Genomic DNA, 56,728 nt, shown 5'->3' on the forward strand with positions numbered 1-56,728 from the left:
GCGGGAGCGAGCGCCGCCTGCTGGTCGAAGATCGCCGCCCGGGCGGCGACCCTGGCCTCCGTATAGGAGATGGGTGGCTCGATCCGCCCGTACCGGCGCAGGTAGATGTCGGCGATGACCTCGATCGTGAGGTCGTCGACGTCCTCGACCACCGTGACGTGGGGTTCACGCTCGCCCGCGATACCGAGCTCGTCGAGCATCCGCTGGCAGAACCCGTGCGTCGTGGCGATGGTCGCGGCGTCGAAATCAGACAGGGCCTGCCGTAGGCGGGTACGACGGTTCTCGACGTCGTGAGCCGCCAGATACCGGATCAGTCGGTCGCTTCCGGCAGCGGCGGCCTGCGGATCGGCGAGGGCATCGACCACCTCGGCGAACCGAGCGCGAGTCCGTTCCCGAAGTTCCTGCGTGGCTGCACGGCTGAACGTGACGAGCAGTAGTTCGGACAGATCGGCGATGCCTTCGGCGACGTACCGGGTCGCGAGGCCCACGATCGCGTAGGTCTTCCCGGTCCCGGCGGACGCTTCGAGGACAGTCGTCCCCGCCGGAAGCTCCCCCAGGAGGTCGAAACCGGTCACGGCCGAGCCTCTTGTCTGTTCGGACACGATTCCACTCCCCATCACGGACGCCCCTGCTTCTCCGACGCCAGCAGCGGTTCCCACAACCGGCGGGACAGCACACCGAACCTGGTCGGGTCGTCGAACCAGGCGCGTTCGTCGGCGAGCGGTTCTGCTGCGGTGAGATCACCGAACCCGACGCCGCTGCCGTACAGGTACAGCACGTGGCGGTCCTTCCCGTCGCCGAACTTTCCACCGAACTCGTTTCCGGCGGAGTCGAGTGCCATGTCGACGGAGCCACCGCGGGCGCGCTGCTCTGCATACGCTGCGGCCGCCCCCGTCGTCATCGGCAGCACTGCACCCACACCTCGGTCGCGGAGATCGACGAGTTGCAGGAGCAGTTCGTGGGCGTTGTCGGGCGCGACCATCGTCGAACGCCACGCCGGCATCCGACCGCGGCCACGACCGGTGGTCACTGCCTGCCACCTCCCCTCATGGCCGGAAGCAGCAACGGCCAAGAGCTGGACCCACGCGGTGATCCGGTGCTTGGCAGCCAATTTCGAGAAGACGCTACGCGCGATCACGTTGCCGTGGACCCCACCGACCGTGCCGGTGAGGCGTCGTCCGTTGCCGAGATCGACCATCGTATCGACAGTGGTGGGCCGGTCACTGTGCACGGGCGCGCACGCGGAGACGAGGGTTTCGACGGCATGGGTGACGTCGTCGAGCGCGCTCTCACCGAGCGAATACGGCGGGAGCGTCCCGCGGCGCCACTCCGCAGCCCGGAAGTCTGCTGCGGAGACACCGCCGAGCCGGGATTCGAGCATCCGGTCGCCGAGGTTCCAGCGAGCCAAGGGGTCGAGATCGATGTCGAGCGCGTCGGCCGTGCCTTCGTCGAGTTCGGGAATCCGGATACCGAGCCGTTGCCGCAGAAATCCCTGAGCAGGATGCACGAGATACGACACGAGGTCGGCGAGGTCGAGATCGGCTCGCTGCTCGGACCGGGGCGAGTGGTTCGGTGACGGCGCGAGATGCACCTGTGCGAGGGCGGGGGTCGCTTCCACCGTGACCGGGTTCTGCGCCGCGCGGGCACCGGCGAGCGCCGTCTCGTCGAAACTGAAGGGCGCATCGGGCAGGAAGTTCCGAGCATCGAAAGGCTGCAGCGGGTGGTGGCGGACCACCGGATTCGCGTCGGCGTCTGCGACGCCGATCATCGCGGCGACCACGTCACGCACCTCGCTGAGTGGAATCGCGGGCGGCCGCGATGCCCCCGTGACCGGATCGGCGCCGGTGTAGAACAGCAGCACCTTCTCGCCCGCCGACATGATCGCGTCGAGCAACAACTGCCGGTCTTCGCTTCGAGGGTCGCGTTCGCCGACGAGGGGATTCTGGGTGAGCACGTCGTCACCGTCGATGTGGGCGCTGCGGGGAAAGACATCGTCGTCGAGTCCGAGCAGCACGACCACCCGATGCGGCACCGAGCGCATCGGCACCATGGTGCACACCGTGAGTTCGCCGGTGCGGAAGTTCGCCCGGGTGGGACGGCCGGCCAATCGACCGGCGAGCATCGCCCGCACATCGGCCAGTCGCAGCTCGGCATCTCCGCTGTGTTCGACGGCAGCACCGATCTCGCGATGTGCTTGCGCGCGTTGCCATGCGTCGGCGGCCGGAACATCCACCAGCAGGTCGAGGGCGTGTGTGAGCGCCTCCGCCCACTGCCCCGCGTCCTGGGGCCGACGCAGAACCCACAACGCCTTGTCGAGCCGATCGACGTATTCGGCGAATCGCCCTGCGAGGTCGATGTCGTTGCTCTCGACATCGTCGAGCGGCATCGCGAGCGCGAGCCATTCACTACCGGAACCGTCGGCGGTGACGCCGAGCAGGACCCGGTCCAGGGCCGTGCCGAAAGTGTTCTGCGGAAAGTCCGCGAGTCCGAACGCACTGCGCTGACGCTTACCCAGACCCCAGCGAGCACCCGATTCGGCGGTCCATTCCTGCAGGCGCTCGAGATCGTCGTCGTCGAACGAGAACATGCGCCTCACGGGTGCCGACGCGGCGAGGTCGAGTGCATCGCTCGCAGTGACCCGCGCATCCGCGAGTTCGAGGAGTGCCGCGACGACGGACAGCACGGGGTTGGTGCGGCGCAGTCCGCGATCGGCGAGCCGAACCCTCAGACCGTGACCCGGATGTCCACCGATGTCCTGGCCGAACGACGCGGCGACGAGTGGAGCGTAGGTGTCGACGTCCGGGCACATGACGATGACCTCGCGAGGCTCGAGCGTCGGATCGTCCTCGAAGAGGTGCAGGAGGCATTCACGCAGCACTTCGACCTGACGGGTCGGCCCGTGGCACGCGTGGATCTGCACTGTGCCGTCGGCCTGGGGAACCCCGCGTCGCTCCGCTCGCCCCGAAACCCCCCGTCGCTCCGCTCGCCCCGAAACCCCCCGTCGCTCCGCTCGCCCCTCGGCGGACGCCGTCTCCGGAGTGCGGTCGGCCCGGATGTCGGCCTGGATCCTGCCGAGCAGCGTGTCGGGGGGCGCGGGCACCTCGTGTTGTTCCTCGACCGCACCGAGCTCGGACAACCTGCCCTGCAGTTCGCGGACGTCGCGGGCAAGCGCGGCGAGAAGGGGATGGCCGACGAGATCGACGCTGCGATCGTCCGCGCGCCGTAAGACCGGCTCGCAGCCCGAGAGGTTGGCCCACATCCGAGGGCTGGCGTGCGGCAGCCACACGTGGACGTCCCGGCGGGCGCCCAGCGCAGCCAGCACCTCGAGTTGCACCCGACCCAGACGGGTCGGCCCGAACAGCGACAGCCGATCCGGCAGGTCGACGATGTCGGGCTCTGCGCGCAGCCGCTCGCACATCTTGTCGAGCCGCTGAGCGGGGCTGTCGACACCGATGCGGTCGCGCAGGCGGCGCCACAGTTCGGCCTGCCACCGCAGGTGCTCGTCGAGCGGGTCCCCGGTGCCGTCGGTGTCGTGCCCGGCAGCCCAGTCGGTGAGCATGTGTGGCCGTTGCTGCCCGTAGCTGTGCAGGAGGTCGCGGAGGTGTTCGGCGGTGGCGTAGCGACGTCCGGCCCGATGGTCGTCGGCGCCGTGGCCCAGGTGCCGCGTCAGCGCCGCGCACCACGGCATGCCGAGACTCTCGTCGATGACGTCGAGCAGCGCCCACAGCACTCGCGACGGATGCCAGGGATCGTCGTCGGCCGTGGTACCCGCGGCAGCGGACAACGCCTCGTCGACGAGACGGGAAGGCGAAGGGAAGGCGATGTTCGCGGCGATCCCGTCGCCGGCGACAGCACCGAGCACCGTGGACAGCCGCTGCGTGAGCCACCGCTCGACACCGCGAGCCGGTACCGCAACGACTTCGCGAGCGAACGGGTCGGCGGGTGGGTCGGACAGAAGCTCGGCGAGTGCATCGGCCAGAGTATCGGTGCGCTCGGCACGATGCAGTCTGAGCACGCGTGGGCCCCCTCATGGGTCGTTCGATCCGTCGGCTACGGCTTACCACACCGAGCCGACAATCGCCGACCTGCGCATGTCCGAACGCTCGTCAGAGCTGCGTTGACTTCTTCAGAGCTGCGTGGACTTCTTCAGGGCTAGGGGCTTCGCGCCGAACACCGCGACGACACGGCTGCCCGACACTGCCACCACATCTCCGGCCTGCAGCCGCTTCCGTGGATTCCGCACAGCAAGATGATTGACGCACACGGCGCCTTCCATGAGGAGCGCCGCGGCCTCACCTCCGGAGGTGGCCAAGCCACTTTCCTGGAGGAAACCGAACAGCGAGTCGGGCACGAGTGCCTGCATGTACTCGATGGTCGCGGGGTAATGCATCAACACGGTCACCGCCCGGTGATGATCAGATGAACTCGCAACGAACTGGGCTCAGCCGGGCAGGAGCGGATCGAGACGGGTGTTCTGGAACGAGCGGATCAGCCATTGCCCATCCGTCTTCAGCGCGACGTTCGTATTACGCGACAAGGCCTCGTCGCTGCACTCCGTCTCGCCGTTCCAGAGAACGCACCCGGTGCGGATGATGATCGCCATGTCCGGGCGGGGGAAGGCGATGTTCTCGGAGACTTCCTTCAGTTCGGTGCCGCCGACATAGGTGTCGAAGTAGTACTGCATGCCCGACGCGATCTCGTCGTGACCGTGCAGCACGTCGCCGCTGAAGGTCACCACATCTGCGTCGTGCGTGTGGATCGCGGCGTACGCGTCGCCGTCGCCGTTCCTCCACGCTTCGTGCTGACGCACGCGCAACTGTTCGATCGCTTCGAGATCCGACGCGAGTTGTTCCGCTGCCGATGGCGGTACGGCGCTTGCCGTTGCAGCGCCACCGAGAAGCATCGCCACACCGATCACGCATGCAGACACTGCGTTTCGCCTTCTCGACATCGCGAACTCCTTCGACTTCTAGGTATTCTCGATGTCGATTGTGCGCTGCGCGACCCCCTGGGGGCATCCGGGACAATACCCATTTCTGCCCCCAGATCATGCCATCCGGGAACCACCTCCCCCGGGAATCTCGAACAGCGGGAGCTGATCACGCAGTGCCAACGCCGTGAATTCCGCGTGGTACCGCTCGCCGAGTTCGCGCGCCACGTGTGCGGGGCATCCGAGCTCGGCGCCGATCTGATCCCAGGTGCGACCGGCTTCGCGTTGCTCCCATGCGAAGCCGCCATCGTCATCCCACGGTGCCGACATGACCCGATACTGCTCCCGCTGCGCGCCACCTGCAACGACCGACAACGGCGTGTCGCATACCACAACCGATTGACGTCCTCCCGGCCGTGAACGACCAGGATTCCTCCCGCGACGCTGCGCGCCGCTCCGGTGGGTTCCTGTTTCACAGGGACTTACCTCCCGCTACGCGGCAGGATTTACGGTCCCTCCGCAGGCGTTTAACCACTCGGCCCGTCCGGCCGCGTGGATGTTCTTCGCGGCGTTGAGGTCGCGGTCGTGGACCGCCCCGCACGCCGCGCACTGCCACTCCCGGATCGAGAGCGGTTTCGGACCGTCCTTCTTCCCACACGCCGAGCACAGCTGGCTCGACGGGTAGAAGCGGTCCACCTTGACGAAGGTGCGCCCGTACCGGGTGGCTTTCTCCTCGAGCAGCCGGGTGAACATCGCCCACCCGGCATCGTGGACGGACTTCGCCAACCTGGTTCGCGCGAGCCCGGTGACACACAAGTCCTCGACGAACACCGCTTGGTTCTCGCGGATGATCGCCGTGGACTGCTTGTGTGCCCAGTCCTTGCGGGCATCGGCCACCTTGGCGTGGGCCTGGGCGACACGGATGCGCGCCTTGACCCTGTTCTTCGATCCCTTCTGTTTGCGGGACAGACTCTGCTGCGCCTTGCGGAGCGTGCGTTCGGCGCGGCGGAAAAACTTCGGGGACTCGATGACCTTCCCGTCCGAGAGCACCGCGAACGTCGTCAAACCCAGGTCGATCCCCACCTCCGCATCGCACTGCGGCAACGGATCGTCGGTCGTCTCGACGACAAAACTCGCGAAGTACCGGCCCGCCGCGTCCTTGATGATAGACACGCTCGACGGCTCCGACGGCAACTCCCGCGACCACGCCACCTTCAGTTCGCCCACCTTGGCGATATACAACTTCCCGTTCGAACGCAGCGAGAACCCGTTGCGGGTGAGCCGGATCGCCTGCCGGTTGTCTTTGCGGGATCGGAACCGCGGCGCCCCGACCTTGCGGCCCTTCCGCTTCCCGGACAGTGAGTCGAACCAGTTCCGGTACGCGCGCCGCGCGTCCTGACATGCCTGCACCAACACCACCGACGCGACCTCGGCCAGCCACGCCCGCTGCGGGGTCTTCTTCGCCTCGGTGACGACCTGTTTCTGCACCTCGGTGTCCGAGATTTTCACCCCGGCCGCGTACGCGTCCTGCCGTGCGCGCAGCGCATCGTTGAACACCACCCGTGCGCACCCGAACGACCGGGCCAGCATGTCCCGCTGCCCGGGCGTCGGATAGACGCGGTACTGGTATCGAAGCTGCACAGCGAGATCATAGCCACGACCACCGACATGATTGATGTGCTGTCCCGGCCCTGAAGGACCAGGCTTGCGCGCTACGTTCTCCGGTCAGCTTCCCCCGGGGCGAATCAGAGCCGCGACCGACCCCGCGCGTCTGCCCATACCCACCGCAGCGGCGATCGACCGGCCGAGAGTGTTCGACATCCCCCTCTTCGGCAACCTCGACAGCATGGGCGCCAACGCGTGCAGGTTCTCGAACCCCCTGGCTGTCACAGCTTCCGAGCAGGAATCCGAGACCCTGACAGCCACAAGCTGATGCGTATCCAGTGCGCTGTGCCCCATCCCCGCGACGGGGACTAGGACCGCCCCGGGAACGAGATCCACGATGCGTTCGGCGACGGGACGCGGCGTGCGCAGGTCGCGTTCCCCTGACAGCACCGCCGTGGGCCAGGTGAACTCGACGATCCGGGAGGGAAGGTCGAACGGTTCGGCGACGAACGGCGGATGTGGTCCTGCCGCAGCGAAGATCGACTGCGGATCGAGCGGTTCACCATCGACCGGCAGGCCGAACCCCAGTTCGCGGTACATGATGCCTCGCACGAGATCTGTTTCCGCGTAATAGGGCACACCCGCCCCGCCGACCTCTGATCGACCGAGCCGGCTCACTGTGTGCCATGTTCGACGCAATCGTCCGCGAGCGCGTTCGCTCGAGAGAGCACACAGCACATCGGGTCCGGCGAATTCGTAGGTGATCTGGACGATTTCGCTGATCTCGTCTTGCGGAAGGCCGGCATCGATCGCCTCCCGGACCGCAGCGGCGACCCGTGCGAGCCCCGGGTCGGAGCCTTCCAGAAACAGTCGTCGACGGTGCGCACGCACCATCTCGAGATCCTGCTCGACGGACAACATCGGAGAATCCAGGATCATCCCCGCGACACGCGCCGGGTGTCGCACCCCGAATCCCTGAGCCAGGTAGGTCCCGTAGGACGACCCGTAGACGACTGCGCGCGGCACGCCTGCGTGATCAAGGATTGCAGCGATATCGTCGACGACGCGCTCGATCGTGACCGCCTCGCCCGGCAGGTCGTGTCCATGTTCGTCCCGGCGGGACAAGCCGACGCCGCGATGTTCCATCATGATCACGTCGAGTCCGTCGCGAGCCGCGAGCGCGCGAATCCGCCGGTAGGGCACCGCCGACGCCAGTCCGGGCCCACCGGGAAGGATCAGGACCGGGACCCGGCCCCGAGGACCTGTGCGGACGTAGGTGAGGCGAAAACGGGTATCGGTACCGACACCGACGGGTCGGTCCACCCGATGCCCGTCCCGTTGTGCGATGCGGTGCGCGGCCCGCTCCGGTCCTGCTCGTCGAGCGTAAGAAGACGGCTCGGTGGTTCGTGATCGAAATCCCATGCCACCCCAACATACGGACAAGTGGGGCCGCCGGAACGGCCCCACCTCGTCACCCTGCGGCGAGCCAGTCGTTAAGTTCCTTCCGGTCTGCGTTGACGATGCTCTCGACCATCTGGACGACAAGACCCTCGACCTGACCGCCGATGACCGGAATCTTCACGGCGACTTCACCGGTGACCTCGACGACCGAACCACCCGATGCAGACGGACGCAGCTCGGAGCGCCCTTCGATCGAGACCGGCAGGCTCGACGAACCGCCGGTCATCGCGCCCTGTGCACGGTCGCCGTCGAGTGCACTCCACTCGTCTGCCCGATTCATCTCCAACGGGCCGCGAAGAATGCCACGAACCACGGCGGGTAGACCTGCCGGATCCATCCGCCCACTGATTTCGACACGAATCGTTCCCGGGCCGTCAGGAGCGGACACGGCGATCGAACTGCCTTCGGCGTCGGCTCCGCCGCGGCTCTTCCAGTAGTCCTCGCTGGTCAGGGCAGCGTGCACCGCGTCAACGCCGTGCTCGAACTCGGTGGTGAAGGTAAATGCTTTCGACATGGCCGGAAGAATAGCCCGCCCACATCACAGCTCCGCCACGGGATCACCGCTTCGATCCCGGCCCACGTGACGCTCGCTCACCTTATCCCGAGAACCTCACAACAAGGCGGCGAGGACGGGTGCGCCGACACCGATCGCCGCGGCCGCCGCGACCCCCAGGAGCGGAGATCCTGCAACGAAGGCCACTGCAAGGCCACCGAGTACGACCATGATCACCAGAAGCACGACGCCTGCCGTTTTGCTCTCGGTCAGAGCCTGGTCCCGACTCGCGGTATCGATCCGTACGGGTGTTGCAGTCGCCATCGCTTCATCCCTGCTTTCGACTCATTCGACCGAGGGTTCGAGGCATCGTGTTCCCCTTCGTGGCGCCGTCCAAACACGCGCGACCGGGTTCTACCCGGCCGACCGGACCGCTTCCTCGCCGGGAGCAGTGAGCGTAAGTTCGGCGAGTTCATCGAGGGATAATGCGAGGACCTGCGCCAACGCGGCAACCGTCGCAAATGCGGGTGTTGCCATGCGGCCGGCTTCGATCTTGCGGAGAGTTTCGGGGGAGATCCCCGCCTCACCAGCGACCTCGGCGAGCGTGCGCGCGCCGCGCGCCGCGCGAAGACGGCCGCCGAGGCGCCGACCGGCGGCGAGCTGTTCCGGGGTGAGCGGGAGACGAACCATACGCATGATCCTACACTGACGTGGTATTAAAATACCGGTATCGTTGTTTACTACACCCGAAGGACTGCTGATGCTCGAGCTCAAAACACCCGGAGAAGTTGCTTCCATGCGCGTCACCGGCGCATTCATCGCCGACCTGCTCATCGACCTCTCGAACAGGGCAGAGCCCGGCGTGAACCTCCTCGATCTCGAGGAGCGTGCCCGCGATCTCATCACGGAGCGCGGCGCGGTGTCCTGCTACTGGGATTACTCTCCCTCTTTCGGGCGCGGCCCGTTCCGCAATGTCATCTGCTTGTCCGTCAACGACGCCGTGCTGCACGGGCTCCCCCACGACTACACGTTGCGCGACGGCGATCTTCTGAGCATGGACATCGCAGTCTCGATAGGCGGCTGGGTCGCCGATTCGGCACGAAGCATCGTCGTCGGGACGCCGAGGGCCGAAGACCTACGGTTGATCGACGCGACGCGGCACGCGCTCGACGCAGGTATTGCGGCCGCGCTGCCGGGCAACAGGCTGGGTGACATCTCCGCGGCCATCGGCGCGGTCGCGGCCGAATACGGTTACCCGGTCAACACCGAGTTCGGTGGACACGGCCTGGGGCGCACCATGCACGAGGATCCCCACGTCTCGAACACAGGCCGAGCAGGACGAGGCCTGGTACTGCGGCCCGGACTCACCCTTGCCCTCGAACCGTGGTTCGCGGCGGGAACCGACAAGATCGTGTACGACCCCGACGGTTGGACCATCCGTTCAGCGGACGGATCACGCACCGCGCACAGCGAACACACCATCGCGGTCACCGACGACGTCGCGCAGGTCCTGACTCTTCCCGCCGCCTGACTGCTATGCAGTCACCTTCCGAACGAAGGTGATCGTGCGGTCGAGTGCATCGCGGGCGTCCTGAAGTGAGAGGTCGAACTGGTACTCGTGCCCCAGTTCGGGCTCGTGATCGTCCGGGTAGAACACCTCGTCCACCGTGACACCCAGCTCGGACAGCTTCGCCGCCAGCGGTTTCGACTGCTTGTCGGTGAGCGGATCGGCGTTCCCGCCGTTGATGAACGCCGCCGGGAAGTTCTCCGTGACGACGAACAGGCTCGACATCTGCCGTGCGGCTTCCGACGCCGCGAAGTCACGGTCGCCGGTGTAGGCCCACAACGCCTGCTGGACTCCCCAACCGACCAGTCCGCCCGCGCCGTCCATGGCCGGCACGTTGTAGATACCGCAGTTGAGCACGACACCACGAAGTGCTTCCGCAGACAGCGCCGGTTCCAGCCCGAGGTCGCGGGCAACATCCGGACCGGTGATCGCCGCGGCGAGCTGCGCCGACAACTGAGCGCCCGCGGAGTCACCGGCGAGCACGATCCGGTCCGGGTCGATATGGAGCTCCTCGGCGTGCGCGAGCAGGTATGCGTGCGCATCGTCGAGTTGGTGGACCGGTGTCGGATAGCGGTGTTCCGGAGCGAGCGAGTAACCGAGGGACACCACGGTGAATCCGGCATCGGCCAGCCGGCGGTAGTACCCGGCGTAGTTCGTGCGGTTACCCGAGATCCATGCGCCGCCGTGCGTCCACACGATGGTAGGTAGTGCATCCGTCGTCCCGGGCGGCGTGTACACGTCGAGGTAAGCGTCGGGATCGCCGTCGCGGTATGCGATGTCGGCGACGAGATCCGTCGTCGGCGCTCCCTCCTCGAGGTTCGCCGTCGTCTCCTCGGCACCGCGCTCGAACACCGCCCGCACTACGAGCGCACCGGGAGTCGGGCTCAGCACGAACGCCGCGACCGTGATCACCAGCACCAACGCGAGGACGACCACTGTCCACCTCAGAACGTGCCGTCGCGGACGTCGAGCCGCAGTTCGCTCGGCTGCCATCGCAGTCTCCTGCCCCGAATGTGACCCCACGAGCAGGAGTCGCGCATCAACCGATCATTGCAGGAGAACTGCTCGGGCGCCGGACATACACGTCGGGATGATATCGACAGGTCGCAGTTTCTCCACAGTCAGATCAGGGACGTCCACCTACCACGGATCGCTCGAATGCCAACGCCGTGACGGCAGCACCGGAGGGCGACGTCCCCGTGCGCGCATCGCCTCTACGCTCGAAACCTGCCGCTTCCAGCACACGACGCGAAGCCTCGTTCTCCGGAACCGTTCGGGCATCCAGCACGGACAGCCCCGCTTCTGCCGCGACTCGAACGATTGCAGCCAACGACTTGCGCGCCACACCGCGACCGCGCGCCAATGGTGCCAACCAGAACCCGACCTCGGCTCGCTCGCCACGAACATCGAACAACACGATGCTGCCGAGCAAGTCGTCGGAGGAGCGATCCGCGATCGCGAGGACGGCCAGAGAACCGTCCTCCAGTCCATCCGCGATGACCCCGTCGATCTGCTCCTCCACGATCGCGGGGGTGTAGTCGGACAATGGCAGATGCCCGTACAGGCGAACGTCCTCGTCTTCCGTGCCTGCCGCGAACGCACGCGCATCCCCGTGTTGCAACATTCGAATCCGAACGTCGTCCTCGACGCATGGGATTGCAGCCGCTATCTTCACGAACACTCCCCTTTCATCTCTGCCGCTCCTCCGATGCCTGAATCCGGCTGCTCTCTCGCACTGCCTCCTCGAGGATCCGCAGCGCTTTCGGACCCACACCGTGGAGCGCTGCGAGCTCGGCCTTCGGGCGGGCTGCGACGTCGTCGAGCGTCACCACTCCGGCACTGAGCAGGGCCTGTGTCGCGGGCTTCCCGATGGATGTGGGCAGGTCGCTGTGGGACGGCAATGTTCCCGAGTCGGCTTCGGCCAACGCGGCAGCCAGCCTTTTCGGGGCCCGGAAGATCCACGCCTGACGCACCAACCCGTTGAGATCCTGCCCGTTGATGTCTGCGAGCGGGATCCGAAATCCGATCACGGCGCCCCGCTGTACGAGCTGCTCGCCGGACGGATGACGTTCCAGCGCATCGACAATCACCTCCTCGGACAGCCGGAGCTGGACGACGCCGCCGTCGGCGATCGAGACGAAGACCTTGCCCCGCACCGAAAACGTGATCGTTCCAGACCGTGCCCCCTCCTCCACCTCGGGGAGGTAGAGCGCTGCCTTTCGCACCTGTCGCGCTGTGGTCATGCGTCCGATGCTAGGGCTATCGGTCGCAGAGCGCGCCGATCCAGAGCGCGATCGCCCGCTGCACCGATTGCCGATGGTCGGCGAACCGGGTGCCGGCGGCGAGTGCCCGCGACCCGTAGGTGAGATCGAATACCACTCCTTCGAGCAGAGTGATCAGGTCGCGCGCTGCGCCGTCCGGATCCCCGGCCCCCAGTGAGTCCATCAGAGCAGTTGCGGCGGGACGAGAAAAGAGACACGCCGCCAGCGCTGCACGCAATTCTTCGTTGCCGGATGCATCGACCGCCAACGAGTACCTGGCGAGAACGTCTCGGCGCCGGTCCACGATCAGTGTGTCGAGTTGGTCGGTGATCAGTGCACTGGCCTCCTCGACCGACCGGGGCGGCGCTGCGGGCAACGCGGCACAGAAGGATTCGCTCGAACGCCGTGTCAGGTGGGCGATCGCGGCGGAGACCAAGGAGTGGCGGGTTCGGTAGTAGTACGAAGTGGAACCGGGCGCGAGTTCGAGCCGGGTGTCGATACCCCGGTGTGTGAGTGCGTGATTTCCGCCCTCTGCGACGAGATCCAGGGCAGCGTCACAGATGAGATCGCGGCGCGAGGAGCGGTGAGGCATGTCTCCATCCTTCCACGCTCTACGATAGTAGAGTATCGGTTATGGGATGGCTCCGCCGGACAGCCCGAACAGCCCGACCTCACGGGGTAGGGCCTGAGGCATTCGATTCCGCCGCACAGAAACTCGGAATCACCCTGGATGCAGCGCAGCGACAGGCCGCACTCGAACTCGCGACCACCGAGGGCGGCGTGTATCTGTGGGGACCGGTCGGACGCGGTAAGAGTCGGCTGATGTCGATCTATTCCGATGCACTGCCCACCCACCGCAAGCGTCGGGTCCACTTCCACGAGTTCTTCCGCAGCCTGCACCCCGCCATCCGACGCCACCGAAACAACCTCGCCGCCGCTCTGGACGAACTGCTCGACGGAGCGGATGTGGTGTGCTTCGACGAATTCCACGTCCACGATCCTGCCGACGGCAAGTTCCTCTCGCGCCTGCTCCCCGCACTCCTGAGCCACGGCGTCACAGTCGTCCTGACGTCGAACTATCCACCGCGGTCTCTCATGCCGAATCCGTTGTTCCACGACGGTTTCGTGCCGACCATCGAATTGATCGAACAGCATCTGACAGTCGTGGCGCTCGACGGTCCCGTCGACTACCGCACCGTCTCGAGTCACGACACCGGGTTTGCAGCCGGCTCGTGGATCGCACCGGCCTCCGCACATCCGCACCCCCAATCGGACGAAGCGGTGACAATTGCACCGGCCGGCCATCCCATCCGTCTGCGGCGCGGTGCCGGCGGCGCACTCTGGATCGGCTTCTCCGACCTGTGCGTCGACACCACCGCGCCGTCGGACTATCTCGCCCTGGCCGAGGAGTTCGGACATTGGGTCATCAGCGAGATCCCCGACCTACGCGCCGCGGGCCGGGAACCGTCTCAACGCTTCGCGAACGTCGTCGACGTTCTCTACGACCGCGACATCACCACCACGTTCATCTCGGCAGTCCCACTGAGCGAATTCACCGACGGTGCGCTACTCCCCCACGACATCGAGCGAGTCATGAGCCGACTCGCCACGCTGCCGACAGTGGCCGAGCAGCGATCCGATACGTAAGCTCACAGTCAGCACTTACCACAGTCCTACCCAACAGAGGACGGTGATCCACTGTGCGCAAAGCGGCGCGCTGGGCAATCCCCGTATCCACCTGTCTGATCCTGGCAAGCTGCACCGCGGACAACGGTTCTCCTCCCGGCCCGGTCGAAGACCGCCTTCAGGACCAGGCGTCCCAGTACCTGTCGCGCCCCGATCTGGCCCCACCGATCGTCGACGTACTGACGACACCGACAGACTCGGACGGGCTCGTGTTCCTGACCCCGCGGATCCACGATCAGGGCGAGGACGGCCCGGACACCGGACTGTTGATCGTGGATCGCGCGGGCAACCCGCTGTGGGCGATGCCTCACGAGGATCCGAATGGCGACACGTACGTCAACGACATCGACGTGCAGACCTACCGTGGAGAACCCGTGCTCACATTCTGGGAGGGGACATCGCCCGGCATCGGCTGGGGCGAAGGCACTTATCGGATCCTCGACTCGTCGTACCGGCACATTGCATCTGTCGGTGCGGGAAACGGATATGCGGCCGATTTCCACGATCTGGTGATCACACCGCGCGACACCGCGTTGCTCACCTCGTACGCCCGAGAACGCCGCGGGCGACCATTCCTGTCGGCGATCGTCCAGGAGATCGATATCAGCACTGGTGCTGTACTTTTCGAGTGGAACAGTCTCGACCATATCGATCCGTCCGAATCGATGGTGCCCGAACCGGACGACCCGGAAGAGCACTACGACTACTTCCACATCAACTCCGTCGACGAGGACATCGACGGAAACCTGCTGCTGTCCGCTAGACACACCCACGCGCTGTACAAGATCGACCGGGATACAGGTGACGTGCTGTGGCGCCTGGGCGGCCCGCACAGTGATTTCGCACTCGACGACGATTCCCGATTCGCGTGGCAGCACGATGCCCGCTGGCTCCCGGACGGGCGGATCAGTCTGCTCGACAATGTGTCGGACGACGAGAATGCCGGAAGACCCTCCCGAGCGCTCATCCTCGAACTCGACGAACAGAACCGCTCTGCTCGGACCATCCGAGCATTCGAGAACCCCGACCCGGTCACCAGCGCCACGCAGGCGAACCATCAGGTGCTACCCAACGGCCACAGCTTCGTGGGCTGGGGCTCGGTTCCGACAGCCACCGAATTCGGCGCGGACGGGTCGGTTCTGTGGCACGCATCCCTACCCGAAGGCATGTACTCGTACCGCGCGCACCTGTTCGATTGGACCGCAACACCGGCCGAGCCGCCGTCGGTCGTTGCCCACCGGGACGACTCCACGGAATCCGGACCGATCGAGGTCGCGATGAGCTGGAACGGCGCCACCGAGGTTGCCGCGTGGCGCATCAGCTCCGGACCGGAATCGGACGGCCCTACCCGTGTCACCGACGTGGCCGCAACAGGTTTCGAGACAGTTGCCACCATCCCCGGCGACTCGGACTCCACCGATTCCGCGTCCCCGACATTCGTCACCGTAGAGGCGCTCGACGAAGCAGGTGTGGCCCTGGGCGCTTCCGAGACCGTCGAAGCGTTGGATGCGCGTTGATGCGCGCCCGGCGATGTGTCGTCATTGTCCGGCGCGCGCATCGACAGCGGCAGCAACATCTTCCGCGATGAGATCTGCGTTGACTGCCGCGCCGGCCATCACACCTGCCCCCGATGCCACCATCACCATCGCCGACAGGTCACTCGCATTGCCCGCAGCCCAGACTCCGGGGATCTCCGTCTTCCCCATCGGATCGGAGTCGATGAACTCCCCGAAAGGGTGGTCGGTCACGGTTCCGCCGAGTTGTACGTAGAGGTCTGCTCGGGCATGGAATCGGGGAGCAACCACCACCGCGTCCTGCTCGACCTCGGGTGTGCCGTCGAGAACGACGGTGACCCCCTTCTCCCCCTCGTCACGGATGCCCTCGACGCGGGCGTCGACCACACGGATCTGCCGCGCCGCCAACTGTTCGGCCGCGTCGGCGTCGAGTTCCGGCATCGTGTGGGTGAACAGCGTGACGTCGGCGGTGAGCTGCCGGAACAGCAGCGCCTGGTGGACACTCATCGGACTCACCCCGATCACGCCGACGCGCTGATCGCGCACTTCCCATCCGTGGCAGTAGGGGCAGTGGAGCACCTTCCGGCCCCACATCTCCTTCACGCCGGGAAGGTCGGGAAGCTCGTCGACGAGTCCCGATGCGAGTACGAGTCGCCGCACCCGGACGGTTCCGCCCTCCTCGAGGTCCACCTCGAACGCGTCACCCTCGCGTCGCGCCGCTACCGCGGTGTCGGCACGCACCTCTGCCCCGTATCCGATCGCTTCCTTGCGTCCGGCCGCAAGCAGGTCGAGTGGTGGAACACCGTCCTGGCCGAGGACGTTGTGAGCACCTTCGGCCGGGCCATTACGCGGTTCTCCTGCGTCGACGACGAGCACCGAGCGTCGCGAGCGGGCGAGCGCGGTCGCAGCACTCAACCCTGCTGCGCCACCCCCGATCACCGCAACGTCGTAGTGTGCAATGGCCGGCAGGTCGGTGGTCGAACTCATCAGTTTTCCTCTCGATCGAGTTTTCTTGCCGCCCATATGGTTCGGTGCCCGCGGACTCTCAGGTCGTTTCTGCTCAGCACCGAGTGGGGGCCGTGCTCCGAGCTCAACTGCGCCAGAGCGTCGAGATCGTCTGCAGACAGGTCGCTTTCGAGTCCTTCTCGGAGCTTGCTCAACACCGTGCGGGCGTAGGTCCGTGCGGTCGGCGTAGTGCCGTCGAGGTCGATCTCGGTGCGGCGCACTGCTTCGACGTCGAAGCCCGCACGGTCGAGGTCCTCGCTCCAGTCCGGGTGATTGTTCCACCCGCGCTCACCCGCAAGCGCGTGAGCGCGCGCCTCGAGCCCCGGCGTGCCGATCCCGATCTCGTCGGGAAGGAATCGCGGTTGAGATTCCATTTCGAGGACCACCAGGAGCGCTCCAGGATTCAGCGCATCGTGGAGTTGCCGCAGGAAAGCGCCGGGTTCCTGGACGTGGTGCAACGACAATGCCGCCCACACGAGATCGGCCGAATCGACCGCCGGCCAACCGGCGTCCAGATCTGCCTCGACAGTCTTCACTCGATCCTTGAATCCGTGCCGACCGGCTGTGTCGCGGACCCGGGCCAGCATCTCCGGCGACCGATCGACGGCGATCACCTCTGCTTCGGGGAATCGTGCGGCGAGAACGCGCGTACCTGTCCCCGTTCCGGCCCCCACGTCGACGATGACACGGGGATCGACCCGATCGGCGACCCAGTCGACCATGCCTTCCAGGTACTCGCGGTGCACCTCCGCATCGAGATCCAGCAGGTCTGCCGGGGAGTTGCTGTGCCTGTGCGCGTGATGATGACTGTGCTGATGCATTCCTCCACGCTATAGCGATCAATGCGGATTCGGCATATTATTTTGCCTATGGAGCAAGAATACGTCGATCTGGACCAGGTCGTCCGGCAGCGCATCCGGAGTCTGCGACTGGCACGTGGATGGACACTCGATGCACTGGCAGCCCGCTGTCACATCAGTCCTTCGAACCTGAGTCGCATCGAAACCGGCCGTCGCAGGATTGCATTGGATCAGCTCGTCCCGATCGCGCGCGCACTCGACACCACGATCGATCACCTGGTCGAATCCGATGACGACCAGGATGTGGTGATCAGGCCGCAACCGTGCGACACCCCCGGCTTCACCACGTGGCTTCTCTCACGCGAACGATCCCTCAACGGAGTGACGATCGCGAAGATGCGCATCACCAACGAGAACCCCAGCCCGACGGACAAGCTGCCCGTCCACCCCGGACACGAATGGTTCACCGTGCTCACCGGCACCGCTCGCCTTCAGCTCGGTGAACGCACCATCCTCATCCAGGAGGGCAACGCAGCCGAGTTCTCGACGATGACGCCGCACGCGATCAGCGCCCATGATGGCGCCGTCGAAATACTCACCATTCTCGATCACAACGGAGAGCGAGCACACCTGCACGGAAACGGCGCGCCAGCGAGCATTCGGCCGTAGAGCCCCCTGCGCAGCCGCCGCTGCACCTACCAGAAGCGCAGTGGTGATGAGCAGGCTGCAACCCGGCCGCGACGGCGTCCGAGACAATCCGACGCCGTCGAGTCCGAGCAGTATCCGAGCGAGCTCGTCCCGGTTCATTGCGGCTCCCACGTGATCCCGGCGGATCGAGGTCGGTGGCAGCGTAACGCGATCAGCGGGTGGTCGAGGCACGTAGTGTGATTTCCGAACCAGCGAAGAACGGAGCGAACGGTGGCCGGAACCACGGTGGAACCGCCGACAGTGACGGAGTTGATGGCCGAACTGGCAGAGCTCGAAGACCCGAAGATCCGTGAGGTGAACGTCAAGCACGGCGACGACCACGGGGTCAACCTCACCCAGCTCCGCGCGATCGCCAAGAGGCTGAAGGTCCAGCAGGACCTCGCCGAGGAACTCTGGGAGACCGGCGACAGCGCTGCGAGACTGCTCGCAATCCTCGTCAGTCGGCCGAAGGCGTTCACGCGCGACGCCCTGGACACCATGTTGCGGGAAGCACGCGTCCCCAAGGTCCAGGATTGGCTGGTCAACTACATCGTGAAGAAAAGCCCGCACGCTGACGAACTGCGCGTGCTGTGGTTCGATGATCCGGACCAGGTCGTGGCGAGTGCGGGTTGGGCCCTGACATCCGAACGAGTGGTGAAAAGGCCCGCGGGTCTCGATCTCTCCGGGCTGCTCGACATCATCGAAGTGCAGATGAAGGATGCTCCTGAACGCCTGCAGTGGGCCATGAACACCTGCCTCGCCCAGATCGGGATCGAGCACCCCGCGTATCGCGCCCGAGCCCTCGATATCGGCAACCGTTTGAAGGTCCTCGAGGACTACCCGACCTCCGCTGGCTGTACGTCCCCGTTCGCACCCATCTGGATCACCGAAATGGTGAACCGGAAAACCGACAAGTGAGGTCATCCGTGAAACTGATGCGCGCCGTAGGCGTCTGCGCCACCACCATTGCCACGTCGACCCTGCTCGCTGCAGGAGTGGCTTCGGCTTCGGTGACAGTCCCGTTCCAGATCGATCCAGCACCATACGGAAATCCGAACGGAAGCTTCGACGCCCCGTCGATCCGCTGCGTCGCGGTGGTCGGCGAGGAGCCGGGTGTCGTGACGATCACCGGCGGGAAAGAGGACGGCTGGGGCTGTCTCCTGTACGCGGATGTGCAATGGGTGAACCTGTCGACCGGCGAATCCGGCTCTGCCCACCTGTCGGACGGACTCAACGGCATTCCGGCATTCGCCACGATCGATACCGGCGCCGGACAGGTCGCCGTCCTCTTGACCTCGGCAACGGCCGGTCCGGTCACCCCCGGCATCGCCACATTCCAGGTGACGTAGTCAGCGTCCCATCGAGAAACACCGCGTCAGGAAGAACCCGCTGCATATACTCCGGCAATGCTGATCATCGGGATCATCCTGTTCGGAATACTCATCGGCGCAGGTGCGCAATTGATACTGGGCAAGTCCACGTCCGGAATCGATTGGACAGTAGCGTTTGCTGCCGGCGTCGGCGGCTCTTTCGTCGGCGGCCTACTCATCAGTCTGCTCGCGGGGGACGGTCTCCATTTCCGTCCCAGCGGCATCATCGGCTCCATCGTCGGCGCCATCATCGTTACCGCGGCGTGGTTCTGGTGGAAGGGGCGCTCCAGCTCGTCCGTGGGCTGACAACGAAGGGCCTGCTGCACCGATCGCGGAGCGGCAGGCCCTTCGGGGTTCGCGTCAGATCCGGGTCACGTCCAGCCCACCGTCGTGGTACTGCGACCGAAGGCGCTTCTTGTCGAACTTGCCGACACTCGTCTTGGGAACCTCACTGACGACCGTCCAATTCTCGGGAAGCTGCCACTTCGCGACCTTGTCCGACAGGAAGTCGCGCAGCGTATCGACGGTCGCGGTGGCCCCCGCACGCAGGACGACGGCAACCAGCGGACGTTCGTCCCACTTCTCGTCGGGTACACCGATCACCGCTGCTTCGAGGACATCCGGATGCCCCATGACAGCGTTCTCCAGATCGACCGACGAAATCCACTCGCCGCCCGACTTGATGATGTCCTTCGTGCGGTCCGTCAGCGTGAGATAACCGTCCGGGGTGATGGTTCCGACGTCTCCCGTGCGCAACCATCCGTCGTGGAACTTCTCGGGTGCCTCGACACCGTAATAGGAAGCCGCGATCCACGGGCCGCGTACCTCGAGTTCACCGATGCTCACGCCGTCGTTCGGAACCACCTCGTCGTCGTCACCGACGAGACGTGCCTGCACCGACGCCGGGAATCGTCCCTGCGTGTACCGGTAGCGCCACCGCTCGTCACCCTCGACGCCCACAGGCGGTCGCGCCACCGAACCCAACGGCGACGTCTCCGTCATCCCCCAGGCATGCAGGACCTGCACCTCGTGGTCGGTCTCGAACGCGTGCATCAGCGACGGCGGCACCGCCGAACCACCGATGAGGACTTCCTTCATGCAGGAGATGTCCTGCGGATGCTCCTCGAGGTACTGGTGCAGTCCGAGCCAGATGGTCGGGACAGCGGCGGCGAAGGTCGGGCGTTCGGCGGCGATGAGCGCAGCGAGCGGTTCGGGCTGCAGGAAGCGGTCGGGCATGATCAGCGACGCACCGATCATGAATGCCGCATACGGCAGACCCCACGACATGGCATGGAACTGCGGAACAACCGCAAGCGCTCGGTCACCCTGACGAAGCGAAGGCCCCTCCGTCATGCACACCTGCATCGAATGCAGGTAGATCGAGCGGTGCGAATATGCGACACCCTTCGGGTCCCCGGTGGTCCCGGACGTGTAGCACATCGCGGCCGCAGACCGCTCGTCCACCTCAGGCCAGTCGAAGGTGGTCGGCTGGTCGGCGATGAGCCCCTCGTACGTGTGCAACTGCACCCCGTCCGGAACCTCGAGACCGGCGGTCGAGTCGCCGGTGACGACCACGTGCTTCACAGTGCTCAACTGCGGCAGCTGCGGTGCGAGCAATGGCACGAGGGTCGGATCGACGATGATCACGTGGTCTTCGGCGTGGTTGGCCACGTGGATCAGCTGTTCCGGGAACAAGCGGATGTTGAGGGTGTGCAGGACGGCGCCCATCGCCGGTATCGCGAGATACGCCTCGAGGTGCTCCGCGTTGTTCCACATGAACGTCGCGACACGCTCGTCGCCGTTCACGCCGAGTCCGCGCAGAGCGTGCGCAAGCTGCGCGCAACGGTCGCCGACCTCGGCGTAGCTACGCCGACGCGCACCGGAATCGGTCCAGGTCACCACCTCCGCCCCGCTGTGAACGGAGCTGCCGTGGCGCAGAATCTGCGCGATGGACAAGGGTGCGTCTTGCATGGTGCTCAACATGAATCGCTCCTCTTCGATCGGTTCGCGACCATTGTGTCGCACGCCACCCGATTCCGGACCATCGAGGTGGAGCTTTCCTACTTGGCAGTATGAATCACATGACCGCACTTGCCGCCGGCAGACGCCATTCGGTGGGCCTCCACACCGACGGAACCGTCGTCGCGGCAGGAAACGACTCCGCCGGTGAGTGCGACGTCCTCGGATGGCGCAACATCGTCGCAGTGGCCGCCGGAAATGTGCACACCGCCCGGAACACCGGAAGATCTCACACCGTCGGCCTGCGGGAAGACGGAACCATTGTGGCCACGGGATGGAACGGCGACGGGCAGTGCGACGTGGGCGCGTGGCACGAGATCGTCGCGGTCGCTGCGGGCTGGCGCCGCACGCTCGGCGTTCGGGCAGACGGCATCGTCGTGGCTGCCGGCCGCAACAACGAACTGCAGTGCGACGTCGGCTCCTGGTACGAGATCGTGGACGTCGCCGCCGGGGACTGGCATTCCGTCGGCGTCCGGAACGACGGTACTGCCGTCGCCACAGGCAACAATCGATTCGGGCAGTGCCGAGTCGACGACTGGCGGAATCTCACGGCGATCACCGCGGGATACCTCCATACCGTCGGCCTGAGAACCGACGGAACCGTTCTCGCTGCCGGGCAACGTAAGTCGGGCGCGTGTGACGTCGACGAGTGGACCGACGTGACGTCGGTGGCCACGGGCAGTCATCACACAGTCGGGGTGATCGCGAGCGGCAGGGTTCGCGCGGTCGGAGACAACAGTCACGGGCAGTGCGACGTCCACGAATGGCACGGCATAGTCGCAGTCGCGGCAGGCTCGGCCCACACGCTCGGTCTACGCGCCGACGGCACAGTCGTTGCGGCAGGAGATCCGAGAGATGGTCGATGCGAGGTCGATGAATGGCACGGCATCCGGCTACCCAGGTGTCGACCTCATCCGCAAACAGCCCTACCGATCGTGACGAGCGACGAAATTCGCGAACCCGATCGGTGACCGCCTGCGGCTCATCCACCAGCACCGCGTGGCCTGCATCAGGGAATATGTTCAGTTCGGCCTGGGGGTGAGACGCCGCGAACCATCTTCGACGCACGTATCGACGGTGACGACACCGTGACCGAGTCGACGCTATGCGTGACCCCGCGATGACACACGTCGTAGTCGATCGTCAGTAGTGGTAGCGGGCCTGTTGGATGATGACGGTGTCGGCATCGACGACATACACCAGACGGTGCTCGTGGGTGATCCGGCGGGACCAGACGTTGCCTTCCATGTGACGGAGACGTTCCGGCTTCCCGATGCCCTCATAGGGTAGTCGCTTGATGTCCTTTATCAGGTCGTTGACCTTGGTCAGGACCCTTCGGTCGGCGGTCAGCCAGTGGGTGTAGTCGTCCCAAGCATCGTCGGTAAAGACGACCTTCACTCGATCAGTTCCCTCTCGGTGTATTCACCGCGCTTGGTCGCCTCCAAGCTCCGGAGTAACCGGCGCGCGTTTGCCGGTGACGAGAGAAGGTAAGCGGTCTCCATTATCGAGTCGTAGTCGTCCTTGGACAGCAACACAGCGTTGCCGTTCTTCGAAACGATTTCGATGCTTGTGTGATCCTCGTTGACCTGGGCTACCAGGCCGAACAGGTTCTTCCTGGCTTCGGTAGCAGTAATTGCGGACATGGCTTCGGAGCCTCCCAATGACGAGGTGCCCACCGTTGACAACTCAACACCCAAGAAGATACCACAAACGTACTGCATAACGTACATAGTCAGGACGCGAATTGAGCCGTAGAGCCACGGATGTGTCGCCGCTCCATACGTCTACAGATCCTGCCGCGATCGAAGTCGCGCAAACTCACGCAGGAGAACGCGGGGCCCCGATGCCCGGATCGATCCGGACAGGCCCGTCAACCGTCGGCGACAGCGGGAAGTCGAAGATCGCAGTCGGAAGATAGACCGTGGCACAGGAATTCGGAATGTCCACGACTCCGGACAGACGTCCCTCGATCGGTGCGGCACCGAGGAGAAGGTACGCCTGCTCCGGGCTGTATCCGAACTTCGTCAGGTATTCGATGGCGTGCAGACACGCCCGCTGGTACGCCAATTGCGAATCGAGATAGCGCTGTTCACCGTCGAGCGTCACCGACGTACCTGAGAACGCGAGCCACTCGGAGAACTGAGGATCGGTGTTACCCGGCATGAAGATCGCGTTCTCACTCACCCCGTAGGTGTCCATCCCACCCGGGATGAGTTCCACGCGCAGATCGATGAATCCACCCATCTCGATGGCGCCACAGAAGGTGATCTCGCCGTCGCCCTGTGAGAAGTGCAGGTCGCCGACCGACAGGTTCGCGCCGTCCACGAACACCGGGTAGAAGATGCGACTGCCCTTCGTCAGGTTCTTGATGTCCTGGTTTCCGCCGTTCTCGCGAGGAGGGGCTGTGCGTGCGCCTTCCGCGGCGACACGCTCGAACTCCGCCCCGGTGAGGCTGCCCAGGATCGCACCGTTCGGCTCCGGCGGCAGCGCCAGCGGCGGTACCCGGTCGGGATCGGTCGCGATCAACGCGGCCTCACGGGTGTTCCAGGTGGACAGCAGATCGTGCGACGGAGCAGTTCCCATCAATCCCGGGTGCACGATGCCGGTGAACGACACGTGCGGAATGTGACGGCTGGTCGCCTTCTGGCCCGAAAAATCCCAGACCGCCTTGTAGGCGTCGGGGAACTGGTCGGTGAGGAAGCCGCCACCGTTGGGCTTGGCGAAGATACCGGTGTAGCCCCAGCCCTGTCCCGCGAGCGGGCCCGAGTCCTCCTGGGGGATCGGACCGAGATCGAGGATGTCGACGATCAGCAGATCACCAGGTTTCGCGCCCTCGACCGCGAACGGCCCTGACAGCGCGTGCACGGTGTGCAGCGGCGCGTTGCGGATGTCGTCGGCGGAGTCGTCGTTGTGAATCTCCCCGTCGAACCATTCCCGGCAATGCACCCGGAACGAGTCCCCCGGCTTCACCGTCGCCACGGGTGGGATGTCGGGGTGCCAACGGTTGTGGCCGATCTTGTCCTGATCGGTGAATCGGCGGGTCGAGTCGAGGGGAAAGACGACGTCGGGCACTGGACCTCCTGGCTCGGTCGATCGCGTGGGTTGGTCGAACGTTCAAGGGCGAGGGAGCAGCCGATGCCTCGGGTCGGTCGAGACCGGACGCGACGACCGCCGCGGGCCACCGGGGAGCGCACCCGATACGACGCCCGGATCGGACGCCGTGCGCGCTGTCGCGTCGTGCACGCGCATCGCGGTAGACGCGCCGCGACCCAGACGCGGCGCGGTGATCGCGCGAGGCGCGTGCTGCCCACACGAGGGGCACGCAGTGGATGGCCCGACTTCGCTCATAGGCATGGACGCATCGAACAGACCGCACTCGGCGCACCGGAAGTCGTACAGCGGCATCGGCATCGACCTTTCGAATGGATCAGCTGCCGAAACCGTAACCGACCAGGCGGTTCCGCGCGCCACGTCGGCGAAATTCGTAACCCCCGGGCAACCCCGCCGCAATCGGTCCCGTCGGTCGTCCGCGCTGCCGGCAGTGCGAGAATCTTTCCGTGCCCATGCCCCCACCGCTCCCCGTCAAGAACGGGGTCGGACCGACACGTCTGAGGGTGCCGACGGCCGGCCCCTGGTCGACGATCGCCGAGTACGTGGCGGCGAGGTTCGACCACATGGACGCAGGAACCCTCTATCAGCGGTTCGACGACGGCGAGATCGTGGCAGCCGATGGCAGTCCGATCGGTCGCAGCGCGGCTTTGGGCACGCATCGGTTCATCTGGTACTACCGCGATCTTCCGGTGGAGGAGCCTGTGCCGTTCCACGAGGAGATCCTGCACATCGACGACGACCTCGTCGTCATCGACAAGCCGCACTTCCTCCCCACCACTCCCGGCGGGCGGTACTTGCGCGAGTCGGCACTCGTCCGACTGCGGGTCCGTCTGGACAATCCCGACCTGACGCCGATTCATCGACTGGACCGCGCGACGGCCGGTCTCGTGATGTTCTCGACCCGTCCTGCGACGCGCGGCGCCTACCAATCGCTGTTCGAGAAGCGGCGGGTCGTGAAGGTCTACGAAGCGGTGTCCGCGCGACCGGCGGTCTGGAATCCCGACGCCCCGATACTCGCGGGGCACGCACTTCCCGTCATCTATCGGAACCACATCGATGCGCGCAAAGGCGAGTTGCGAGTGATCGTCGACGACGCACGAGAGCCCAACTCGGAGACCGTGGTCGGGGTGCTCTCTTCCGGCGTGAATTCCTCCGGACGCGCTGTGCTCCATACGATCCTACGTCCACGCACCGGGCGGATGCACCAGCTCCGAGTGCATCTCGCGACGCTCGGAATCGGGATCCTGGGCGACCGTTGGTACCCGGATCTCCTGCCCGAAGCTCCGGACGATCATGCCCTCCCGCTCCAATTGCTCGCGCGGGAACTGGAATTCACCGATCCGCTCTCAGGAATGTTGCGGAAGTTCGCCACCCGCCGAACCCTGAGTGAGGCGCCCTGTCCGGAGCAAGCCGAGCAGCACCACCGATGACACTGCCGGTCACTCGTCGCAGGTCAGCGACTCCGGGTCGCTCAGACGACCTTCTTCGCCACGCTTGACTTCAGCTGCATCCAACTCCCACCCAGGTGGGCCGTACGCCCACGACACAGCGCGACAGCCGGGTCGCGGTAGTTCAGCTGTAACATCTGCGCTTGTGCTCCATACCCGTCAGGCACCCGAGCAGGGAAGTATTGTCGATTGTTCGGCGCTACCCGGGCCGGGTGCGCGAAAGTCCAAGATGCCTGCTCTCGATGCACGAGGGTGGACGCTGAAGGTTGCGCTCTCGCAGCGTCCGTGGAGCTTCGTGGCCTCGGTCGGCATGGCGGCCTCCTTCGTCTGCAACGGTCTCACGCCCGTCGTGGTCGGCAGGGCAGTAGATGAAGCCATTGCCACCTCATCACCCCACCGATTGGGATTCTGGATCCTGGTTCTGGGCTGTCTCTTCGTGCTCGCCATCGGCGTGAACTGGATTGCACGCTTCATGCTGATCCGCAGTCAACAGCTGGTCAGCCACGATCTGCGCACCATGGTCACCGACCGCATCCAGGATCCACGCGGGTTCGCCGGTCGTGAGCGCACCGCCGGCGGCTTGCTGTCGATCGCGTCGTCCGACACCAGTCGGGTCGGCGATATCGTGATGATGACGGTCATGCCGGTGGCCGAGGCGGCGGCGATCACCTACGGCGCCATCATGATGTTCACCATCAATCCCTGGCTGAGCTTGGCCACCTTGATCGGTGGCCCTCTCCTCGTGGTCGTGGCGCTCCGGGTGGCCCGCCCTCTGCAGAGCCGCTCGGTGGCCCGTCAGCATGCGATCGCTCAGGCTGCTGCGACGGCCACTGATGTGGTCCAGGGATTGCGCATTCTCAAGGGTCTGGGTGCGATCGTCACGGTCCGGAGTCGCTATGACGAGGTCTCGGATATCGCCTATCGCAAGACCATTCGCGCCAATGCGGCCGAGGCGGGCCTCAACGGCGCGACCGAGGCGGCCGGTGCGATCTTCGTCTCCGCCCTCGGCATCGCCACCGGCGCACTCGCACTCAACGGACACGTCACCATCGGTGAACTCATCACGGTCGTCGGACTGACCCAGTTCCTCATCACTCCGATGACGATGTTCGGCAGGAACCTCGCCTCGCGCTGGGCCTCGGCCGAGGCGTCCGGACGGCGAATCCGAGAGGTTCTCGGGGCAGGCTTCGAACGCACCAACGATGTCGACGCCGCCAGAGCCGCCCGGTTCATGGACACCCTGCCCACCGGCCTCACCGTCGTACGCGGCACCGATCACGAGCTGATCCCCCGACTCGAGTCGCTGCCACGGAGCAGGGTGATCGTCGTACCGCACTCGGCCGACCTGTTCGACGGCAGCGTCGCCGACAACGTCTACCCCGACCGGACCATCGCAGAGGAGGCGCTCCGCGTCGCCTGCTGCGATGACATCCCAGAGGGCCCCGACAAGCGCGTAGGCGAGAACGGACGCATGATGTCCGGCGGCCAACGCCAGCGCGTGGCCCTGGCGCGCGCCATCGCCTTCGATCCCGAGGTCCTCGTGTTGCAGGATCCGACCACCGCGGTCGACTCGGTGACGGAGCAGAACATCGCCGAGCGGGTGTCCCACCATCGGGCAGGCAAGATCACGCTCGTGTTCAGCGAGGCACCGGCATGGAACGCCGTAGCGGCCGACCACCTGAGTGCGGAGGATCTGAAGGCCACAGCCGAGGAGCTGCTTGCGGGGGCCGCCGTATGAGTTCGCCGACGAGCGCAACCCCACCCGTGAAGACCGACGCCGCTCTTCGATTCCCCCTGGCCACGCTGAGGCAGGTGCGGCGCGAGGTAGCGCGTCAGTTGGGCCGGGTCCGCCACGCGAAGCTGTTGTTCCTGCTCGCACTCGTGCTACTCGGCCTCGGCGCCTACGCCGGTGTGCTGGTACCGCAACTGATGGGCCGGATCGTCGACGTGGTGATGGGACACACCCAGCGATCGCTGTGGCCGATCGGCGTAGGTCTGATTTCCGCGGCGATCGTCGGCGCGGTCATGAGCGCCTGTGGCTTCTACCTGGTGGCACGGCTGTCCGAGCGCGTGATCGCGAACCTGCGACAGGACATGGTCGGCACCGCTCTGGGATTGCCCACCCACCGAGTCGAGGATGCCGGCACGGGCGATCTGGTCAGCCGCTCCACCGACGATGTTGCCGAGCTGTCTGCTGCCGTCACCGAGACCGTGCCGACGCTGTCCACCTCGTTGTTCACGGTCGTCGCCACCGTCATCGCCCTGTTCGCCTTGGACTGGCAGTTCCTGATCATCCCGGTGATCGTCGCCCCGGTGTACTACTTTGCCGCGCACCGCTACCTCGCCAAAGCTCCCCAGCGCTACGCCGACGAACGCGCCGCAATGGCCGAGCGCGCCCGCCGCGTGCTGGAAGCCATCCGGGGTCGCGCGACCGTGCGTGCGTTCTCGATGGAGAACCGCATGCACACCGAGATCGAGAACGCCTCGTGGGGCGTGGTCCGCAAGGGCATCAGGGCTCGCACCACCATGCTCGGCCTCAACGCGTGGATGCTCGGTGCCGAGTTCCTCATGCTGACGATCGCACTGTCGGTGGGATACCACCTGGTGTCCACCGACGCCCTCACCGTAGGTGCCGTGACCGGGGCGGTGCTCATGATCATCCGGCTGCGTGGTCCCTTGAACACGTTCATGCGTGTGCTCGACGTCGTACAGTCCGGGTACGCCTCGCTGGCGCGGGTCGTGGGTGTGGTCACCGACCCGCCGGTGCCGGTGCCCGACAGCGGTGCCGATGCTCCGCGGGGTCTGGTCGAGCTGCGCGACGTCAGTTTCAGCTACGGCGATGCCTGGGCCGTACGCAATATCGATGTCACCATCGACCCGGGCGAGACCGTCGCCATTGTCGGCGCGTCCGGAGCCGGAAAGACCACGGTGGCAGCGCTGGTAGCGGGATTGCGTGTACCCGACGCGGGTGAGGTGCTCGTCGACGGGTACCCCGTGTCGTCGCTGTCCGACCGTCAGCGCATCGCCCGTCTCGCCATGGTCAGCCAGGAGGTGCATGTCTTCGCCGGAACCCTGCGCCAGGACATGACTCTCGCGAAGCCCGATGCCACCGATGCAGAACTGCTTTCGGCACTCGATCTGGTTCATGCACGGCCGTGGTTCGACCGGCTTGCTCAGGGCCTCGACACGGTGGTCGGCGCGCGTGGTATCCAGCTGGATCCTGTGGCTGCACAGCAGCTGGCACTGGCTCGCGTCCTGCTTCTCGATCCGGCCGTCGTCATCATGGACGAAGCGACCGCCGAGGCGGGCTCGGTCGGGGCGGGGGCATTGGAGGATGCAGCCGACAGGGTGACCCGTGATCGTTCGGCCCTGGTGGTGGCGCACCGCTTGGACCAGGCCTCGCGCGCAGACAACATCCTCGTCATGGACTCGGGTCAGGTCGTGGAGCAGGGCACTCATGATCAGCTGTTCGCTCGTGGCGGGATCTACCACCGATTGTGGTCCGCGTGGACTGCCGGTCGCCAAGAGATCGGCAACATCGGCCACGGTGCCGCGGTCGCGGAAGTGATTGGTGGCTCCGCTCCGGACGGAGAGTCCGACCCCGATCTCGCGCACACTCGGGTGTGACGGCGTAGCCGCTCAGCCGGCTGACCGACTTCCACAGTGTCGTGCGTGATCGCGTCAACCTTCTCGCGCACACCCGCCGTTCGAGCCGCAGCTCGTGGTTCGACTGCAGGTTCATCCAGAACTCCTCAGACATCCCGAAATACTTCGCAAGTCGGATCGCCGCGTCGGTCGTGATCCCGCGTGCGTGGTGGTGCCGCTCGCAGCCAAGCTTGCGAGCAGTTGCAACCCTTCATGGGAAGCCTGTGCAACGCGACTCGATGGATCCTCCGATCGATCGAGGGCGCGCGGTCACGACGCCCGGATGTACCTGCGATTCCTTCGGAGCCTGTGACTGCTCGCCAGGCGCCGCACACACCAGCTTCATCAGCGTTATCCCACCGACATTGCGCAGCGTCGCCGCTCACGGCACGGACCAGGGGTCGACCAGCTCGACACCCGACTGAACGAAATCCTTCGTGTTGCGGGTCGCGCAAGTGGCACGGTGGACCCGACAGATCGCTGCGATCTGAGCATCAGCCATGCTGATCGACATCCCGGCGCGCTCGCGAGCGATGAACACCTCGGCGTACTCCATAGCAGCCGCTTCGTCGAAGGCGAGCAGGGACCGAGTGTCCCGATAAGGCTGGATCGCGCCATCGATCGCTGCCTCGAGACCCGCCTTGCGCCGTCCGTCCGGAAGTCGGCGAGCTCCGGCAAGCAGCTCGGCCAGCGTGATCGCTGTGATCGCGACGTCGTCAGTGAGCGCTTCCAGCCATGCAATGACGCGCGGCTCAGGGCGCGGACGGAAGAGCTCTGAGACAACGTTCGTATCGAGAACGATCATTCGAAGTCCGCCACGCGGGCTGCGTCCGAGCGCTCGGGGATCGGCAGTTCATCCACGCCACCGACCGCACGAGCAGCCTCCAGCAGGGCGAGACCGATGTGCGGGGGCGACGAAGCCCGCGTGAGGATGTCGCGCACCTCGGCCTCCATCGAGCGCCCATGCTCCTTGGCCTGCGCCGCCAAGCGGCGTTTCACCGACTCGTCGAGTCCTCGTACGATAATCGAAGACATCCCGATCACCTCCACACGTGATATCACGCATGATATCAGTCCGCGGGCCGGGTCGAGAGATCAGCCCTCCTCAAACCCGACGCCAAGCCGGAACTCCACCACGTTCCGGTACATACAGCAATCAGGAGCGCCGAGCACGCCGTCGGTCGGAGTACATAGCGATCGCTCCGCGGAAAAGTGGCTTCGCAGCGCGTCGGCGAGCGGTGGGAGGTGAGTCTCCACGACATCGCGGACGACGTCCACGTCGACTCCGAAGTACTGGTGGACGAGGATGTTGCGGAAGCCCCCGATCTGCGGCCAGCCGATCTCCGGGTGCGTACCCGTGATCTCCTCGGGAAGATGGTTCACTGCTTCACCGATGATCTGCGATCGCGTCCTCTGCCATCTCCACGACGCCTGCATCGCCACCAAGAGCGGCGATGTAGCGCTGGCATCGCTCGATGGCCTCGAGAGCATCAGCGATGCGCTGAGAAGGGCCGCGACTCACAGTGCGACCGCGTCGGCGAGCGCCGAGGCCGAGATCCGGCGCTTGGGCAGCTGGATGGGGAACACGTCGATGTCGTCGCGGCCGAACAGCGCTCGGACCTCTTCCATCAGGCCAGAGGCCCGCATGAGCAGGTTCCCGTCCGCGGGGTCCATCTCGACAAGGATGTCGATATCAGAGTCCGAGTGTGCGGTGCCGCGGGCGACGGAGCCGAGCAGCTTCGGGTTCGTCGCACCGTACCGGTCGAGGAGCACCTGAAACTCGGCGCGACGCGCGTCGAGAAGCGCGCGCAGGGCGAGCGTCTCGGGCGTCATCGTGCTCTTGGGCATGTCCTCAGGCTTGTGGATTCGTGGATCAAGCCGCTTCACCGGCTCACGACGCCACACCCGCTCGGTGTCGCGGTCAGCGAACGATCTGATCACAGGATCAGTGTTTAACGCATCGTGTCAATAGCGCCATCCGCTAAAACGGAACTCCACCACGTTATGTCATCGACCAACCTCAGATCGAGGGCAGAGCAACGGGAGGAAGCGCCTGAATAATCGCCGTACACTTCGAGCGGTTCTTGAACAACGGAGCCTTGTAGGATGCGCCGTAATTCGCAAACACCTCGGCGACAAGACGCTCGAAGGGAATGTCAAGATCGGCTGCGCAAAGCGCTTCCGAAAATTGCTGAAGCGTCTGCTCGCTGCGCCATATGTTTAGTCCATTTAGTACGTAAAATGCGAACAGTCGATTTCCGTGGATCGCGACGGCTCTTTCTTGATCACGGACTTCATCGCTCACAGCTCCTGTCGGAGTAGCGATCCGAGTTCGCAAGAAGTTCTCGACGAGACGATTCGCCGTGACCGCTTTGTAAAGGGAGAGCGCATCGACTTGATCCTTGTCGAAGATCTGAGTGTACGGAGCAGAGCTAGTATCGCGCCATAGGGTGCTGATCTTCTCCTTGGCCCGGACAGCATTCTCCACCGAAGACCCGCACATCACAAGAGCAATCGTTGCTTCCTGAAGGCCGATGTGCGGAACCTGGCCATCCGCAGAGTCTTCTCCCGAACGGATCGAATAGTTCACTGCAAAGTCACGGTCCAGACTACGTCGGAGTTCTTGCTGGAACGGATCAAGAGAAACAAAATCCTTTACGCCGATACCGTTCTGCGAATTATTAAATCTCGTGACGTCCGTGGAGAATTCGTGATCAGAACTGGGAATCTCAATCACGCGAACTAAACACTTGAGGCGCGCGAGCGCTTCAGGCCCACCCTCAATGTCAACCAACCGCAGGAGCGTGCTGGTAGTTTGTGCACCGTTCACGATTGATCCTTGCGAAATCGTAAGCGCGACATTCTCCGCTGCCGCGCCACCCCGAAGCGTTCGCGCAACACCCTCGGCGATGAACGTTACACCGTTATTGTAGTACCAGAAATTCTCCGGAGTATTGAGAGCCGTGTCAAACATGTCGTCATTAATATCGGTCTCACCGAGTCCAGACCTGAGATTTTTCGCAAACAGCCTAGGACCCTGCTCCCGGTACAGCTCCGCAAGAGCATTTCCAGTTACCCACCCGTAGAACCCATTGAATGGCACAGAGACGGTGTTGTATCCGTTCAAAACGAGTTCGAACTTCGCACCGGCACTACCACCGTAAGGAGAAATAATTTCATATAAGTCCGACAGGCGTTTATAGGTGAGGGCATCACGATCGCCCATCGAGTTCTCAAAGCCATCTTCGAGAATCGTAGACGCTCCCTTGGGTATGTCTCGGTCCGAAGTTGATACCAACACCGGGAACAGCGAAACGCTGGGGGTATTGATTGCCGCCGATATTTCGTCCCGCAGGGCTTTTATCTTACTATTGCCATTTTCGTAAATGGACAAGCGAAAGACCTCGGACGCGCCGGTGACCAGCGATTTCGCATCAGCCTCGTCGATGGGTGAACTCTTGGGATTATCCACAAACTTGGACTGAAAAATATACGCCTTCAGATTGGCGCGGTCAAAAAAGAATCCGTCAATACCACGATCCTTGGGGCCATCGGTTATGTGGCTCAGCACTTCTTCCCTCGAACACCCGGCGATTTTCTCGAGAGCGAATCCGATCAGCAACCGGGTGCGAGTATCCGAGTCAGACATATTTGGACTCTCAGCAAGGAGTTGCTTCTTCAGCCACGAATACTCATTGTCGAGATGAGCGCGAACTCTTGTTAGATGCACTTCGCCAGCAGCCACTATTCCACCCCAAGACCCTTATTATCAATAATTGGAACAGCCCGATGACTGCGCACGCTTCTGCGATTCGACTGGGCGGCAGAAGCTCCCGCTGGGCCTCCGCTCCGCCACGCTAGCGCATTAGTAGGGACGCAGCGAACTGGTCGTCCAACGTCGCGCATCCGACTCAGACATTGAAGCGGAACTCCACCACATCGCCGTCGGCCATGACGTAATCCTTGCCCTCCATGCGCACCTTGCCCCGCGACTTGGCCTCGGCCATCGATCCGGCATCGTCGAGATCGGCGAACGATACGATCTCTGCCTTGATGAAGCCGCGCTCGAAGTCGGAGTGGATGACACCGGCCGCCTGCGGCGCGGTCGCGCCCTGCGGGATGGTCCAGGCGCGCGCTTCCTTGGGGCCTGCGGTGAGGTACGTCTGCAGGCCGAGAGTGTGGAAACCGACGCGAGCGAGCGAATCCAGGCCCGCTTCGTCCTGGCCGATCGAGTCGAGCAGCTCCTGCGCTTCGTCGGGTTCGAGTTCGATGAGCTCGGACTCGACCTTCGCGTCGAGGAACACGCAGTCGGCCGGGGCCACGGCGTCGCGCAGTTCCTGCTTCTTCGCGTCGTCGGTGAGCACCGACTCGTCGGCGTTGAACACGTACAGGAACGGCTTGGTCGTCATGAGGTTGAGCTCGCGCAGCAACCCGAAGTCGAGCGTGCTCTTCTTCGAGAACAGGGTGTCGCCTTCGTCGAGCACGGCCTGCGCTTTGATCGCTTCCTCGTGCTGCGGCTTGAGTTCCTTGTTCTTCTTCGCCTCCTTCTCGAGGCGCGGCACAGCCTTCTCGAGGGTCTGGATGTCGGCGAGGATGAGCTCGGTCTCGATGATCTCGATGTCGCCGAGCGGGTCGACGCGACCGTCGACGTGCACGACGTCGTCGTCGGCGAACACGCGCACAACCTGGCAGATGGCCTCGGCCTCGCGGATGTTGGCGAGGAACTTGTTGCCGAGCCCGGCGCCTTCGGACGCGCCCTTGACGATGCCGGCGATGTCGACGAACGACACGGTGGCCGGGAGGATGCGCTGTGAACCGAAGATATCGGCGAGCCGATTCAGCCGCGGATCAGGCAGTTCCACGACACCGACGTTCGGCTCGATCGTCGCGAACGGGTAGTTCGCGGCGAGCACATCGTTCTTGGTCAGCGCGTTGAAGAGCGTCGACTTGCCGACGTTGGGAAGTCCGACGATTCCGAGGGTAAGGCTCACGGGATCAAGAGTCTACGTGGTCCTTGCGATGCCGCGTCATCCGCACGCCACCCGAACCAACTGGGCAATGCGCGCAGCCTGATCGTCGGTCGGTTCTGCGGAGCCGTTGGTGGCGAGTTCGCCGACCTTCGCGTTCACCTCGGCGTCGTCGGCACCGCTCTCGATCAGCGGGCAGCTTTCGGTGACGATCGTTTCGATCGACCGGGTTTCGCGGTCGGCCGACAGGTTCGGGTAGGCGGCACGGAACGCGGTGACGAATGCGCCGAGTTTGGCGTCGTCGAACCAGTCCCCTGCCCGTTCGGCAACACTGGACGCCGCGCTCTGCACGGATGAGGCCGCACCCTCCGCACCTTCCTGGACGGAGGTGACCGCGACACCCGCAGAGGTACGTACTTCCTCCGATGTGGTCGAATCGTCGTCACCGCACGCACTGAGAATTCCGGCACATGTGATGGCGATGATCACGCAGATAACCCTGCGAGAAGGGGATTCCTCGATGCGCAACGACATATATCGAGAATGCCACGCGTTCGTGCTGGACACGGGCGTATCCGGCAAACGTGCAACCCAGGGCAGATCCTGCACTCTGGCCGTAGATTGGCGAATATCGATCGAGGCGATGGATACATGCGTGCGGAAGGACCACCGTTGAGCGACTCGAAGAACACCTCCGACCACACGGCAGGCGACAAGGCTGCCGTGAAGCCCGATCGCGGGGCCCTGATCGGGGTCGGTGGAATCTGGTTGGCGAAGTGGTCGGGCTGTCTCGTTCTCATCGCTGCCGCAGCCGTGGTGCTCGGCTGGATCATCGAACAGATGTGGGTGGTCGTCCTGCCGGTCGCCCTCGCCATCGTCGTGTCGACCATCCTGTGGCCACCCACGCGTGCCATGACCAAACGTGGGGTTCCTCCCGCAGCCGCGGCGGGCTTGACGCTCGTACTGTTCTTCGCGATCGTCGCCGGGATCATCGCCGGCATCGTTCCGTCCGTGGTGTCTCAGGTTCCTGACCTCGCGAACAAGGCCACCGAAGGCATCAACACCGTCCAGGACTGGGTACAGGGCCCGCCGATCAATCTGCAGGACGAACAGATCGACAACGCGGTGCACGTCGTCGTCGAACGTCTGCAGGGCAGTGCCGCCTCGATTGCCGGTGGCGTGTTCTCCGGGGTGAGCACAGCCGGATCACTGTTGGTCACGTTGGGCCTGGTACTCGTGCTGACGTTCTTCTTCATCAAGGACGGGCCGCGTTTCCTGCCGTGGCTGCACTCGGTGGGCGGTCGCCGGGCGGGTCACCACCTCGAAGAGGTACTCATGCGGATGTGGTCCACGCTCGGCGGATTCATCCGTACTCAGGCGTTGGTGAGTTTCATCGACGCATTGTTCATCGGTATCGGCCTCGTCATCTTGGGCGTGCCACTCGCCCCGGTACTCGCCATCCTGACATTCATCGGTGGCTTCATTCCGATCGTCGGTGCGTTCGTCGCGGGCGCCCTCGCTGTGCTGGTCGCACTGGTTGCGAACGGGTTCACCACGGCGGTGATCGTGTTGATCCTGATCATCGCGGTGCAGCAGATCGAGGGGAACGTCCTGCAGCCGGTGCTGCAATCGAAGAGCATGAAACTGCACGCCGTCGTGGTCCTGCTCGCGGTGACAGCCGGGGCGTCGCTGTTCGGGATCGTCGGCGCATTCCTGGCTGTCCCGGTCGCCGCGGTCACAGCGGTCGTCATCCGCTACATCGGTGAACAGATCGACGCTCGGTCGGTGGAGCGCGAACCAGGACAGGGTGACAACGCGGAAGACGACGGCCAGGAAGACGACCAGATGGCCTTGCCCGCACCGGGCGACACCTCGGCAACCGACCCGAAACCCTCCTCCACCAACTCGTAGGAACGGCTCAACTCACCATCTGCACAGTGGAGCCCGTACGACCACGCAGCACGTGGAGGCGGCTCGGGATTCGCTGCCTCAGCTCGTCGACGTGGCTGACCACACCTACCACGCGACCACCGGCGCGCAGTTCGTCGAGGACACCCATCACCGCATCGAGCGCGTCGGCGTCGAGGGTGCCGAATCCTTCGTCGATGAACATGGTGTCGATCACCACACCACCGGCTTCGGCTGCGACGACGTCCGCGAGCCCGAGGGCCAGCGCCAGGGAGGCCTGGAACGATTCGCCACCCGAGAGCGTCTTGGTGGAGCGCACCGCCCCTGTGTACTCGTCGTGGATGTCGAGGCCCAGTCCACCTCGCTTGCCATGGCTGCCGGCCGCATCGCTGTGCACGAATTCGTAGCGTCCACCGGACATTCTGCGCAGCCGGTCGGACGCCGCCTCCGCCACTTCCTCGAGGCGCGCAGCGAGCACATACGAACGCAACGACATCTTGCGATTGTTCGCTCCCCCACCGGCGACGACGTCGGCCAGTGCCGTGAGCTCGGCCTGCTCGTCGCGCAGCGGAACAAGCGCCTCGTAGGCCCGCTCGAGTCGGTTCGCGTAGGTCGCGATATCAGTGTGACGGCGGTGCGCCTCGGTCGCGGCAGCGAGTGCGGATTCGAGTGCCACAGCACCGGATGCGACCACCGCACGCGCCGCCTCGAGGTCGACGGCCTCGTCGCCGGTGAGCGCATGGATCTCCGGTTCGGCGAGCACGGCGGCAACGATCGCCCGGCGGTTCTCGGCGTCGCGGATCTCACGATCGATCTCGGAGATTCTCGATGCAGGACGCAGAGCAGCACGCGCCTGCACCAGATCGGTGAATCCGCCTTCGGTGGCCGCGATCTCCGCTTCACGCACACGTTTCTGCGCGACCGAATGCACCTGAGCGACCCGGAGCCGGGCATCGAGCCACGCGGTGGCGGCTTCCACCAGAGCAGCGAGGCGCTCACGCTTGGCCGACAACGACTCACTGCCGTCGACTGCCGCTGCGACACGGCGACCGATCTCGTCGGCCTCCGATGCGAGCACGGCATCATCGCGGGCGATGGCGGCCAGCGCGGTCTCGGCCTCCCGCTCGCGGGACCGAAGCGCGAGATCGCGCGCGTGGAGGTCGTCGACCGCGCGGCGACGTCGATCCAGCTGTGCTGCCGCAGATTCAGCGGTGTCGTGCGCCTCGACGGCGCCGGCGCGCGCCGCGGCCAGGTCGTCCTCGCAGGTGTCGCCGCTGCGTTGCCGCAGGATCGCTACCGTGCTCGTGGCATCGCCGACCGCCGCACGCGCATCGGTGAGTGCCTTCGCTGCACGTCGCTCGACGGCATGGGCACGTTCTTCGTCGTCCTCGGTCGCGGCGTCGGGTTCGGGTTGCGCCGGCGACGGATGTTCCACCGCTCCACAGACCTCGCAAGGATCGCCCTCGACCAATCTGGCGGCCAGTTCGGCGGCCATCCCCGCGATTCGACGTGCACGAATCTCGAGGAGCGCTTCGTGCGCCAGGTTGTGATCCGTATGGCGCTGCGCGGACGCCTTCTCCAGCTCTTCGAGCTCTGCGCTGCGCGAGCGCAGTTCACGAGCGGCGGAGAGCGCGTCGGCTGCACGGTCACGGGCATCACGGAGCCCGGGGAGTGACGCGGCAGCCTTCTCCGATTCCGCAACTGCGGCCGTCGCCTCCGCGACCCGGTCGGGAAGTGCAGCGCGTTCCGCGACAACACCCTCGAGCTCCGCAGCGACAGTCTGTCGATTCTTCTCCAACACCTCACGGCGGCAGGTGATTTCGTCGATTCGTCGCTGCTGGTCGATCAAGGAGTCGAGCTTCGTCACCTCACTCGACCACCGCTCGTAGCGGGGGCGGATCAGCACGCGGTCGCTGTCGTCGGGCTGCCCGGGCACCTCGTCGAGAAGCGCACGGCCCTCGGCCGACTTCTCGAGAACTGCTGCGGTGGAGTCGAGAGCGCTGCGCGCAACTTCCGATTCAGCGGCAGCTCCGGCCGCTTCACGATCGAGCACCGCAATCAGGTCCGCGCGATGCGCTGCGTCGCGTTCGACGGCCATCGCTGCGCGCTCCGGTTCTCCGGCGTCGAGCAGGGTCTTCATCTCGAGCGCTTCGCCACGACGTCGGATCCGCTCCTGCAGCGCGATCGCACTGTCGAGTGCCGCGCGGTTACCACGGTCGAGCTCGCGGGCCTCCGCGTGCACGACTGCGGTAGCGTCGCGAACATCGGCGGCATCGGCAAGCAACCTGTGGGCCCATTCGACCGGCTCGGCGTCGGCCCCGGCCTCGATACCCGCGGCCGCAGCGACCTTCGCGGCGAGCACGTCGACGGCCTTCTGCTGTTCGGCGAGTGCTTTCGCGCCGGATCCGCGGCGCTCGCGGAACCATTGCTCGACGTCGCCGAATCTCGTGGTGTCGAACAGACGCTCGAGGAGTTTGCCCCGCTCGTCGCTGGCTGCCCGCAGGAACTTCGCGAATTCGCCCTGCGGCAGCAAGACGACCTGGAAGAACTGTTCGGCGCTCATCCCGAGCAGTCCCTTGACCACGTCGCCGATCTCGGGGATGCGCGACAGGTTCTCCCCCGTACCGTCGAGCCACGTCAGGGTTGCTTTCGCCTGCTGCTTGACGGTGCCGACGCCACGCTTCTTCGGGCGTTCGAAATCGGGACTGCGCTCGATGCGTAATCGCCGACCGGCAATCGTCGCCTCGAGGCAGACCTGCGGAGCGGCACCCGCGGGCGCATGGTCGGACAGCAGCCTGCGTCCGTCGGCGCGGGCACCGGGCACCGTCCCGTAGAGCGCGAACGCGACCGCGTCGAGGACCGACGTTTTCCCCGCGCCGGTCTGCCCGTGCAGGAGGAACAACCCATCTGCGCCGAGTTCGTCGAAGTCGACGGCGACGGTGCCGGCGAACGGCCCGAAGGCGGTGATCTCGATCGAATGCAATCTCATGCCGGCACGTCCGCCCGTTCCCCACGACCGGAATCGTCACGCCGCGACTCGTCGCCGATGCCACGGCGGCGATCACCGTCGCGGAGGGCCTGTTCGAACCATCCCGTTTCGCGTGCGGACGGCTCGCATCTGACATCGGTGAGGAACGTCGAGGCGATCTCGAGGTCGGTACGCCCCCTCACCTTCTCGCGGTAGCTGCTCTCGGAGCCCGACGCGGGGCGTTCCCACTGCACGTGCACCGCATGAGGGAACCGTACCTGCAGCCGCCGCATCGCATCGACCGGGCGGGCCCGGTCGGTCAGGACCGCCGCCACATAGTGATCTTCGGCCGGCTCGTGAGCCGGATCCACGAGCAGGTCGTCGAGGTCGCCGGTGAGCTGGGTCAGTTCTCGCACCATCGGAAGGTCGACGCGCTCGACGGACACGAGCCCGGTCTCGTCGAGGTCGACGAGCCACACCGCCTTGCGGTGCGAACGCTCGCCGAACGAGTACGGCAACGGCGACCCCGAATACCGGACGTGTTCGGACACCGTCTGCGGCGAATGCAAGTGCCCGAGGGCCACATAGTCGGCGCCGTCGAAAGTGGCCGCAGACACGGTCTCGACACCACCGACCGAGATCGACCGCTCCGACTCCGTCGTCTCGCCACCGACGACGAAGGCGTGCGCCAGCACCACGGTGCGGCCGCTGCGCTCGGCGGCATCGGCCTGCACCCGCGCCATGGCGGCGTCGAGGATCTCCTGGTGCGACCGTGCACCGGGCACGCCGAGTTCGGTGCGGGTGATCTCCGGCTCGAGATAAGGGATGCCGTAGAACGCGACCGGCCCGTGTTCGTCGTTCAGCACCACCGGCCGATCGACACGAGAGACACGTGTGATCAGGTGCAACCCCCCGTGCGCGGCGAAGGCCGCACCCGCTCCGAGACGGACGGGCGAATCGTGGTTGCCGGACGTTGCGATGATCACTGCCCCGGCGGCGCGGATCGCTTCCAGCCCGGCGTTGCACACCGCTACGGCGTCGGCGCTCGGGATGGAGCGGTCGTAGATGTCGCCCGGCACCACCACCACGTCGACACCGCGCTCCGCAACGAGTTCGGCGACGGCGGTGAGCGCGGCGGCCTGGTCGGCGAGCAGGTCGACACCGTGGAAGGTGCGGCCGATGTGCCAGTCGGAGGTGTGCAGGATCCGCATGTCGTCAGACGGTAGAGGAGGACACCGACACGCTCAGGTTCCGGGTAACTGTCACCGCGGTGCGGCATCATGCGGCACATGTCAGCTCTCACGGCACTGGGTCTCGTCGTCGCACTCGCCCTCGGAGTGGTGCTCGGCTGGCTGCTGCACGCATCGCGCAGCGGCGAGCGGGCAGCGCGCGCCGAGGCGAAGCTCGCTGCACTCGAGGCCAACGAGTCACAGTTGCGCCAATCCTTGAGCGCGGTCAACGAGGACGCCGCGCGGCGACAGTCCGGAGCCGTCGGCGAGCAGGTGTCACGGCTGGTCGGGCCGCTGCACGAGGCGGTCGGCGCACTGTCCAGACAGGTCGAGAACGTCGAGCGGAGCCGGATCCACGCGTACGCGGGTCTGACCGAGCAAGTCGAAGGTATGCATCGCGCCTCCCAATTGCTGTCGACGCAGACCCAACAGCTCGTCACCGCCCTGCGGGCACCGCAGGTGCGCGGCAGGTGGGGCGAGATCCAGCTCGAACGCGTCGTCGAGCTGGCCGGGATGGTGAGGCACTGCGATTTCGACACGCAGGTGTCGAAGGAGGGCGTTCGCCCCGACCTGCTGGTCTACCTGGCCGGCGGCAAGCAGATCGTGGTGGACGCCAAGGTGCCGTTCGCTGCCTATCTCGACGCAGCGCAGGAGGAAGACCCGGCCCAGCGCGATCGGCATCTGGCCCGGCACGCGCGGCAGTTGCGCACCCACGTCGACCAGCTTTCCGCGAAGTCGTACTGGGAGTCGTTCGATCCGACGCCGGAGTTCGTGGTGCTGTTCGTCCCGGGCGACCCGTTCCTCGACGCGGCACTCGGCGCAAACCCGGATCTGCTCGAGTACGCCTTCGCGCGAAACGTGATCCTCGCCACCCCCACCACTCTCGTGGCCCTACTGCGCACGATCGCCTTCACATGGCGTCAGGAAGCCCTGTCGCGAGACGCCGCAACCATCCACAGGCTGGGTAGAGAGCTGTATCAACGACTCGGCACGGTCGGCGAGCACTTCGACCGCCTCGGCGGGCAATTGGGCAAAGCGGTCGATTCGTTCAACCTCACGGTGTCGTCGATGGAGACACGGGTGGGAGTCACGGCCCGAAAGCTCAATGAGCTGGAACTTTTCGACGGCGACGTACCCGAGATCCGGCGCGTCGACTCGTGGCCGCGACGCAGCACACTCGCAGAAAGTGCAGAAACCGACGGTCCTGTCGACGAAGCAAGCTGATTCTGTCGGGTTACTGTTTACCTTGTGTCTGCATCCCAACGCGCTCGCTCGGCAGTGCCGCTCGACATGCGGTCGTTGGTCCCGTCGCTTCCTGGTGTCCCTTGGTGGGGTGCACCGCTCATCGCCGTCGGCGTGACGCTCGTCGGGCTGCTGATCGATGCGATCAGCGGCGACCAGCTGACGTCCACATTCACTGTCTTCTACGTCCTCGGATGCATCGCGGCGGTTGCCGCGGTCCGCTATCGCGGGTTGTTCACCGCGATGGCCCAGCCGCCGTTGTTGCTGCTGGCGGCGGTACCGATCGGTCAGGAAATCCTTGCGTCCGGCAGCACGAGCGGCCTCAGGGAATTGGCGCTGAATGTCGCATACCCACTGGTCAACCGGTTCCCTGCCATGTTTCTTGCCACAGTGGTGGTGCTGGCGATCGGTGCTGCACGGATCTTCTTCGCAAAGCAGAACGTGGGTGTCCGTGCGCGCGCCCCGCAGTCCCGCAGGGCCTCACCGGCGCGCGCTACCGCTGCCCGGACCGCGCGCCGAAGTACTGTGAAGCGACCTCCATCCGATGCACCGACACGGACCGACGCTCCCCGCAAGGCCTCGTCGCCGCGCACGTCCGCGGTACGCAACCCCGCGGCGCGCGCAGAGGGTGAGCAACCGATGGCGAAGGCCCCACCGACAGCGAAGGCTTCCGTCCGCGACGTCACCGATTCACGCGGCCGTGCGGCACCTCCCCGTCGTCGGAGCACGACTCCCCCGGCGAGTGAGCCGGCGGCGCGCGCAACACCACCGCCGCACCGCGGCGACATCGATCCGAGGCGGGACGCTCCCCAGCGGAGGCGCCCCCGACCCGAGGAAGCTGCGTTCCGCACACCCCAGCCCACGCCTATGGCCGGTGCGCCGAGGCAGACCCCGGGGTACCGGCCGCCGGCCGTGCGCTACCGCGATCGCGTCGAAGACTGAGACGAAGTGACGTCTCCCTCAGCGGCGGGCGTCCCGCAGCTCCCGTGGCAATGCGAACACGAGGGTCTCGTTCGCGGTGGTCACCGACTGCACGGTGTGGAATCCGTGCTCGTCGAGCAGGTCGATCACGCCACGGACGAGGATCTCCGGTACGGAGGCACCCGAGGTGATGCCGATGGTCTCGACTCCGTCGAGCCAGGCCGGGTCGACTTCGCGGGCGTAGTCCACCAGGTACGAGGCCTTCGCGCCCGCACCGAGCGCGACCTCGACGAGCCGGACCGAGTTCGAGGAGTTCCGAGATCCGACCACGATCACGAGGTCGCATTCGGGTGCCATCGCCTTGACCGCGACCTGACGGTTCTGGGTGGCGTAGCAGATGTCGTCGCTCGGTGGATCCTGCAGCTGTGGGAACTTCTCACGCAGCCGCTGCACGGTGGTCATCGTCTCGTCCACACTCAGCGTGGTCTGCGACAGCCAGATCACCTTCGATTCGTCGCGCACCGTCACCGCGTCGACCGCGTCGGGGCCGTCGACGAGCTGCACGTGGTCGGGTGCCTCTCCTGCAGTGCCTTCGACCTCCTCGTGCCCTTCGTGGCCGATGAGCAGGATGTCGTAGTCGTCGCGGGCGAATCGCTTCGCTTCCTGATGCACCTTCGTCACCAGCGGACAGGTTGCGTCGATCGTGTGGAGGTTTCGAGTGGCCGCGGCCTCATGCACCGCCGGCGAGACCCCGTGCGCCGAGAACACGAGGACGGATCCCTCCGGGACCTCGTCGGTCTCGTCGACGAACACGACACCCTGCTCTGCAAGGGTCTCCACGACGTGGCGATTGTGCACGATTTCTTTACGGACGTAGATCGGAGCACCGTGCTTCTCGAGAGTCTTCTCGACGGTCTCCACTGCACGGTCCACCCCGGCGCAGTATCCTCTCGGCTCGGCGAGAAGGACGCGCTTCCCCGGCGTCGATGTACCGGGTGACCGTGTGATTCCTACTTCGAGCGGGACAGGCGCAGACATGTCTCCAGAGTACGGGCCGAGCGGTCACTCCGACCCGCTCGGCTACCAATGACACCGATCGTGAGGCAGGGTGAGAGAATGATCCGTCCACCGTTCATGGCACGGGTGGCCGCCGGCGTGGCCGTCACCGCATACGAAGAGACCCTCCGACTTCCGAGTACTGCCGTTGCTCTTCCGATGACCACGGTGAGCCAGATCCTGCAGACGGCGATGCGGATGCAGCAGGTGATGACCGGTCTGGCGATCAAGGGCGATCAACTGTTCGAAGTGTTCGGAGCGGCGCCGGCCGAGGAACCCGAGTGGGCAGTGTTCGACGAGGACGAAGAGCCGCTCACCAGCAGCGATGCACCCGAGAAGCTGGTTGATCCCCCGGCACCCGCATCGGCAGCCGGTCGCTTCGCGTTGTATTCCGTGCCGCCGGATGAGGTGGCCGGAAAGGGCACGCCTGCCACTGCCCCCGTGTCGACGGAGTCGTCAGTCACCGCGTCGACGGAGTCGTCTGTCAGCGCAGAGCCGAAGGCACCTGCCGCGGACGCGGTGAAGAAAGCTCCTGCGAAGAAGACCGCCGCCAAGAAGGCTCCTGCGAAGAAGGCGCCCGCCACACGCTCCCCCGCCAAGTCGGCTGTGACGAAAGCCTCACCGGCGAAGAAGTCGGCCGAGAAATCTGCTACGAAGGCGGCCCCTGCCTCTGCATCCAAGCCCGCCTCGGCATCCAAGCCCGCCTCGGGATCCAAGCCGACGCAGCCGGCCGAGATCGCCGAGTACCTCGACTACGACACGCTGACGCTCGCGCAGCTGCGCGCCCGGCTCCGCACGTTGTCGGTCGAAGATCTCACCGCGCTCCTCGCCTACGAGAACGCGAACGCCGGGCGCGCTCCGTTCGTCACGATGCTGTCCAACCGGATCTCCAGCGCCGAACGCAAGTGAGCACAGCTCAGACCGGCGGTCGCACCAACTCGGCGGAGAACCCGTGGCCGGTGCGCACCGTATCGCAGAAGATCTCCGGGTGGATCGACAAGCTCGGGACCGTATGGGTGGAAGGGCAGCTCACCCAGATCAACGCCCGCCCCGGGACACGGACCGCATTCTTGACCCTGCGCGACCCCTCTGTCGACATGTCGCTGCAACTCACCTGCGACCCGCAACTGCTGCGCGCGTCGGAGGTACCGCTCGCCGAGGGCGCCAGCGTCGTCGTGTTCGGCAAGATCACGTTTTGGCCGGGTCGCGGCAGCCTGGCGTTGCGGATCACCGAGATCCGGCCCGTCGGCATCGGTGAACTGCTCGCCCGCCTCGAACGCCTGCGCAAACTCCTCGCCGCGGAAGGCCTGTTCGATCAGCGGCTCAAGCGTCCGCTGCCGTTCCTGCCCCAGCGCATCGGGCTGATCACGGGCCGGGCCAGTGCCGCCGAACGCGACGTGTTGTCCGTCGCGGAGCGTCGGTGGCCTGCCGTGCAGTTCGATGTGCGCAACACCCCGGTTCAGGGCCCGACCGCGGTACCGCAGATCCTCGACGCACTCGCCGCGCTCGACAAGGACCCCGACGTCGATGTCATCATCCTCGCGCGCGGGGGTGGCAGCCCCGAGGATCTCCTGCCGTTCTCCGACGAGGCCCTGTGCCGCGCGATCGTCGCGTGCACGACGCCCGTGGTCAGTGCGATCGGTCACGAACCCGACAGCCCCCTGTCCGATTACGTCGCAGACCTGAGGGCAGCGACCCCCACCGACGCCGCGAAGCGCGTGGTGCCGGACGCCGTCGCCGAGCAGGATCTCGTCGACGACCTCCGGTCCCGGGCAGCCGGTGCGCTGCGGAACTGGGTGCGACGGGAAGAGCACGTGATCGCCCAGCTGCGCGACCGGCCGGTGCTGGCCGATCCGATCGCCGCACTCGACCGGCGTGCCGACGAGATCGAACGACTCCGGGTGGCCGCGCGCCGTGACATTTCGCGGACGGTTGCGTCGGAGGCAACGACCGTCGACCATCTGCGAGCACGCCTGTCCACACTCGGACCCGCGGCAACCCTCGCTCGCGGCTACGCCGTGGTGCAGCGGATCGTGGCCGACGGCGATCCCGAGGTAGTGCGATCGGTCGACGATGCCCCGCCGGGCACCCAGCTGCGGGTGCGAGTGGGTGACGGCGCGGTGCGGGCCGTCGTCATGGGACGAGAGAATTAGAGGATCACGCTGTGAGCGACACGAATTCCGACGTTGCCGAACTCGGCTACGAACGCGCGCGCGACGAGCTGGTGAACGTCGTCAAGATGCTCGAGCAGGGCGGTCTGGACCTGGACGATTCACTTGCTCTGTGGGAGCGCGGTGAAGCACTGGCCAAGCGGTGCGAGGAGCACCTCGCAGGTGCACGACAGCGTGTCGAGAACGCGCTCGCGCACGCAGACGACACCGACGACGAGTACGACGAAGACGACTAGGCCGCGTGCGCGCAGGTCAGGTCGTCAACGGCTCGGCGACCCCGACCGTGGTGGCGAGCTCGGTGAACTCCTCTTCGGTGCCCGAGCCGCCGATGAGGATGCGGACGTCACCGAAGTCCGACACCCACAGCGCCTCGACGCCGTCGCCCCCGTAGACCGTCCAGTCCCGGGCGCCGATCTGCTGCGCACCGGTGACGCGACGCGATTCGCCCGCCACGAACCGGACGAGTTCGTCCTCGCCGGCGTCGGACTGGGTCAAGCGCACGTAGCGACCGCCGGCAGTGACGAATCCGACGGTGCTCGAATCGCCGCCTTCGTTGCCGGAGATGATGCTGCGGCTCCCCGAGTTGGACTGCCAGCCCTCCGGCACCTCGGGGTGCCGGATGGGGAAGCCCAGTTCCTTCGCGTCGTACTTCAGGCCCGCATCGAGGTCGAAGGTCGGTGCCGGACCGGCCGTCGGCCCACCGGGGCTGAAGGAGCATTGGCTCGCGACTCCGGCAATGACCAGCATTGCGACAACCAGCGGAATCAGCGACCAGGCCATATCGCGGGTGTCGTTCAGGATGCGAGGTTTCTTGGAAGCCACGCATCCAGTCTGACAGCCCACCCTGATGAGCGGTGCGCCTGCCCTGGGTCCGACACGTCATCGCGGCCCGGGTGATGAGACAATGACCACGCGATACACCCATCCGATCGTGCGGCCCCGATCTCGGCGGCCACATATGTGCCGGCGCCACTCGAGCGTCGACCGACTTTCATCAGGAGGCAGTAGCCCATGACGGCCAGCACCCCACAGCGCCGCGAAGCTCCCGACCGCAACCTCGCGCTCGAACTGGTGCGCGTCACCGAGGCCGCAGCGATGGCGGCAGGCCGCTGGGTCGGACGCGGCGACAAGGAGGGCGGCGACGGAGCCGCCGTCGACGCCATGCGTCACATGGTGAGCTCGGTGTCCATGCAGGGCGTCGTCGTGATCGGTGAGGGCGAGAAGGACGAAGCGCCCATGCTCTACAACGGTGAGGAAGTCGGCAATGGCGACGGCCCGCTGTGCGATGTTGCTGTGGACCCGATCGACGGCACCACCCTCATGTCGAAGGGTGCGCCCGGCGCGATCGCAGTGCTCGCGGTGGCCGAGCGCGGCGCGATGTTCGATCCGTCGGCCGTGTTCTACATGGAGAAGATCGCGGTCGGCCCCGAGGCCGCCGACGTCATCGACATCACCGCCCCGGTCGCGGAGAACATCCGCCGTGTCGCGAAGGCCAAGAGCATCGCGATCCCGGATCTGACCGTAACGATCCTCGATCGCGAGCGGCACACAGGAATCATCGACGAGGTGCGCGAGGCAGGTGCCCGCATTCGGTTGATCTCCGACGGCGACGTCGCCGGTGCCATCGCCGCGGCACGGCCCGGCTCGGGTGTCGACATGCTGCTCGGTATCGGTGGTACCCCCGAGGGCATCATCGCCGCAGCAGCAATGCGCTGCATGGGTGGTGCGCTGCAGGGCCGGCTGGCCCCGAAGGACGACGCCGAACGCCAGAAGGCACTGGACGCCGGCCACGAGCTCGACCGTGTGCTCACCACAACCGACCTCGTGACGGGCGAGAACATCTTCTTCTGTGCGACCGGCGTGACCGACGGCGAACTGTTGCGTGGTGTGCGGTACACGCCGGGCGGCGCAGAAACTCAGTCGATCGTGATGCGCAGCAAGTCCGGCACCGTCCGCATGGTCGAGGCCTACCACCGGCTCAAGAAGCTCGGCGAGTTCTCGTCGATCGACTTCCAGGGTGTCGACGGCGCTGCGCCTCCGCTGCCGTGATCTGACCAGGCCCTTGTGGGGTGCAAGAACCTGTTCGAGTTCTTGCACCCCACAACTGCGCTCGGCGGGCCTACCGTGAGGGGTATGACCGACACTTCCGAGCAGTCTTCCCCTCAATACCGCATCGAGCACGACACCATGGGCGAGGTCCGGGTCCCGGTCGATGCCCTCTGGCGCGCACAGACACAGCGCGCTGTCGAGAATTTCCCGATTTCCGGCCGCGGCCTCGACCGCGCGCAGATCCGCGCTCTCGGACTTCTCAAAGGCGCATGCGCGCAGGTCAACAAGGATCTCGGTCTCCTCGACGCCGAGAAGGCAGAGGCCATCATCGCCGCCGCCCGCGAGATCGCCGACGGTAAGCACGACGACCAGTTCCCGATCGACGTGTTCCAAACCGGTTCGGGGACAAGCTCGAACATGAACACGAACGAAGTCATCGCGTCGATCGCCGCCCAGGCGGGCGTCACTGTGCACCCGAACGACGACGTCAACATGTCGCAGTCGTCGAACGATACGTTCCCCACCGCAACGCATGTCGCCGCGACCGAAGCGGCCGTGGCCGATCTCGTTCCATCACTCGAGCACCTGCAGGGTGCGCTCGGGGGCAAGGCCACCGAGTGGCGGACCGTCGTCAAATCCGGTCGCACCCACCTGATGGACGCCGTGCCCGTCACTCTCGGTCAGGAATTCGGAGGATACGCACGCCAGATCGAGGCCGGCATCGAACGGGTGCAGGCCACATTGCCCCGTCTCGGCGAACTTCCCATCGGCGGGACCGCCGTCGGCACCGGACTCAACGCACCTGACGATTTCGGACCGCGGGTCGTCGTCGAACTCGTCAAGTCCACCGGTGTCGATGCGCTGAGACCGGCACAGAATCGGTTCGAAGCGCAGGCCGCGCGGGACGGTCTCGTGGAGGTGTCCGGCGCTCTACGCACGATCGCGGTGTCGCTGACCAAGATTGCCAACGATATCCGCTGGATGGGGTCGGGCCCGCTGACCGGTCTCGCCGAGATCCAGCTGCCCGATCTGCAGCCGGGAAGTTCCATCATGCCGGGCAAGGTCAACCCGGTGCTGCCCGAAGCGGTGACGCAGGTCGCGGCGCAGGTCGTCGGTAACGACGCCGCGGTCGCGTGGGGAGGCGCTGCGGGCGCGTTCGAACTCAACGTCTACATCCCGATGATGGCGCGGAATGTCCTGGAGTCGATTCGTCTGCTTGCCAACGTCTCTCGGCTGTTCGCCGACCGATGCATCGTGGGCCTGACCGCCAACGTCGAGCATCTGCGTACGCTCGCGGAGTCGTCACCGTCGATCGTGACCCCGTTGAACTCCGCGATCGGCTACGAGGAGGCCGCCGCGGTGGCCAAGGAAGCCTTGAGGGAACGGAAGACGATCCGGCAGACGGTGATCGACCGCGGGCTCATCGGCGAGAACCTCAGCGAGGACGAGCTCGACCGCCGCCTCGACGTGCTCGCGATGGCGAAGGTCGAACCCGAGCAGTGACAGACGTCGGGACGGACCATCCCGGCCCCGAAGTCCGGGGCCGGGATTCGGGTCATCCCACCGTCACTTCGGTCTGGCCGTCGATATAGGTGATGTTGCCATCGGCGAAGTCGCTCTGCAGCCCGTTCTCGATCGGGTGTTCGTCGCTGATCGGGAAGCCGAGCTCGCCGCCGGCTCCACCTTCGGCCTCCCACGCAACCCGGATCTCACCCCACACGACGTGAGCGTCGGTGTCGGGACTCCACGCGATGATGCCGCCCTCGAACTCTGCGATGTTGCCGTCGCCGACGTCCTCCTGGTCTCCGGTGGCCAGACCGAGCGGGCTCGATTCACCGCCGACCTCGTTGTATTTGGCGAGGATCTCCCCGCTCAGTTCGACCGGTTCGCCGTCTGCCCCGGGAACTGCACTGGCCTGATCCTCCGCAGGTTCGGTGCCTTCCGCCCCTTCGGCGCCTGTGGTCTCGTCGGTCCCGGTGGTCTCGTCAGCGCCTGTGGTCTCGTCTGCGCCCTGGGCCTCGGACACGACGCTCTCGGCCACGGACTCCACGGCACTGGTGGCACTACCCACCACGTCCTCGGCGGAGTTGTCGTCGCCGCATGCCGAAGCGACCAGGCCGACCGCAGCAAGCGCAGCAACGGTGGCTGCCATTCGCCGGTTGATTCGATTCATGGATATCTACTCCTGTCGGGCCGCCCGCGCCGGTCGTCGCGCACGGGAGAGGACAAGCGGACGTCCCGAACGTAACCGCGGGTGAGCGGTGTGCGCTGCCGTTCGGCCCGTATGAGTCCACTTTCTGTGAAGTGCACCTTTCATGCGGCACACGCAGGCCTCGATTCGGTTCCGAGTGGGGACGTTCGTGTCGACACGACACGAGCGAGGTCGTACCATGCCCGGAGTCGACACATGGGGGATCCGATGACCGGCATCGAGACAACACCGACCACGCCCGACACTGCCATCACCACGGTCAGAGAGTTCCTCGAAGCACTGGCCGAGGGACGGCCTCGAGACACGAGGCCACTCATGGACCCCGACATGTCGTGGCACAACACGTCGCTCCCCACCCTGCGTGGCGCCCGCCGGATCAGCACGATCCTCGCGGGCCTCGAGAAGCCGTCGATCGGGTTCGACGTCGTCGTACACCATATCGCCGCCGAAAGCGCCGACGTCGTTCTCACCGAACGCACCGACGTGCTCCGTTTCGGCCGTATCGAGGTTGTGTTCCCGGTATGCGGCACGTTCGAACTGCGCGACGGACACATCCTGGCCTGGCGCGACCACTTCGACGTCCTGGGCTTCCTCGGCGCGGCCGCGCTCGGTCTCGTCCGCGCCGCATTCCGTCGGTCGTAAACTCTCTGCGGCGACCGAACGGTTCGGTGGCCATCGAACAGGGAGCAGCGACATGTCCGACGCCGAGCACAGTCCGGGATTCGCAGCGGGACTCGAGATCCGGCGCGAAGTGATGGGAGACGACTTCGTCGAGCGAGCCTTCGATCGCGCACGGGGCACCGACTCGGAAGAACTTCAAGAGTTCGTCACCGAACATGCCTGGGGTGCAGTGTGGTCGCGCCCCGGACTCGATCGCCGGAGCCGCAGCCTGCTCAACCTCGGCATGCTCATCGCACTGCGCGCAGAGAACGAGCTACGCGGCCACGTGCGCGGCGCCTTGCGGAACGGCGTGACCCGCACCGAGATCGTCGAATCCGTGATCCATTGCGGCGCATACTGCGGTGCCCCGGCGGCACTCGCCGCGATGCGTGTCGTTCAGGAAGTACTCGAGACCGAGCTCGGACCGCTCCCCAACTCCGAATAGCCCACGGGCACATGACCGAATGTCACCTTCGGCTATCTCAGCGTGCCGAAGGCGACATTCGGTCAATGTGTTACGCGCCCGGCGCGAACTCCTCGAGCATCTCGGTGACGAGCGCGGCGATCGGCGAACGCTCGCTCCGGGTCAGTGTGATGTGCGCGAACAGCGGGTGTCCCTTCAGCTTCTCGATAACCGCTGCCACGCCGTCGTATCGTCCGACACGCAGGTTGTCGCGCTGCGCGACATCGTGGGTGAGCACCACCCGGGACCCGGTGCCGAGCCGCGACAGCACCGTCAGCAGCACATTGCGTTCGAGAGACTGCGCCTCGTCGACGATCACGAACGAGTCGTGCAGCGACCGACCACGGATGTGGGTGAGCGGCAGCACCTCCAACATTCCTCTGGCAATGACCTCCTCCATCACCTGCGGGCTCGCGAGCCCTTCGAGGGTGTCGAACACGGCCTGGCCCCACGGGTTCATCTTCTCGGCTTCGGTCCCCGGGAGGTAGCCCAGTTCCTGACCGCCGACGGCGTAGAGGGGTCGGAACACCACGACCTTGCGGTGGGACCGCTTCTCGAGCACCGCCTCCAGGCCCGCTGTCAGAGCAAGTGCCGACTTGCCGGTTCCCGCTTTGCCACCCAGCGACACGATGCCGACGGATTCGTCGAGCAACAGATCCAGCGCGACCCGCTGCTCGGCAGAGCGACCGTGCAGACCGAATGCCTCACGGTCTCCGCGGACCAGCTGCACCTGCTTGTCGGCGGTGACGCGACCGAGCGCGCTCGACGATCCCCCGAGCAGCCGGATACCGGTGTGGCACGGAAGGTCCCGGGCCGTCTCGAGGTCGAGGACGCCCTCGGCGAACAACTCGTCGATCTGCGTCTTGTCGACCTCGAGTTCGGTCATGCCGCTCCAGCCGGACGTGATCACGTCCTGAGCGTGGTATTCATCGGCCGTCAGGCCCACTGCACCGGCCTTGACCCGCAGCGGCGTGTCCTTGCTCACGAGGACGACGTCGCGTCCCTCCGCGGCGAGATTCATCGCGCACGCGAGGATCCGCGAGTCGTTCGAATCGGTGCGGAAGCCGGAGGGCAGGACCATCTGGTCGGTGTGGTTGAGCTCCACGTGCAGCATTCCGCCCGCGTCGCCGACGGGAATGGGGCGGTCGAGCCGACCATGGCGCTGCCGCAGGTCGTCGAGCAACCGCAGTGACTCCCGCGCGAACCACCCGAGTTCGTGGTGGTGACGCTTGCCTTCGAGCTCGCCGATCACCACCAAGGGCAGCACGACCTCGTGTTCGGCGAATCTCGTGACCGCCCACGGGTCGGAGAGCAATACGGAAGTATCCAGCACGTAGGTGCGTACGACTGGGACGGAGCGTGTTGCATTCACGTGAGGCTCCTCGACCTGCGCGACACCGCGCAGATTGTTCGGTGGCCGGTCGTTCCCTGGCGGTCCTCACGGACACGAGGGCCGGGTGCCGGCCCCTCGCTCGGACTGTTTCTGCCGCACGATCAGGGACCTCCCGTGTAGTCGGCACTGCGCCGCCTACACCACCGACGCTAACCCCGACGCGCTCCGTGCGCTCGTTAGCGGTGAGGCGTGTCGGTGAAGTTTGAGTTAACCGCAGTCGTCGTGTCGGCTCACCGGGTCACGGCAAGCTGCTCGTTGTGCGGCACATTGCGGTGGGCCGTCGCTTCGAGCGCCTCGATCACCGCGCCGGTCGTCTCGACTCGGCCGACGCGCTTGGCGACGTAGTCGAGTGCCATGACGTGCTCGTCGCGGGAGAAATCAGCGGTGCCGTCGACGACCATGAAGGGTGCGACGTCGCTCATGAACGCGTCGGCCGCACTGAGCATGCAGCCCATGTGCGCATACACACCGGTGACGATCAGCTGATCACGACCGTAGTGTGCGAGCAGCTGCCGGAAGTCGGTGCGCTGGAATGCCGAGTAGCGCCACTTGGTGACCTGGATGTCGGAAAGGTCAGGGGTCAGTTCGTCGATCACCTCGGTGTCGCGGCCCGTGGTCAGGCCCGTGCCCCAGAAGTCGGCGAGGATGCCGCGGCGGGACGGGTGCTGGTCGCCCGGTTGCATCGTGTAGACGACGGGCACTCCCGCGGCCTTGCATGCCTCACGGATGCGAACGATGTTGGGGACCACGACGGACAGCGGCTCGACGTCCGACTGGTAGGCGTCGATGAAGTACTTCTGCATGTCGTGGATCAGCAGGACCGAACGCGAGGCATCGAGGTCCCACTCCACTCTGGCGTCCGGCAGTTCGTCGCGGGTGGGCATCGAATACGGGGAGATGGCGGGAATGGCCATGCGGCGTCGTCCTTCTGGTCTCGGGGCACATAGGTGGTCTCGAACATGTGCAGCCGTCGACACAGCCGCAACGGGAGCATAGGCTACCCTAATTCCTTCCTCGGGACGGGTGCCAGACACGCCCGTGACCGAACGACAAAGGACACGAGCCCGGTCCGCACCGATGTCGGTACGGGCCGGGCTCACAGGAAGAGCTGGTCGAGACCGGGAATCCGGTCCACGCGCCTCAGATCAGGGGCCAGTCCTCCAAGCCCTCGTACAGCGGGATGTCCTGCGCCAGCTTGCTCACGCGGGCACGCAGCGCGTCGAGATCGGCGCCACCGACGAGGGTCTGCGCGATGATGTCGGCGACCTCGGTGAACTGCTCGTCGCCGAAGCCGCGGGTCGCGAGCGCCGGTGTACCGATGCGCAGGCCCGAGGTGGTCATCGGCGGGCGCGGGTCGAACGGCACCGCATTGCGGTTGACCGTGATGCCGACCTCGTGCAGCGCGTCCTCACCCTGCTGTCCGTCGAGCTGCGAGTTGCGCAGGTCGACGAGAACCAGGTGGACATCGGTGCCGCCGGTCAGGACCGAAATACCCTTGCCCGCCACATCGGCCTGCGACAGTCGCTCGGCCAGGATGCGGGCGCCCGACAGCGTGCGCTGCTGGCGGTCCTTGAACTCCTCGCCCGCCGCGATCTTCAGCGCGACGGCCTTCGCCGCGATCGCATGCATCAGCGGGCCGCCCTGCTGGCCGGGGAACACCGCGGAGTTGAGCTTCTTGGCCCACTCCTTCTTGGCGAGAATCAGACCGGACCGGGGACCACCGAGAGTCTTGTGCACCGTGGTGGACACGACGTCGGCGTACGGAACAGGCGACGGATGCAGACCCGCAGCGACCAGACCCGCGAAGTGCGCCATGTCGACCCACAGGTAGGCACCGACCTCGTCGGCGATCGACCGGAAGGCCGCGAAATCCTGCTGCCGCGGGTACGCCGACCAGCCCGCGACGATGACCTTCGGCTTCTCACGAAGCGCGATGTCGCGGACCTCGTCCATGTCGATGCGGTGATCGTCCTTGCTGACACCGTAGGACGCGACGTCGTACAACTTGCCGGAGAAGTTGAGCTTCATGCCGTGTGTGAGGTGACCACCGTGCGCGAGGTCGAGGCCGAGAAGCTTCTCCCCCGGCGTCATGAGCGCCATCAGCACTGCTGCGTTGGCCTGCGCGCCCGAGTGCGGCTGAACGTTGGCGAACTCGGCGCCGAACAGTTCCTTCGCACGGTTGCGGGCGAGATCCTCGACGACGTCGACATGCTCGCAGCCGCCGTAGTAGCGGCGACCGGGGTAACCCTCGGCGTACTTGTTGGTCAGCACACTGCCCTGAGCCTGCAGGACCGCGCGCGGCACGAAATTCTCCGACGCGATCATCTCGAGGGTGTCGCGCTGACGAGACAACTCGCCGGCCATCGCCTGCGCGACCTCCGGGTCGAGATCGGCGAGTGAGGCGGTGTTGACGTCAGTGCCGGGCACAGTTGTCATCGAGGATTCTCCAAGCTGAGGGCGGCAGGATACGGCCTCCAGTCTACGAACCGCACCTCCATTCGAGGAACCCGGTCCCCGCAGGTGACCGGGGTCACCGCAGCGAACTCGGCACGAGCGGCTCGTCGAGCAGGCGGAGGAAGCGTTCGGACCGCTCGACACCGACCGGGGCCTGAGCAAGCCACCCACCGAGCAGCCGGTAGCCCTCGACGTAGGTGCTGATGTAGGCGCGCCACAGCGGCGACGACAGGAAGCGCAACGATTGCCGCGCGCGTTCCGGGCTCGACAGCGACCAGCGCTGCAAGAACTCGGCGACGTCGTCGTGGCTGCGCCCGCGGTCGTGCAGGAGCAGCGCGGCGTCCTGCCGCACCGACAGCAGCCCGGCGGACGCCGCCCCCAACTGCTCGGCCAGTTCCCCGTCGAAGCGCAGACCGAGATCCGCGTAGATCTCCTGCGCCCAGAGTCCCCACCCCGGTCCGACGATCGCCTCGAGCGCGAGGTCCGCCAGCCCCTCGGCCATGAGGCACTGCGGGGTGTTGACGAGGAACAACGTCTGCTCACCCTGCCCAGCGGCGACGAGGCCCGCCTCCTTCCGGCAGTGTTCGGTGTGATGCCCGGGATAGGCCTCGTGCGCGATCAGCCGCGGCAGATTCGACATCTGCTGCTCGAGGTCGGAGTTGATCGCGACCCGCGACCGGTAGTCGCCCAGGTAATAGTTGAACCCGGACCACGGCTTGTCGCCGACCACCTCGTATTCGACGCGCTCGCTTTCCGGCAGCGGGTACACCGCGCGGACCTTGTCGCGGAGCGCGCTCGAGAACGCCTCGACGCATTCGGCGAGCCGGTCGGCTGGGATCACCTCGGTCTTGCGATGAGCCTGGAGCCGCTCGGCGAGCGACATTCCACTACCCCCTCCCGGCGGCAGGAGCGCGTCGAGGCGACGATGTGCGTCGCGGTAGTCGTCCTCGTTTCCGGGCTCGATGTGCACATCGAAATAGGCCTCGACCTCGTCGACGAATCCGATGTCGTCGCCTGCGAACTTACGGGCGGAACAGTCCAGTGCCCGCAGGTGGGCATCGAGAAATCGGGTCCGTTCGTCCGAGAGTCCCGCAGCCGGAAGTTCATCGCGGAGCCGCTTCGCCGTGTGGGATAAATCACGAGGAACCGGTGCGGGAGCGTTCTCCGTTCGACGACGCAACTCCGGATCGCCGGTGTAGGCGTCGACGAATCCTTCTTCGAGGCGGTCGAAAGCCAGCCCCAGCAGCAGGTATTCCCGTACGAATGCGTCCGATTCCATACCCGGCAACCCTAGTCGCTCGCCCGGCGGGACGACGCGCGGTTCTGCTGCATGCGGGGACCCCGGCGACGCATCATCCTGTGTCAGCGAGCACAATCCCCTGCATGGACACGCAGCGCCACGACCCACGCAGGGGCCGGATCGACGGAATGGG

58 protein-coding genes are annotated in these 56,728 nt (G+C 65.7%); 21 read left to right on the top strand and 37 right to left on the bottom strand.

All coding sequences use genetic code 11. The features are described from left to right. The 10 genes from Q7514_RS18655 to Q7514_RS18700 all read right to left on the bottom strand — a co-directional run. Positions 1-602 (bottom strand): UvrD-helicase domain-containing protein (locus tag Q7514_RS18655; protein ID WP_408016131.1); only part of this gene is annotated, 602 nt, incomplete at its 3' end. A gap of 14 nt (positions 603-616) precedes the next feature. Beyond that, on the bottom strand, positions 617-4,015 hold the full coding sequence (gene recC / locus Q7514_RS18660; RefSeq protein ID WP_330134770.1) for an exodeoxyribonuclease V subunit gamma: 3,399 nt from the start codon (positions 4,013-4,015) through the stop codon (positions 617-619). Between the two features lie 111 nt (positions 4,016-4,126). Continuing rightward, positions 4,127-4,402 carry an RNA-binding S4 domain-containing protein gene (locus tag Q7514_RS18665; RefSeq protein WP_330134771.1) on the bottom strand — a complete coding sequence of 92 codons (276 nt, stop codon included), beginning with the start codon at positions 4,400-4,402 and terminating at the stop codon, positions 4,127-4,129. A 39-nt stretch (positions 4,403-4,441) separates the two neighbouring features. Further along, entirely contained in the window at positions 4,442-4,951 is a 510-nt protein-coding gene (locus Q7514_RS18670) for an SgcJ/EcaC family oxidoreductase (protein WP_330134772.1), read from the bottom strand. Between the two features lie 96 nt (positions 4,952-5,047). Continuing rightward, positions 5,048-5,260, bottom strand: a complete 213-nt coding sequence (locus tag Q7514_RS18675; protein WP_330134773.1) for a hypothetical protein — start codon at positions 5,258-5,260, stop codon at positions 5,048-5,050. A 162-nt stretch (positions 5,261-5,422) separates the two neighbouring features. Then, positions 5,423-6,571, bottom strand: a complete 1,149-nt coding sequence (locus Q7514_RS18680) for an RNA-guided endonuclease InsQ/TnpB family protein (protein WP_330134774.1) — start codon at positions 6,569-6,571, stop codon at positions 5,423-5,425. A gap of 84 nt (positions 6,572-6,655) precedes the next feature. Next, entirely contained in the window at positions 6,656-7,858 is a 1,203-nt protein-coding gene (locus tag Q7514_RS18685) for an alpha/beta fold hydrolase (protein WP_330134775.1), read from the bottom strand. 148 nt (positions 7,859-8,006) lie between these two features. Further along, the gene (locus Q7514_RS18690) at positions 8,007-8,510 is read right to left on the bottom strand and encodes a DUF2505 domain-containing protein (protein WP_330134776.1); all 504 of its coding nucleotides are present in this window, start codon (positions 8,508-8,510) and stop codon (positions 8,007-8,009) included. Between the two features lie 96 nt (positions 8,511-8,606). Next, positions 8,607-8,813 carry a hypothetical protein gene (locus Q7514_RS18695; RefSeq protein ID WP_330134777.1) on the bottom strand — a complete coding sequence of 69 codons (207 nt, stop codon included), beginning with the start codon at positions 8,811-8,813 and terminating at the stop codon, positions 8,607-8,609. A gap of 90 nt (positions 8,814-8,903) precedes the next feature. Next, positions 8,904-9,179, bottom strand: a complete 276-nt coding sequence (locus tag Q7514_RS18700) for a helix-turn-helix domain-containing protein (RefSeq protein ID WP_330134778.1) — start codon at positions 9,177-9,179, stop codon at positions 8,904-8,906. Positions 9,180-9,249: 70 nt separating this feature from the next. Here Q7514_RS18700 and map point away from each other — a divergent pair, with 70 nt between their 5' ends. Beyond that, entirely contained in the window at positions 9,250-10,020 is a 771-nt protein-coding gene (gene map / locus Q7514_RS18705) for a type I methionyl aminopeptidase (protein WP_330134779.1), read from the top strand. A 3-nt stretch (positions 10,021-10,023) separates the two neighbouring features. On the opposite strand, the gene Q7514_RS18710 is transcribed toward map, so the two are convergent. The 4 genes from Q7514_RS18710 to Q7514_RS18725 all read right to left on the bottom strand — a co-directional run bounded on the left by Q7514_RS18710 (position 10,024) and on the right by Q7514_RS18725 (position 12,909). Next, on the bottom strand, positions 10,024-11,049 hold the full coding sequence (locus Q7514_RS18710; RefSeq protein ID WP_330134780.1) for an alpha/beta hydrolase: 1,026 nt from the start codon (positions 11,047-11,049) through the stop codon (positions 10,024-10,026). 133 nt (positions 11,050-11,182) lie between these two features. Further along, positions 11,183-11,680 carry a GNAT family N-acetyltransferase gene (locus Q7514_RS18715; RefSeq protein WP_330134781.1) on the bottom strand — a complete coding sequence of 166 codons (498 nt, stop codon included), beginning with the start codon at positions 11,678-11,680 and terminating at the stop codon, positions 11,183-11,185. 64 nt (positions 11,681-11,744) lie between these two features. Next, the gene (locus Q7514_RS18720; protein ID WP_330134782.1) at positions 11,745-12,299 is read right to left on the bottom strand and encodes a hypothetical protein; all 555 of its coding nucleotides are present in this window, start codon (positions 12,297-12,299) and stop codon (positions 11,745-11,747) included. 16 nt (positions 12,300-12,315) lie between these two features. After that, entirely contained in the window at positions 12,316-12,909 is a 594-nt protein-coding gene (locus Q7514_RS18725) for a TetR/AcrR family transcriptional regulator (RefSeq protein ID WP_330134783.1), read from the bottom strand. 41 nt (positions 12,910-12,950) lie between these two features. On the opposite strand from Q7514_RS18725, the gene zapE reads away from it, so the two are divergent. Next, a complete protein-coding gene (gene zapE / locus Q7514_RS18730) occupies positions 12,951-13,964 on the top strand; it encodes a cell division protein ZapE (RefSeq protein WP_330134784.1) in 1,014 nt (337 codons plus the stop codon). A 53-nt stretch (positions 13,965-14,017) separates the two neighbouring features. Continuing rightward, positions 14,018-15,520 (top strand): arylsulfotransferase family protein, encoded by a 1,503-nt coding sequence (locus Q7514_RS18735; protein ID WP_330134785.1) that lies wholly within the window; start codon positions 14,018-14,020, stop codon positions 15,518-15,520. Between the two features lie 21 nt (positions 15,521-15,541). Here Q7514_RS18735 and Q7514_RS18740 read toward each other — a convergent pair whose 3' ends face one another. After that, positions 15,542-16,504 carry an NAD(P)/FAD-dependent oxidoreductase gene (locus Q7514_RS18740; protein WP_330134786.1) on the bottom strand — a complete coding sequence of 321 codons (963 nt, stop codon included), beginning with the start codon at positions 16,502-16,504 and terminating at the stop codon, positions 15,542-15,544. Beyond that, on the bottom strand, positions 16,504-17,343 hold the full coding sequence (locus Q7514_RS18745) for a class I SAM-dependent methyltransferase (RefSeq protein ID WP_330134787.1): 840 nt from the start codon (positions 17,341-17,343) through the stop codon (positions 16,504-16,506). Before Q7514_RS18745 ends, Q7514_RS18740 begins: the two co-directional genes overlap by 1 nt. Positions 17,344-17,391: 48 nt before the next feature. Between Q7514_RS18745 and Q7514_RS18750 the strand changes: the two genes are divergently transcribed. From Q7514_RS18750 to Q7514_RS18765, 4 genes are all read left to right on the top strand, one after another. Next, the gene (locus Q7514_RS18750) at positions 17,392-17,991 is read left to right on the top strand and encodes a helix-turn-helix domain-containing protein (protein WP_330134788.1); all 600 of its coding nucleotides are present in this window, start codon (positions 17,392-17,394) and stop codon (positions 17,989-17,991) included. 291 nt (positions 17,992-18,282) lie between these two features. Further along, positions 18,283-18,927: a DNA alkylation repair protein gene (locus Q7514_RS18755; RefSeq protein WP_330135019.1), complete on the top strand. Its 645-nt coding sequence runs from the start codon at positions 18,283-18,285 to the stop codon at positions 18,925-18,927. Between the two features lie 17 nt (positions 18,928-18,944). Next, positions 18,945-19,358 (top strand): hypothetical protein, encoded by a 414-nt coding sequence (locus tag Q7514_RS18760; RefSeq protein WP_330135020.1) that lies wholly within the window; start codon positions 18,945-18,947, stop codon positions 19,356-19,358. Positions 19,359-19,415: 57 nt separating this feature from the next. Continuing rightward, a complete protein-coding gene (locus Q7514_RS18765; RefSeq protein WP_330134789.1) occupies positions 19,416-19,685 on the top strand; it encodes a GlsB/YeaQ/YmgE family stress response membrane protein in 270 nt (89 codons plus the stop codon). Between the two features lie 54 nt (positions 19,686-19,739). Here the strand turns inward: Q7514_RS18765 and Q7514_RS18770 are convergent, their stop codons facing one another. Continuing rightward, complete coding sequence (locus Q7514_RS18770) at positions 19,740-21,362, bottom strand: long-chain fatty acid--CoA ligase (protein ID WP_330134790.1); 1,623 nt, start codon at positions 21,360-21,362, stop codon at positions 19,740-19,742. Positions 21,363-21,460: 98 nt separating this feature from the next. Between Q7514_RS18770 and Q7514_RS18775 the strand changes: the two genes are divergently transcribed. Continuing rightward, positions 21,461-22,369 (top strand): RCC1 domain-containing protein, encoded by a 909-nt coding sequence (locus Q7514_RS18775; RefSeq protein WP_330134791.1) that lies wholly within the window; start codon positions 21,461-21,463, stop codon positions 22,367-22,369. 172 nt (positions 22,370-22,541) lie between these two features. Here Q7514_RS18775 and Q7514_RS18780 read toward each other — a convergent pair whose 3' ends face one another. The 4 genes from Q7514_RS18780 to Q7514_RS18795 form a co-directional block, all read right to left on the bottom strand. After that, the gene (locus tag Q7514_RS18780) at positions 22,542-22,796 is read right to left on the bottom strand and encodes a Txe/YoeB family addiction module toxin (protein ID WP_330134792.1); all 255 of its coding nucleotides are present in this window, start codon (positions 22,794-22,796) and stop codon (positions 22,542-22,544) included. Beyond that, on the bottom strand, positions 22,793-23,074 hold the full coding sequence (locus tag Q7514_RS18785; RefSeq protein ID WP_330134793.1) for a type II toxin-antitoxin system Phd/YefM family antitoxin: 282 nt from the start codon (positions 23,072-23,074) through the stop codon (positions 22,793-22,795). The genes Q7514_RS18780 and Q7514_RS18785 overlap by 4 nt, the downstream gene beginning before the upstream one ends. Positions 23,075-23,216: 142 nt before the next feature. Further along, complete coding sequence (gene fmdA / locus Q7514_RS18790; RefSeq protein WP_330134794.1) at positions 23,217-24,470, bottom strand: formamidase; 1,254 nt, start codon at positions 24,468-24,470, stop codon at positions 23,217-23,219. Between the two features lie 42 nt (positions 24,471-24,512). After that, positions 24,513-24,809, bottom strand: coding sequence for a zinc ribbon domain-containing protein (locus Q7514_RS18795; protein ID WP_330134795.1), 297 nt, complete (start codon positions 24,807-24,809; stop codon positions 24,513-24,515). Positions 24,810-24,961: 152 nt separating this feature from the next. Here Q7514_RS18795 and Q7514_RS18800 point away from each other — a divergent pair, with 152 nt between their 5' ends. The 3 genes from Q7514_RS18800 to Q7514_RS18810 all read left to right on the top strand — a co-directional run bounded on the left by Q7514_RS18800 (position 24,962) and on the right by Q7514_RS18810 (position 29,584). Then, positions 24,962-25,939: a pseudouridine synthase gene (locus Q7514_RS18800; RefSeq protein WP_330135021.1), complete on the top strand. Its 978-nt coding sequence runs from the start codon at positions 24,962-24,964 to the stop codon at positions 25,937-25,939. A gap of 247 nt (positions 25,940-26,186) precedes the next feature. Beyond that, the gene (locus Q7514_RS18805) at positions 26,187-27,695 is read left to right on the top strand and encodes an ABC transporter transmembrane domain-containing protein (protein ID WP_408016132.1); all 1,509 of its coding nucleotides are present in this window, start codon (positions 26,187-26,189) and stop codon (positions 27,693-27,695) included. Then, the gene (locus Q7514_RS18810) at positions 27,692-29,584 is read left to right on the top strand and encodes an ABC transporter ATP-binding protein (RefSeq protein ID WP_330134796.1); all 1,893 of its coding nucleotides are present in this window, start codon (positions 27,692-27,694) and stop codon (positions 29,582-29,584) included. The genes Q7514_RS18805 and Q7514_RS18810 overlap by 4 nt, the downstream gene beginning before the upstream one ends. A gap of 400 nt (positions 29,585-29,984) precedes the next feature. On the opposite strand, the gene Q7514_RS18815 is transcribed toward Q7514_RS18810, so the two are convergent. From Q7514_RS18815 to Q7514_RS18845, 7 genes are all read right to left on the bottom strand, one after another. Then, a complete protein-coding gene (locus tag Q7514_RS18815) occupies positions 29,985-30,407 on the bottom strand; it encodes a type II toxin-antitoxin system VapC family toxin (RefSeq protein WP_330134797.1) in 423 nt (140 codons plus the stop codon). Continuing rightward, positions 30,404-30,637: a FitA-like ribbon-helix-helix domain-containing protein gene (locus Q7514_RS18820; RefSeq protein ID WP_330134798.1), complete on the bottom strand. Its 234-nt coding sequence runs from the start codon at positions 30,635-30,637 to the stop codon at positions 30,404-30,406. The genes Q7514_RS18815 and Q7514_RS18820 overlap by 4 nt, the downstream gene beginning before the upstream one ends. A gap of 60 nt (positions 30,638-30,697) precedes the next feature. Next, positions 30,698-30,985 (bottom strand): HepT-like ribonuclease domain-containing protein, encoded by a 288-nt coding sequence (locus Q7514_RS18825; RefSeq protein WP_330134799.1) that lies wholly within the window; start codon positions 30,983-30,985, stop codon positions 30,698-30,700. Between the two features lie 135 nt (positions 30,986-31,120). Next, a complete protein-coding gene (locus tag Q7514_RS18830; RefSeq protein WP_330134800.1) occupies positions 31,121-31,543 on the bottom strand; it encodes a nucleotidyltransferase domain-containing protein in 423 nt (140 codons plus the stop codon). Between the two features lie 79 nt (positions 31,544-31,622). Continuing rightward, on the bottom strand, positions 31,623-33,347 hold the full coding sequence (locus tag Q7514_RS18835; protein WP_330134801.1) for an AIPR family protein: 1,725 nt from the start codon (positions 33,345-33,347) through the stop codon (positions 31,623-31,625). A gap of 166 nt (positions 33,348-33,513) precedes the next feature. After that, the gene (gene ychF, locus Q7514_RS18840; RefSeq protein WP_330134802.1) at positions 33,514-34,593 is read right to left on the bottom strand and encodes a redox-regulated ATPase YchF; all 1,080 of its coding nucleotides are present in this window, start codon (positions 34,591-34,593) and stop codon (positions 33,514-33,516) included. A gap of 36 nt (positions 34,594-34,629) precedes the next feature. After that, positions 34,630-35,058 (bottom strand): hypothetical protein, encoded by a 429-nt coding sequence (locus Q7514_RS18845; protein ID WP_408016133.1) that lies wholly within the window; start codon positions 35,056-35,058, stop codon positions 34,630-34,632. 162 nt (positions 35,059-35,220) lie between these two features. On the opposite strand from Q7514_RS18845, the gene Q7514_RS18850 reads away from it, so the two are divergent. Beyond that, positions 35,221-36,480, top strand: coding sequence for an AI-2E family transporter (locus tag Q7514_RS18850; RefSeq protein WP_330134803.1), 1,260 nt, complete (start codon positions 35,221-35,223; stop codon positions 36,478-36,480). Positions 36,481-36,487: 7 nt separating this feature from the next. Here the strand turns inward: Q7514_RS18850 and Q7514_RS18855 are convergent, their stop codons facing one another. Beyond that, entirely contained in the window at positions 36,488-39,466 is a 2,979-nt protein-coding gene (locus Q7514_RS18855; RefSeq protein ID WP_330134804.1) for an AAA family ATPase, read from the bottom strand. After that, the gene (locus Q7514_RS18860; RefSeq protein WP_330134805.1) at positions 39,463-40,656 is read right to left on the bottom strand and encodes an exonuclease SbcCD subunit D; all 1,194 of its coding nucleotides are present in this window, start codon (positions 40,654-40,656) and stop codon (positions 39,463-39,465) included. The genes Q7514_RS18855 and Q7514_RS18860 overlap by 4 nt, the downstream gene beginning before the upstream one ends. Positions 40,657-40,734: 78 nt before the next feature. On the opposite strand from Q7514_RS18860, the gene Q7514_RS18865 reads away from it, so the two are divergent. Together Q7514_RS18865 and Q7514_RS18870 are read left to right on the top strand one after the other, a co-directional pair. Further along, entirely contained in the window at positions 40,735-41,898 is a 1,164-nt protein-coding gene (locus Q7514_RS18865; RefSeq protein ID WP_330134806.1) for a DNA recombination protein RmuC, read from the top strand. A 24-nt stretch (positions 41,899-41,922) separates the two neighbouring features. Continuing rightward, entirely contained in the window at positions 41,923-42,858 is a 936-nt protein-coding gene (locus tag Q7514_RS18870; RefSeq protein ID WP_330134807.1) for a DUF6542 domain-containing protein, read from the top strand. An 18-nt stretch (positions 42,859-42,876) separates the two neighbouring features. On the opposite strand, the gene Q7514_RS18875 is transcribed toward Q7514_RS18870, so the two are convergent. Continuing rightward, positions 42,877-43,875 carry a 4-hydroxy-3-methylbut-2-enyl diphosphate reductase gene (locus tag Q7514_RS18875; RefSeq protein ID WP_330134808.1) on the bottom strand — a complete coding sequence of 333 codons (999 nt, stop codon included), beginning with the start codon at positions 43,873-43,875 and terminating at the stop codon, positions 42,877-42,879. Positions 43,876-43,953: 78 nt separating this feature from the next. Between Q7514_RS18875 and Q7514_RS18880 the strand changes: the two genes are divergently transcribed. The 3 genes from Q7514_RS18880 to Q7514_RS18890 are packed head-to-tail and all read left to right on the top strand — an operon-like array spanning position 43,954 to position 46,300. Then, entirely contained in the window at positions 43,954-44,802 is an 849-nt protein-coding gene (locus tag Q7514_RS18880; RefSeq protein ID WP_330134809.1) for a lipid droplet-associated protein, read from the top strand. Beyond that, on the top strand, positions 44,799-46,046 hold the full coding sequence (gene xseA / locus Q7514_RS18885; protein WP_330134810.1) for an exodeoxyribonuclease VII large subunit: 1,248 nt from the start codon (positions 44,799-44,801) through the stop codon (positions 46,044-46,046). Before Q7514_RS18880 ends, xseA begins: the two co-directional genes overlap by 4 nt. Before the next feature lie 11 nt (positions 46,047-46,057). Beyond that, positions 46,058-46,300: an exodeoxyribonuclease VII small subunit gene (locus tag Q7514_RS18890; protein WP_330134811.1), complete on the top strand. Its 243-nt coding sequence runs from the start codon at positions 46,058-46,060 to the stop codon at positions 46,298-46,300. Between the two features lie 16 nt (positions 46,301-46,316). Here Q7514_RS18890 and Q7514_RS18895 read toward each other — a convergent pair whose 3' ends face one another. Continuing rightward, positions 46,317-46,886 carry a DUF4245 domain-containing protein gene (locus Q7514_RS18895; RefSeq protein WP_330134812.1) on the bottom strand — a complete coding sequence of 190 codons (570 nt, stop codon included), beginning with the start codon at positions 46,884-46,886 and terminating at the stop codon, positions 46,317-46,319. 189 nt (positions 46,887-47,075) lie between these two features. On the opposite strand from Q7514_RS18895, the gene glpX reads away from it, so the two are divergent. Together glpX and Q7514_RS18905 are read left to right on the top strand one after the other, a co-directional pair. After that, positions 47,076-48,113, top strand: a complete 1,038-nt coding sequence (glpX, locus tag Q7514_RS18900) for a class II fructose-bisphosphatase (RefSeq protein WP_054713429.1) — start codon at positions 47,076-47,078, stop codon at positions 48,111-48,113. An 84-nt stretch (positions 48,114-48,197) separates the two neighbouring features. After that, positions 48,198-49,616, top strand: coding sequence for a class II fumarate hydratase (locus Q7514_RS18905; protein WP_330134813.1), 1,419 nt, complete (start codon positions 48,198-48,200; stop codon positions 49,614-49,616). A 52-nt stretch (positions 49,617-49,668) separates the two neighbouring features. Here Q7514_RS18905 and Q7514_RS18910 read toward each other — a convergent pair whose 3' ends face one another. Then, positions 49,669-50,286: an LGFP repeat-containing protein gene (locus Q7514_RS18910; protein ID WP_330134814.1), complete on the bottom strand. Its 618-nt coding sequence runs from the start codon at positions 50,284-50,286 to the stop codon at positions 49,669-49,671. A gap of 234 nt (positions 50,287-50,520) precedes the next feature. Here Q7514_RS18910 and Q7514_RS18915 point away from each other — a divergent pair, with 234 nt between their 5' ends. Both Q7514_RS18915 and Q7514_RS18920 read left to right on the top strand, forming a co-directional pair. Further along, positions 50,521-50,967, top strand: a complete 447-nt coding sequence (locus Q7514_RS18915; RefSeq protein WP_330134815.1) for a limonene-1,2-epoxide hydrolase family protein — start codon at positions 50,521-50,523, stop codon at positions 50,965-50,967. 52 nt (positions 50,968-51,019) lie between these two features. Further along, positions 51,020-51,430 (top strand): carboxymuconolactone decarboxylase family protein, encoded by a 411-nt coding sequence (locus tag Q7514_RS18920; RefSeq protein WP_330134816.1) that lies wholly within the window; start codon positions 51,020-51,022, stop codon positions 51,428-51,430. A 70-nt stretch (positions 51,431-51,500) separates the two neighbouring features. On the opposite strand, the gene Q7514_RS18925 is transcribed toward Q7514_RS18920, so the two are convergent. The 4 genes from Q7514_RS18925 to Q7514_RS18940 form a co-directional block, all read right to left on the bottom strand. Continuing rightward, positions 51,501-52,820, bottom strand: a complete 1,320-nt coding sequence (locus Q7514_RS18925; protein WP_408016134.1) for a PhoH family protein — start codon at positions 52,818-52,820, stop codon at positions 51,501-51,503. 251 nt (positions 52,821-53,071) lie between these two features. Then, positions 53,072-53,755, bottom strand: coding sequence for an isochorismatase family protein (locus tag Q7514_RS18930; protein ID WP_330134817.1), 684 nt, complete (start codon positions 53,753-53,755; stop codon positions 53,072-53,074). Between the two features lie 226 nt (positions 53,756-53,981). Continuing rightward, entirely contained in the window at positions 53,982-55,277 is a 1,296-nt protein-coding gene (glyA, locus tag Q7514_RS18935; RefSeq protein ID WP_330134818.1) for a serine hydroxymethyltransferase, read from the bottom strand. Between the two features lie 94 nt (positions 55,278-55,371). After that, positions 55,372-56,574 carry a DUF885 domain-containing protein gene (locus Q7514_RS18940; RefSeq protein WP_330134819.1) on the bottom strand — a complete coding sequence of 401 codons (1,203 nt, stop codon included), beginning with the start codon at positions 56,572-56,574 and terminating at the stop codon, positions 55,372-55,374. Between the last annotated feature and the right edge of the window lie 154 nt (positions 56,575-56,728).

This window comes from Rhodococcus artemisiae, from assembly GCF_036327795.1.
Lineage (GTDB): Bacteria > Actinomycetota > Actinomycetes > Mycobacteriales > Mycobacteriaceae > Rhodococcus > Rhodococcus artemisiae.

What these genes read in the sequence shown, in the direction of transcription:
- Q7514_RS18670 (WP_330134772.1), bottom strand. Translation starts at nt 4,951, where the DNA reads ATGTCGAGAAGGCGAAACGCAGTGTCTGCATGCGTGATCGGTGTGGCG.
- Q7514_RS18675 (WP_330134773.1), bottom strand. Translation starts at nt 5,260, where the DNA reads ATGTCGGCACCGTGGGATGACGATGGCGGCTTCGCATGGGAGCAACGC.
- Q7514_RS18690 (WP_330134776.1), bottom strand. Translation starts at nt 8,510, where the DNA reads ATGTCGAAAGCATTTACCTTCACCACCGAGTTCGAGCACGGCGTTGAC.
- Q7514_RS18695 (WP_330134777.1), bottom strand. Translation starts at nt 8,813, where the DNA reads ATGGCGACTGCAACACCCGTACGGATCGATACCGCGAGTCGGGACCAG.
- Q7514_RS18700 (WP_330134778.1), bottom strand. Translation starts at nt 9,179, where the DNA reads ATGGTTCGTCTCCCGCTCACCCCGGAACAGCTCGCCGCCGGTCGGCGC.
- map (WP_330134779.1), top strand. Translation starts at nt 9,250, where the DNA reads ATGCTCGAGCTCAAAACACCCGGAGAAGTTGCTTCCATGCGCGTCACC.
- Q7514_RS18710 (WP_330134780.1), bottom strand. Translation starts at nt 11,049, where the DNA reads ATGGCAGCCGAGCGAACTGCGGCTCGACGTCCGCGACGGCACGTTCTG.
- Q7514_RS18715 (WP_330134781.1), bottom strand. Translation starts at nt 11,680, where the DNA reads ATGTTGCAACACGGGGATGCGCGTGCGTTCGCGGCAGGCACGGAAGAC.
- Q7514_RS18720 (WP_330134782.1), bottom strand. Translation starts at nt 12,299, where the DNA reads ATGACCACAGCGCGACAGGTGCGAAAGGCAGCGCTCTACCTCCCCGAG.
- Q7514_RS18725 (WP_330134783.1), bottom strand. Translation starts at nt 12,909, where the DNA reads ATGCCTCACCGCTCCTCGCGCCGCGATCTCATCTGTGACGCTGCCCTG.
- zapE (WP_330134784.1), top strand. Translation starts at nt 12,951, where the DNA reads ATGGGATGGCTCCGCCGGACAGCCCGAACAGCCCGACCTCACGGGGTA.
- Q7514_RS18740 (WP_330134786.1), bottom strand. Translation starts at nt 16,504, where the DNA reads ATGAGTTCGACCACCGACCTGCCGGCCATTGCACACTACGACGTTGCG.
- Q7514_RS18745 (WP_330134787.1), bottom strand. Translation starts at nt 17,343, where the DNA reads ATGCATCAGCACAGTCATCATCACGCGCACAGGCACAGCAACTCCCCG.
- Q7514_RS18750 (WP_330134788.1), top strand. Translation starts at nt 17,392, where the DNA reads ATGGAGCAAGAATACGTCGATCTGGACCAGGTCGTCCGGCAGCGCATC.
- Q7514_RS18755 (WP_330135019.1), top strand. Translation starts at nt 18,283, where the DNA reads ATGGCCGAACTGGCAGAGCTCGAAGACCCGAAGATCCGTGAGGTGAAC.
- Q7514_RS18760 (WP_330135020.1), top strand. Translation starts at nt 18,945, where the DNA reads ATGCGCGCCGTAGGCGTCTGCGCCACCACCATTGCCACGTCGACCCTG.
- Q7514_RS18765 (WP_330134789.1), top strand. Translation starts at nt 19,416, where the DNA reads ATGCTGATCATCGGGATCATCCTGTTCGGAATACTCATCGGCGCAGGT.
- Q7514_RS18770 (WP_330134790.1), bottom strand. Translation starts at nt 21,362, where the DNA reads ATGTTGAGCACCATGCAAGACGCACCCTTGTCCATCGCGCAGATTCTG.
- Q7514_RS18775 (WP_330134791.1), top strand. Translation starts at nt 21,461, where the DNA reads ATGACCGCACTTGCCGCCGGCAGACGCCATTCGGTGGGCCTCCACACC.
- Q7514_RS18795 (WP_330134795.1), bottom strand. Translation starts at nt 24,809, where the DNA reads ATGCCGATGCCGCTGTACGACTTCCGGTGCGCCGAGTGCGGTCTGTTC.
- Q7514_RS18800 (WP_330135021.1), top strand. Translation starts at nt 24,962, where the DNA reads ATGCCCCCACCGCTCCCCGTCAAGAACGGGGTCGGACCGACACGTCTG.
- Q7514_RS18805 (WP_408016132.1), top strand. Translation starts at nt 26,187, where the DNA reads ATGCCTGCTCTCGATGCACGAGGGTGGACGCTGAAGGTTGCGCTCTCG.
- Q7514_RS18810 (WP_330134796.1), top strand. Translation starts at nt 27,692, where the DNA reads ATGAGTTCGCCGACGAGCGCAACCCCACCCGTGAAGACCGACGCCGCT.
- Q7514_RS18815 (WP_330134797.1), bottom strand. Translation starts at nt 30,407, where the DNA reads ATGATCGTTCTCGATACGAACGTTGTCTCAGAGCTCTTCCGTCCGCGC.
- Q7514_RS18820 (WP_330134798.1), bottom strand. Translation starts at nt 30,637, where the DNA reads ATGTCTTCGATTATCGTACGAGGACTCGACGAGTCGGTGAAACGCCGC.
- Q7514_RS18850 (WP_330134803.1), top strand. Translation starts at nt 35,221, where the DNA reads ATGCGTGCGGAAGGACCACCGTTGAGCGACTCGAAGAACACCTCCGAC.
- Q7514_RS18855 (WP_330134804.1), bottom strand. Translation starts at nt 39,466, where the DNA reads ATGAGATTGCATTCGATCGAGATCACCGCCTTCGGGCCGTTCGCCGGC.
- Q7514_RS18860 (WP_330134805.1), bottom strand. Translation starts at nt 40,656, where the DNA reads ATGCGGATCCTGCACACCTCCGACTGGCACATCGGCCGCACCTTCCAC.
- Q7514_RS18865 (WP_330134806.1), top strand. Translation starts at nt 40,735, where the DNA reads ATGTCAGCTCTCACGGCACTGGGTCTCGTCGTCGCACTCGCCCTCGGA.
- Q7514_RS18875 (WP_330134808.1), bottom strand. Translation starts at nt 43,875, where the DNA reads ATGTCTGCGCCTGTCCCGCTCGAAGTAGGAATCACACGGTCACCCGGT.
- Q7514_RS18880 (WP_330134809.1), top strand. Translation starts at nt 43,954, where the DNA reads ATGATCCGTCCACCGTTCATGGCACGGGTGGCCGCCGGCGTGGCCGTC.
- glpX (WP_054713429.1), top strand. Translation starts at nt 47,076, where the DNA reads ATGACGGCCAGCACCCCACAGCGCCGCGAAGCTCCCGACCGCAACCTC.
- Q7514_RS18905 (WP_330134813.1), top strand. Translation starts at nt 48,198, where the DNA reads ATGACCGACACTTCCGAGCAGTCTTCCCCTCAATACCGCATCGAGCAC.
- Q7514_RS18910 (WP_330134814.1), bottom strand. Translation starts at nt 50,286, where the DNA reads ATGAATCGAATCAACCGGCGAATGGCAGCCACCGTTGCTGCGCTTGCT.
- Q7514_RS18915 (WP_330134815.1), top strand. Translation starts at nt 50,521, where the DNA reads ATGGGGGATCCGATGACCGGCATCGAGACAACACCGACCACGCCCGAC.
- Q7514_RS18920 (WP_330134816.1), top strand. Translation starts at nt 51,020, where the DNA reads ATGTCCGACGCCGAGCACAGTCCGGGATTCGCAGCGGGACTCGAGATC.
- Q7514_RS18930 (WP_330134817.1), bottom strand. Translation starts at nt 53,755, where the DNA reads ATGGCCATTCCCGCCATCTCCCCGTATTCGATGCCCACCCGCGACGAA.
- glyA (WP_330134818.1), bottom strand. Translation starts at nt 55,277, where the DNA reads ATGACAACTGTGCCCGGCACTGACGTCAACACCGCCTCACTCGCCGAT.
- Q7514_RS18940 (WP_330134819.1), bottom strand. Translation starts at nt 56,574, where the DNA reads ATGGAATCGGACGCATTCGTACGGGAATACCTGCTGCTGGGGCTGGCT.